Origin of the sequence: Paracoccus sp. SMMA_5_TC, assembly GCF_009696685.2 — a bacterium.
Classification (GTDB): domain Bacteria; phylum Pseudomonadota; class Alphaproteobacteria; order Rhodobacterales; family Rhodobacteraceae; genus Paracoccus.
Window position 1 is genome coordinate 332,997 of record NZ_CP102355.1, and the last position, 55,375, is coordinate 388,371.

Here is a 55,375-nt window from a genome sequence, read left to right on the forward strand (position 1 = left end):
TTCCTTGCCTTGCCCCTGCTGCCGCTGCTGCTGCTGATGGTGACGCTGTTCCGCGAACCGCTGGCCAAGGCGCTGGGGCCCGCCGGCGGCACCTTCCTGCTGATCGTGCTGGCGATCGGCGTCACCTCGTGGATGCAGACCGCGCGCATCGTGCGCGGCGACGTGCTGGGCCTGAAGGAACGCGAGTTCATCCTGGCCGCGACCTCGATCGGCACGCCGGCATGGCGGATGATCCTGCGCCATGTGCTGCCCAATGTCATCTCGCCGATCATGGTGGCGGCGACGCTGGGGATTGCGACGGCGATCATCACCGAAAGCGCGCTCAGCTTTCTGGGCCTGGGCTTTCCCCCGGATTTCCCGACCTGGGGGCGGCTGCTTTATGACGCGGTGGACCAGATGCAGATGTATCCCTGGCGGGTGATCCTGCCGGGGCTGTTCATCTCGCTGACGGTGCTGTCGGTGAACTATATCGGCGACGGGCTGCGCGATGCCATGGACCCGCGCATCCGCGGCCGCTAGCCGGCCGCCAGCAGGGCCCGGGCAAGGCCGGCGATTTCCTCGCGCGGCAGCATCAACAGCACCGGCCCGGTCTCGACGGTCAGCGCCACGGGCCCGGTGGCCCGGTTCGATGTGCCTACCCGCCCCTGCGGATCCAGGGCAAGCCCGTCCAGCGGCCAGAACAGCCCGGCCGAACGCATCCGGGCCGGTCCCATCGGGAAAAGCGACACCCTTGTGCCTGCAATCAGTGCCAATTCCAGCCGGGGCGGCATCAATGTGATGGCGTCTTCGCCCGCGATCAGGATGCAGGGCGGCCCGATGCGGCGCGCCAGAACATTCAGCGCCGCCAGGAAATGGTCTTGTCGTGCGCCCGCGAACCCCACCGCAATCACAAGCGGCGCGGCAATCCGTGACAGGCTTTTTTCGAAATCGGTGCTGTCCTGCTCGGCCACGGGATGCAGTCGCCCCGGCGGGATTATCGCCTGCACCCGGGCCGAAATACTGTCGAAATCACCCCAGACCGCTTCGGGGATCAGGTCGTGATCCAGCGCCCTGTCTGCCCCGGCGTCGGCGGCAGCGACCTTCGGCGCCAGCGCCAGCGCCAAGGCCAGATCGTCGGCGCGGACCGGACCGCCGCCGATCAGCGTCACCGGCTGTTCGCTGGTCAGGATCATTCGCCCTTGCCGATGCCGGAAAACAGCCTGCGGAAGGGCAATGCCCACAGCACGCCCAGGGCGACATAGACTGCCAGCTCGACCAGGATCGGCTGGCGACCCCAGCTGCGATCCATCCAGTTCACCAGGCTGACCGCCAGAACCACATAGATCGGCAGCCCGATCAGCAGCAGGGCCAGCGACCAGCGTTTGCGCCTTTTCAGATCCATGCGCCCGCGTCCGCCTCAATCGACAAAGGGGTCGGTAACCAGGATGGTGTCGTCACGCTCGGGCGAGGTCGACAGCAGCGCGACCGGACACTGGATCAGTTCCTCGATCCGGCGGACATACTTGATCGCAGCCGCAGGCAGATCTGCCCAGGAACGGGCGCCTTGCGTCGATTCCTGCCAGCCCTCCATTTCTTCATAGACGGGGGTGACGCGGGCCTGCAACGCGGCGGCGGTGGGCAGGTGATCGTAGTGCTGGCCATCGATTTCATAGCCGGTGCAGATCTTCAGCGTCTTGAAACCGTCCAGCACGTCAAGCTTGGTCAGCGCGATGCCGTTCACCCCCGAAATCGCGCAGGTCTGGCGGACCAGCACCGCATCGAACCAGCCGCAGCGACGCTTGCGCCCGGTGACCGTGCCGAATTCATGGCCGCGTTCGCCCAGGCGCTGGCCATCGGCATCATCCAGTTCGGTTGGAAACGGACCTTCGCCGACGCGCGTGGTATAGGCCTTGACGATGCCCAGCACGAAGCCGATGGCGCTGGGGCCCATGCCGGTGCCGGTTGCGGCCATGCCCGACATCGTCGTCGATGAGGTCACATAGGGATAGGTGCCGAAATCGATATCCAGCAGGCTGCCCTGGGCGCCCTCGAACAGGATGCGCTTGCCGGCCTTGCGGTAATCGCTCATCACCTTCCACACCGGCTGGGCAAAGGCCAGCAGCTTGGGCGCGATCGCCAGAAGCTGCGCGCGCAGATCGTCGCGGTCGATGGCCGTGGCGCCCAGACCCTGGCGCAGCGCATCATGATGGGCCAGCAGGCGGTCCAGCCGTGCGTCCAGCGTTTCCAGATCGGCCAGATCGGCAACCCGAATGGCGCGCCGGCCGACCTTGTCCTCATAGGCCGGACCGATGCCGCGGCCGGTGGTGCCGATCTTCGAGGCGCCCGCGGCCTCTTCGCGCAGCTTGTCCAGATCCTGATGCAGCGGCAGGATCAGGGGGGTGTTCTCGGCGATCATCAGATTGTCGGGGCCGATGGCGACCCCCTGCCCCGCAAGCTTGTCGATTTCGGCAAACAGCGCCCAGGGGTCCAGGACAACGCCATTGCCGATGACCGCCATCTTGCCCTTGCGCACGATGCCCGAAGGCAGCAGCGAAAGCTTGAACACCTGTTCGCCGATGACCAGAGTATGGCCGGCGTTGTGACCGCCCTGAAAACGCGCGATCACATCGGCGCGCTCGGACAGCCAGTCGACGATCTTGCCCTTGCCTTCGTCGCCCCATTGCGCGCCGACGACCACCACATTGGCCATTGTGCTTTCCTTCTGCGGTCATGAATGCCGCAGATGGTATAATGTCCCCGGCCGCGCGGGGAAAGCGCATTCGCTCGGCATGGGGTGCCGGCAACCTGGGGTTGATCTTCCGTGCAAGGCAGCATTGCAAAACCGGCCATGGTCATAAGCCGAAGCAACGACTATCTGTCGTGACAAGGGAGGAAACCATTCGCCAAGACCGAAAGGGTTTCCAATGGCTATCACGACGACGACCTTCAAACCCACGCTGTCCGCGGTTCTGCGCAATTTCATCGACGGGTTCAACGCGCGCTCGGCCGCCTATATCGAGCGGCATTCGCGCCGCGCCGAAATCGAGGCCCTGCAGGCAAAGTCGGACGCGGAACTGGCCCGCATGGGTCTGACCCGCGACCGTATCCCGCATTACGTCTTTGCCGATCGGTTGTGGTTCTGAACAGGTCACCCGCCGCGTCCCGTCCATGCGGACGGGCCGCCTAGGCTGCAACGCGATCGACGGCTGGCTGGAACGAATGAATTTCCACGCCTTCGCCGTCAAAGATGCAAAAACTTTGGGGCGGAATCTCGAGCCAGCCGGTCTCGTCGCTTTCCAGCGGTTCGGAAACAACCGCCCGACCGTTTCGCGTGTCCGACCAGCGATGAAACAGTGTCGGGGCGTGTTCGTCGCTGGCATAGCGCAGGGCGTAAAGCCGATGACCGTCGCTGAAAGCCGCCGTCAGCCGCACATGGGGTGCAGAACCGCGTTGCCTGGCCAATGCTTCGAAGCGAGCGGTTGCACGCGCCATGGCCGCGGCCGGATCCTTATCAAGTCCTTCGGCAAGGGCGGTCAGGAAAAGCGCCTCGCTGTCGGTGGCGCCCTTGCGATGGGCGTAAAGTTCGTCCGGAATCAGCGCCTCGGCATGACGGCGGAAATTGTCATAACCGCCGAACTGACCATTGTGCATGAACGCCCATCTGCCCACCGCAAAGGGATGGCAGTTGTTCCGGCTGGTGGCCGTTCCTGTCGAGGCGCGCACATGTGCTAGGAAAAGATGCGATTTCAGGGTGGCGGTCAGGCTTTTCAGATTGCTGTCCGACCAGGCCGGCATGATGTCGCGGTAAAGCCCCGGTTCTTCGCGTTCACCATACCAGGCGATACCGAAGCCATCGGCATTCACAGGTGTGTGGCAACGCATGGCGCCGTGGCTTTGCCGAACCAGGGAATGACCCGGACGGCAAATCACGTCCTCGAGAAAAATCGGACTGCCAATATAGGCTGCCCAGCGACACATGCCCGTCCCCCACAGGTGATTTTCCCTTGGCTTAGCACGGATCGGCTGCCGAATCACCTGGACTCTTGGTCAGAAACCTCTTCGACGATCACAAGATCGCGCAAGGATGCGTTGCGCGCATGCGCGAGCGCGGCCTGATAATCTGCCGAATGATAGCAGGCAACCGCATCCTCAAGACTGGGAAAGCGGATCACGACATGGCGCGACCGATCGGCGCCTTCGATGACCTTGTGGCGGGTGCCGCGGGCCAGGAACACACCGCCATGCGCGGCAATCACCGGGCCAGCCTGACGCGCATAGCGGCCATAGGCATCGGCATCGGTAACATCGACATGCGAGATCCACAGCGCTGTCATGAGCGTTCGCCCACCAGCCTTTCCACCGCGGCAATGGCCTGATCGGCGGCTTGCAGGCTGGGCGCCCCGCCCTGCGCGCGATCGGGCCGGCCACCGCCGCCCTTGCCGCCCAAGGCCGCGGTCGCCGCCTGGACCAGATCGACGGCGCTGACCCGCGCGGTCAGATCAGGGGTGACACCGGCCGCGACCGTTGCCTTGCCGTCGGCCTCGGCCAGAACCACCACCGCGCCCGAGCCCAGGCGTGCCTTCATCTCGTCCACCAGCGGGCCCAGTTCCTTGCCGGAAACCCCCTCGACGCGGCGGGCGATCAGCTTGATGCCGTTGATGTCGCGGGGCGCCTCGTCACCGCCATTGCCCATGGCCAGTTGCCGCTTCAACTGCGCAACCTCGTTGGCAAGCGCCTTGCGTTCATCGGCCAGCGCACGGACCTTGTTGACCACATCGCCGGCCTGCGCCTTGAGAATGCCGGCGATTTCCGCCAGTTCGGCATCCATGCGTCGCAGTTCGTCCATGGCGGCCTGCCCCGTCAGCGCCTCGATCCGGCGGATACCTGCTGCCGAAGCGGTTTCGGTGGTGATTGCAAACATGCCGATGTCGCCGGTGCGGGCAACATGCGTGCCACCGCACAATTCCAGCGAATAGGTGTTGCCGCCTGCCCCCTTGCCGGAACCGGCAAGTTCGCCCATCGAGACCACCCGCACCTCATCGCCATATTTTTCACCGAAAAGCGCTTGCGCGCCCAGGGCCCGGGCGTCGTCGGGCGTCATGATCCGGGTTTCCACCGGGCTGTTCTGACGGATGAACTCGTTGACCTCGCGCTCGATGCGGGCAAGCTCATCGCCGGTCAGCGCCTTGCCGTGGCTGAAATCGAACCGCAGCCGGTCGGGTGCGTTCAGGCTGCCACGCTGGGCAACGTGATCGCCAAGGGCGCGGCGCAGTGCCTCGTGCAGCAGATGGGTGGCCGAGTGATTGGCGCGTATGGCGCTGCGGCGGTCATGATCCACCTCCAGCTGCGCACCCTGGCCACGGCTGATGCTGCCCAGCGTCACTTCGGCCACATGCACGAACAGACCGTTCGCCTTTCTTGTATCTGTCACCCGCGCGGCACCGGTCTCGGTCCTGATCAATCCGGTATCCCCGACCTGACCGCCGGATTCGGCATAAAACGGGGTCTGGTTGACCACGATCTGGACCTGTTCGCCCTCAGCGGCCTGTTCGATCACGGCGCCGTCCCGGACAAGCGCAAGAATCTGCCCCTCGGCAGCCTCGGTTTCATAGCCCAGGAATTCGCTTGCGCCATGCTGATCGGCAATGTCAAACCAGATGGCCGCATCACGGGTTTCGCCCGAACCCGCCCATGCGGCGCGCGCCTTTGCCTTCTGTTCGGCCATGGCCCGATCGAAACCGGCCGTATCGACCCCGCGCCCCTGTTCGCGCAATGCGTCCTGGGTCAGGTCCAGCGGAAAACCGTAGGTGTCGTAAAGCCTGAAGGCAGCCTCGCCCGGCAGGTCTGCACCTTCGGGCAACCGCGACAGTTCATCCTCCAAAAGCCGCAATCCGCGGTCCAGCGTCTGGCGGAATCGCGTTTCCTCAAGCTTCAGCGTTTCTTCGATCAGCGCCTGGGCGCGGCCCAGTTCCGGATATGCGCCACCCATCTGCCGCACCAGCGCCGGCACCAGCCGGTGCATCACCGGATCCTTGGCGCCAAGCATATGGGCGTGGCGCATGGCGCGGCGCATGATGCGGCGCAGCACATAGCCGCGGCCCTCGTTGCTAGGCATCACGCCATCGGCAATCAGGAAGCTGGTCGAGCGCAGGTGATCGGCGATGACGCGATGGTGCACCTTGCCGGGCCCGTCGGGATCGGCGCTGGTGGCGTGGGCGCTGGCCTCGATCAGGGCGCGCATCAGGTCGGTGTCGTAGTTGTCATGCTTGCCCTGCAGCAACGCGCCGATCCGTTCCAGCCCCATGCCGGTGTCGATCGACTGCATGTCCAGCGCCCGCATCGAGCCATCCTCGAACTGCTCGTTCTGCATGAACACCAGGTTCCAGATCTCGATGAAGCGGTCGCCATCCTCTTCCGCGCTGCCGGGCGGGCCACCCCAGATATTGTCGCCGTGATCGAAGAAGATTTCGGTGCAGGGACCGCACGGGCCGGTCGGGCCCATCTGCCAGAAATTGTCGCTGGTCGCGATGCGGATGATGCGTTCATCCGGCAGTCCGGCGACCTTTTTCCAGATATTCGCGGCCTCGTCATCGGTGTGATAGACGGTGACCAGCAGCCGGTCTTTCGGAATGTCGAAATCCTTTGTCAGCAACTCCCAGGCAAAGGGAATCGCCTGTTCCTTGAAGTAATCGCCAAAACTGAAATTCCCCAGCATCTCGAAAAAGGTATGATGCCGGGCGGTATAGCCCACGTTGTCCAGATCGTTGTGCTTTCCGCCGGCGCGCACGCATTTCTGCGCCGTGGTGGCACGGTTGTAGTCGCGCGTCTCGACCCCGGTGAACAGGTTCTTGAACTGGACCATGCCCGAATTGGTGAACATCAGCGTCGGGTCGTTACGCGGCACCAGCGGGCTCGACTCGACCACCTTGTGGCCATTGCGTTCAAAGAAGTTCAGGAAGGTAGAGCGGATGTCGTTCAAGCTGGGCATGGCAGGCCTTATCGCAATGCGGTCATTCCGGCAGTCGCCGTTTTGCAGTCCGGTCTAGCCCCAGCCATGGCGGCTGTCCAGCAATCCCGGCGGGGCTGCACGAATTCGCCGTGGGCAGGCCAGCACCCAAGGCCGCGCAACATCGCGCCGGCCTTGCATCCCGCGTGTCAGAGCCTGGGCAAAACCGGGCGCGCCGCACGGTGACCGCGCGCCCCGGCGTCAATCCTCGGTCACCGCATCGTCGCCTTCATCGGTCGCGCCGAAATCCAGGCCATGGCTGGCGCGGATCCTGTCCTCGATGGCATAGGCGATTTCGGGGTTGTCGCGCAGGAACTGCTTGGCGTTCTCGCGTCCCTGGCCGATGCGCTCGTCGCCATAGGAATACCAGCTGCCCGATTTCTCGACCACGCCCGCCTTGATGCCAAGATCGATGAGCTCCCCCACCTTCGAGATGCCTTCGCCATACATGATGTCGAATTCCACCTGCCGGAAAGGTGGCGCTACCTTGTTCTTGACGACCTTGACGCGGGTGGTATTGCCCACCACCTCATCGCGGTCCTTGATCGACCCGGTCCGGCGGATGTCCAGGCGCACCGAGGCATAGAATTTCAGCGCATTGCCACCTGTCGTCGTCTCGGGGTTGCCGAACATCACCCCGATCTTCATCCGGATCTGGTTGATGAAGATCACCATGCAGTTGCTGCGCCCGATGCTGGCGGTCAGCTTGCGCATCGCCTGGCTCATCAGCCGGGCCTGACTGCCCATCTGCATGTCGCCCATGTCACCTTCGATCTCGGATTTGGGCGTCAGCGCCGCCACCGAATCGACCACCACCAGATTGACCGCGCCCGAGCGCACCAGAGTATCGACAATCTCCAGCGCCTGTTCACCTGTATCGGGCTGGCTGATCAGCAGCTCGTCCAGATTGACGCCCAGTTTCTTGGCATATTGCGGGTCCAGCGCGTGTTCGGCGTCGACAAAGGCGCAGACACCCCCCTTTTTCTGTTCTTCGGCGACCACATGCAGGGTCAGCGTGGTCTTGCCCGAACTTTCCGGACCGAAAATCTCGATGATGCGCCCCTTGGGCAGGCCGCCGATGCCCAGCGCGATGTCGAGGCCCAGCGAACCGGTCGAAGTTGCCTCGATCTCGGCCACCGGGTTGTCAGCGCCCAGTTTCATGATCGAGCCCTTGCCGAACTGACGTTCGATCTGCGCCAGGGCGCTGTCCAGCGCCTTCTGCTTGTCTGCTGTCCGCTTGTCGTTCATGTCGAAAAGTGTCGCCCCTGCCATGCCGTGCCTCATGCTTATTTCATACCCCGACCGCCGGGGCAATCAGCGCCGCCCTACCAGATGTTCACTGGTTGTTCCAATTAAGGCGCGCCCTGCCTGGAATGCAAGCCTTGGTTAACGAATCGCGGCACAAACAAGTCACGCCTGCCTGCAAAGCTTACGGGAAATCGTTAAGAAACGGTTTACAGGGTCGTGGCGACTGGATATCCGGCCAAGGTTGCGAACTGACGGGATTCCTGCCTGAATGCTGATCTTCTGGGACAGACGTCTGGTTTTCCTGGCCACGCCCAAGGCAGGATCCACCGCCATCGAAACCGCGCTCGAACCGCTGGCGAATCTGGCGGTGCAGCGTCCCGAGGCGCTCAAGCACACGGACCTGTTGCGCTATCGGCAGCATATCGAGCCCTGGCTGCATTCGGTCACCGGCGATCGTTTCACGACGGTTGCCTTGATGCGCGAACCCATCGACTGGCTGCGCAGCTGGTATCGTTTCCGCCTTCGCGACGATGTCGAGGATCCCGATCATGCCATGGTGGGGGTCAGCTTTGCCGATTTCGTGCGTCATTATGCCGATCCGCGGGGCATGCCCGCCGCGCGTGTGGGAACCCAGGGCGCATTCCTGACGCACGGCTCGGATCGCGTTGACCGGATCTTTCGCTACGAGGACATCGATCGCTTCACGCATTTCCTTGAAGACACGCTGGACTGCGCAATCAGCCTGCCCCGTGTCAACGTGCCGCCCGCGGTCGATGTCAGCCTGCCCAAAGATCAGGAGGAATTGCTGCGGAGAATGCTGGCCCCGGACATCGAGCTTTATCAGACGCTCTGATCGCAGCGACCGCTTCTTGCAGCGGCCGGGGCTTGCTCAAGCTGCCGGCACACCAGTGCCGTCAGGTCCGACAGCGAGAACGGCTTGGCCAGAAATGCCGCGCCCGGAATCGGCTCGCGTCCTTCGCAGAAAATGTCCTCGGCATAACCTGACATGAAGATGACCCGCGTATCGGGACGCTGTGCCAAGGCGCTGCGAACCCAGCTGGGTCCGTCCATGCCTGGCATGACGACATCGGTGACAAACACATCCACCGCCAGGGACTGATCGGAAAGCAGCGTCAAGGCCTCTTCGGCGCAAGAGGCCTCAAGAACATTCAGACCCTGCAACTTCAAGGCGCGGCTTGCAAAGGCACGCACCGGCGCTTCGTCCTCGACCAGCAGGACGGTCGCATCGGCTTCAAGGCGACTGCGCATTTGCACGGGAGCCGGGCATTCCTGCGTCACGGAATCGGCCAGACGATCATGCGCAGGAAAGAACAGGGTGAAACACGATCCTTCGCCCAGCGTGCTGTCGCAAAAGATGTAGCCTCCGGTCTGCTTGACGATGCCATAGGCTGTCGAAAGCCCCAATCCCGTGCCCTCTCCCATGCGTTTCGTGGTGAAGAAGGGATCGAATATCTTGGCAAGATCATCGGGCGCGATGCCGCAACCCTGATCCTGGACCTGGATACGAACGTAATCGCCCGCCGGCAACGAGGCGCGACCGATCTCGGCCCCGGCCTCAAGGTGCAGATTATCCGTGACGATGCGAATGTCGCCGCCTTGAGGCATGGCATCGCGCGCATTCACGACCAGATCCATGATGACCTGTTCGAACTGGCGCCGATCTGCGCGGATCATGCGCAAATGCGGGTCATGGTCGAATGTCAGCACGATCCTTTCGCCCACAAGGCGGTTCAGCAGATGCGTCAGATCCGACAGCGTATCGCGCAGATCCATCAGCTGCGGTTTCAGGGTCTGCTTGCGTGAAAAGGCAAGCAGTTGCCGGACAAGGGCTGCGGCGCGATTGGCGTTCTGACTGATCTGATCCAGATCCGCATAATCGGGATCGGCCTTGTCATGCCGCAGCATCAGCAGATCGCAATGACCGGTAATGGCCGTCAGCAGGTTGTTGAAGTCATGCGCAATTCCGCCAGCAAGCTGACCTATGGCCTGCATCTTCTGACTTTGGACGAACTGGGCCTCGAGCGTCTTGAGCGCGCTTGCGTCCGAAAGCACCGCGGTGACCGCGTCCCCTTGGCCGCGCGCCAGGGTGACCTGCACGAAGCGTTCCGGACCCTCGCCCCGGGTATGAAGCACCTCGGCCCCGCCCTGCATGCGGCCGCTGCCCACATCAGCGATCCAGCCGGCCAGCCCTCGCCCCAGCCCATCCAGCAGCATCGCCAGCGGCTGCCCTACCAGATCCTCACCCAGCATGTCCCGAGCCGCGCGATTGGCTCGGTGAATGATGCCCGACACATCCAGTTGCAGAAGCGCCACGGGCAACATGTCGAAATCCTCTGCCTGTGGCCGCGTCAGCGCGACCGGGGCCGGAGGCGCAGATTCGGTGACGGCCAGCCACAATTGCAGACCCGAGGCCGAAACCCTGCGGATGGAATGGTCCCCGGCATCATCCAGGGGTTGGAGCAAATTGCGGCGTCCGTCCTCAAGCCCGATGCCGATGTGGCGCCAGGCGGCATCGGGATCGGCATGGCGGCGTGCCAGCAGCGCCTGAATTGACCGGCCGGTCAAGTCGCCGAACCGCCGGCGCGAGGCCTCGTTCTGCGCCAGCACAAGCCCGTCAGGATCGACGGCCATTGCCGCGCCCTCGTGGCCCATCATTTCTGCATGCACGCGCCGCAAGTCGCGTCGCAACGCGATCGCCCGCATCAGATGGCGCAGCGATATCGCGCCCCCAAGAAGATACCACGTCGCCAGAACGGCACCGATCACCAGCAGCGCACGACCGCCGTATGCGTCCTGTGGCCACATCGCCAGCCACAAGGCGCCGATCAGCGCCGGCAGTGTCAGCAGCGGCACCAGAACCTGCGCCGAGCGCAAGCTTTCTGCCCGTTCCGAAACCATGCGCCCTCCGTTCCTCACCCTCGCCCAGCCCGCATACCGCATGATCGTTAACACCCGATTAATCGCGTTGCAGGAGCGCAAGGTAAAACCCGTCCGAGGCATCCAGCGGTGTGAACAGCCTTTCGTCGCACAGTCGGAAATGGGGCGTGCGCATAAGAAAATCGGCAATCTGGCGCTGGTTTTCGCAGCCAAGGACCGAACAGGTCATGTATGCCAGGTGACCCTTGCTCGTGACATGCTGCGCAACGCGGTCAAGTATCGTGGACTGGGCTTGACCAAGCTGCGCCAGCTGCCCGGGCGTCAGACGCCATTTGCTGTCCGGGGTCCGCCGCCAGGTGCCGCTGCCGGAACAGGGCACATCTGCCACGACAAGGTCGAAATGGCCCCTTACCTGACCCGGTTGGGCAATGCGAATCTGGGCCCCGGCACGGGCAGCGCGCGCGGGCAGATCCTGCATCCTGCGGGCATCGATGTCATGGGCGGTGATTTGCCCGACCCCGCGCGCCGCGAGCGCCAAGGCCTTGCCACCGCCGCCAGCACAATAATCCAGCACGGAGCTTGCCACAGGCAAGGCCGCGCAGGCCAGTTGCGGGGACAGATCCTGCAATTCCACAAGCCCCTGCGCATAGGCTTTCGTGTTGTTGAGCCGCCGCGCCCCTTCGGTCACCTGCAAGGCGCCGTCAAGGCCAGGCCAAGGCTTCACCGCAATGCCCTCGGCGGCCAGAGCGGCGATGGCCTGCTGTGGCGTTGCGCGAAGGTCGTTCACCCTTAGCCAGACTGCCGCGCGATCCCGCAGCGCCAGGGCTACCGGCCTTGCATTCTGCCCCAGCGCCTGTTGCCATTCCGGGATCAACCATTCCGGCAGATCAAGCTGGTCTATGTCCGAAGGCTCTGCCCCGCGACGCAGTTCCGCCGGGGCCAGCAGCTCTGGTGCGTGACGTTCGCCGGTGAAGAGCGTATCTGGCGCGATACCCAGTTCGCGACACATGCCCAGCATCAACCCTCGGCCGCTTTGGGCACCCCCGCGAACCGCGCGCGACCGCGCCCGCCGCAGATTGTCGAAAACCAGATCCCGCACCGCTGCCCGGTCACCCGATCCTGCAAAGCGGCTGCCTCGTGCCCAGCGCAACAGGGCGGCCTCCGCCGGTTCGCCCGCCAGAATCCGGTCCAGGATGGCTATTGCCGCTTGCGCGCGGGCGGCAGGTGTCATCGGCCAAACTCCTTCGGCACGAATGGATTGCGAATGGACGCAGGAAATCTGCTTGCACTGCGTTGTCAATCCCAGCTTTCGGCAACTTCGGCTGCCTCATCGGGTCCTGTCTGTCCACCCATATGCTGACCCGGCGCCATCAGATCGCCGCGCGCGGCAACAAGCAGCGGACCGCGCCCGCCGCTCACCAATGCGCCTCTGCCCTGACCGATCGCGGCCAGAGAGGCGGGCGATCCAGTCACCCCTGTCCCCAGAGGCGCGCCCAGCAGCATCAGCCTTTCCCGCACCAGGCGACGCTCTCCCGAGCTTATGGCCGCGAAACTGTTGTAGGTTTCAGGCGAGGCAGTCATGCCCTGAAATCCGCGCTGCACCAGCATCTGATGCAAGGTATCGAAGCGGGCCAGGTAACGGTTGGCGTGAACCGGGGTTCGGGAATGAAACGCGCCGGCAGCCGCGCGCCAGCTTCCTGTCTCGGCGTAAAGGTTGCGCAGGAAACGCGCCGCATAGCGGGCATTGCCCAGCGGATCGAACATCGCCTCGAGCGAGGAAAAATTTTCCCCGTGCCAACGATAGTTCAACTGGAAGCAGCCGATATCCAGATTGGTGCGCCCCTGCGCCAGCCGGTCGCGAGCAAAGGCGATGGCGCTTGACGGATCGTCAAACCAGGTGCCTTCGCCTTCGGAATTGGCGCTCCAGGCCCAGGGGCGAACCACCCCGTCCAGGCGCCGGCCGGTCTCGGTCAGGGTCAGCGCCCCCAGAATGTCGGCGGGCACACCTTCCTCTTCCGCCGCGCGCAATGCCGCCCATTCGCATACCTCGGCCCCGGGCATGCCCCATACCGGCGCCGATAGCACAACCAGCGTCATCAGGAACCGGCAAGAGACAGAAAGGATACGGAGCATCTGAAAGGCCAGGGATCATGCATATCCAAGCCTTTAGCCGCAAAAGGTTAAGATCGGGTGTTCAGTCATACCGGCGCTCAATCGATGCCAGGATGCCGCACCCGCCGAAGGATCCACGCCAATACCTGGTTCTGTTGCCCAGATGTTCCGAAAATCACAGCCTCCTTCGCGCGCGGGCATCCATTGGCGGTCGTGCCGCGTGCTGCCCAGGTCCGGTGAATGCCCGCTCCCTTACTGGCAGGTAAGCCGAACGCCATTCTTGATCTGGCGCCGAGGTTTTGTGTCAGCGACCTCATGGCCGCGGAACTGACGTCAATCAGCCTCCGGAAAACACGGCGCGGTTCACATCGACGTACCGCCAGTTCCTGAGGTATCATCTGTATCTAACCGATCAGAGGGCTCGCCTCGCCCTCCCGCGGCCAGCGGGAAGCGCTCTGAAAGACCTTTGCAGTGTCGCTTGTTCTTGTTGGAGGTTGCTATGGCGGCGTGCCCCCATATTCAAAGCTTGCTGCGAATGCTCAGTAGGCTCTCGCATCTCTTGGTGCTGGTCATGACGCCTGCCTCGGGCGCCTTGGCGTAGGACGTTTGGCGCGGCACCGCGCCATTTTGCCACGGCGCATGCCTCGAGGGCGAAGTCGAGATAGACCGTAACGATCATGGGGACGGATCGCCTTGTTGGTCAGGCACGAAGGCGCTCTGCCGCCCCGTCCATGTCTGCCAGCCGCAGCAAACAATCACCAGCTGCTATGGGGTCGTCCAAATGTGTGATGATGGATTCTATATTCATCCTCAGAACTGGAAGAGTGCCGGATCTATTTCTGCGGACTTTGCGTAGGCTTCGATTGGTGAGGGTCTCGGAATGCTGACTGGCTTGGGCATTCTGTCGCGTCTGGTGCTGACTGGTGCCGTGCCGCTGCTGGTAGCCGCCAAAGGCGCCCAGGCCTGCGAAGCAGCCGATCAGCCCTACGGCTTGATTCGAGACGTTTATCAAACGCTCGGGGGCGAAGGCGGCAACCTGCTCTGCCCGTTGGCTCCGGAGCGGGACGGACCGTCTGGAGGCCGCGTCCAGGACTTTCGCAACGGAGGTGTGGCCTGGTCCCCCAACGTGGCTCCGCATGCCTTCCACGCCGTCTACCGCGCCGGCATGAACCTGCGTGTAGTTTGGGGGGTAGAGCCGTGGTCTTATGACATCTTCATCCTGCGGTGGGACGTGAATGGCCAGAACATGGGCCAGATCGACGTTGATGGCGACCAGCGCCGGGCGGATATCCCGATCTTGGCAGAAGGGCTTCATTCCATCTCCTTCCAGGGCTGCGACCGGCGTCCGAGCGGAACGTCAAGGTGTAATCACGGATGGTCCAACCCCATCTCGTTTTACGTCAACAAGTCAGGCTACTGCCGGGCCTATAGCTTGGAGGCTGAGAGTAAAGGCCAACTGAACCGAAACGCTTGTCGCCACAAAGGATCGCGATGGGAGGCCTCCATAAGCGAACACTACACGTGGTGCATGTCTATCTCATTCAAGGACAGCCGGTCGGAAACCGAAATAAGGGCACGCGACCTGTCAAGTTGCCTTGCCATCGCAAACCCAAACCTCTGCACGAGGTTTCCTTGTCCTCCTGAGTCTTCACCCAACCGTCCTCCATATGGACGCTCAGTTTGGCCTTGATGGACGCAGGCGAAAGCACCGCTAAGCTACAGCCTGGTTACGGAACGGGCCATCATGCAAGAATACGACCGTAGCGAGCTGATCATCCTAGCTAACCCATTGCATTTTCAGGCTGCTGAAGAAATCTGGCGGCCAAGAGCCCGAACCCGACCACCGCGCAGTCCGCGACGCGCTGGAGAAGCACCGCGCCAAGGTCGAGACCCGCCGCTCACCGGCCGAAAAGGGCGCGGTGATCGAGGTGTTGCGGCTCTTTGCCTTGGTCGATGGCGAGCTTGCCCCGCCGACACCAACAGCCTGATGGCGCGGTCGGATTGGTCGCACAGCGAGGCCTGGGCCTGTCTGTCAAAGGCCGATCTGGCCTTCCACCAGAGCGAGGCGGTGGTCGAGATCGACCTGGACGGCGACAAGCTGGTCTGTTCGCGCACGACCGTGACCCAGCCGCAGCTGACCGGCATGGGTGGCGTCGATGACGACAGCCTGGCGACAACGCTGATCCAATGGCTGGAACGCGAGTTGCTGGCCAAGCAGATCGCCAGGTATGGTGCCGCAGCCATCGAGAGGACCCCGAAGGCCCCCGCCGCCTGACGGCCGGGCCTGCCATGCCCGCTTCATCTGACCCTGACCCGCACATACGCCCTGCCTTCTGGCAGGGCGTTATAATTTGTGCGATCACTCTGCCATACGGCGATGGTCGAAAGCCCGCCGGCTCCATGATTTCGATGGCGACGACGGCGGCGCGTCGCTGCATCAGCAAATTGGCCACCCTATCGTTTCAGCATCAGTCTGCATCAGTTCAGCGCGCTGATACTGGCGTAAGTGGTTGAAATATGGTGCCCGACCCTGCACGGAACGGGCAGCCTTAAATCGACGCAAATCCTTTATTATCCAAGACGATAGTTCGGCGACTCTCGCGTGATCTGGACGTCGTGCACGTGGCTTTCCTTAAGGCCCGCGCCAGTGATACGCACGAACTCGCAGCCCCCGCGCATCTGCTCGATGGTGGCGTTGCCGGTATAGCCCATGGCCGCCCGCAGACCGCCCACCAGCTGGTGGATGACCGCGGCGGCAGAACCCTTGTAGGGCACCTGGCCTTCGATCCCTTCGGGCACCAGCTTGTCCGAGGCCGCGTCCTTCTGGAAATAGCGGTCGGCCGAGCCGCGCGCCATCGCGCCAAGGCTGCCCATGCCGCGATAGGACTTGAAGCTGCGGCCCTGATACAGGATCACCTCGCCGGGGCTTTCGTCGGTGCCGGCAATGGCCGAACCGACCATGGCACAGCTGGCGCCCGCAGCGATCGCCTTGGCGAAATCGCCCGAATACTTGATGCCACCATCGGCGATCACCGGCACATCGCCCGCGCCTGCGACCGCGTCCATGATCGCGGTCAGCTGCGGCACGCCTACGCCTGCAACGATGCGGGTGGTGCAGATCGACCCCGGCCCGATGCCCACCTTGATCGCATCGGCGCCAGCATCGACCAGCGCGCGCGCCGCGGCGGCGGTGGCGACATTGCCGGCAACGACCTGCACATCGCCGGCATGGGCCTTGATACGGCTGACCGCGCGGGCCACGCCTTCGGAATGACCATGCGCGGTGTCGATCACCACCAGATCGACGCCAGCCTCGATCAGCGCCAGGCTGCGTTCATAGCCTTCGTCGCCCACGGTCGAGGCGGCGGCGACGCGCAGCCGCCCGAGGGCGTCCTTGCAGGCCAGCGGATTCAGCACCGATTGCTCGGTATCCTTCAGCGTCAACAGCCCGGTCAGCTTGCCGGCAGCATCGGTGACCAGCAGCTTTTCGATGCGTCGCGCCTTCATCAGGCCGATGGCCTCGGCACGGTCGGCCGGCTCGCGCAGGATGGCCAGGTTTTCGCTGGTCATCACCGCCTTGACCGGCATGGCATCGCTGCTGGCAAAGCGCATGTCGCGATTGGTGATGATGCCGACGACGCGGCCCGCCGCATCCACCACCGGGAAGCCGGTGACATTGTAGCGCGCCTGCAGCGCCTTGGCATCGGCTATGGTCTGATCGGGCGTCAGCGTCACCGGGTCATAGACGATGCCCGATTCGAACCGCTTGACGCGGCGCACCTCGTCGGCCTGCTGTTCGGCGGTCAGGTTGCGGTGGATGACGCCAATTCCGCCGGCCTGGGCCATGGCGATGGCCATGCGGCTTTCGGTTACCGTGTCCATGGCGCTCGACAGCAGCGGAATGTTCATCCGGATGCTGCGGGTGACATAGGTCGTCACATCGGCGGTCGACGGCATCACCGAGGATGCCGCAGGAACCAGAAGAACATCGTCGAAGGTCAAGGCCTCACGAATCTGCATGGGAACATCCTTGTCAGCGGTTCGTTTGGCAGTTTCCCATTTCATGCGCCATGCCGAATGTCCAGCCCAAGACGCAGTCATCGCACGGCTTTCGCCGCACGGCAGCCGTGGCTCTGCGGCCACGCCGCAACGGCAAGGGCCGGTTCAACGCGGCGTCACGCGGGGCGGGTGATTGACGCAACCGTGGCGCGTGCCGCAGGCTTTGCGTAGCGGCCCGCGAACGGCCGATTCAAGGGGAGGAACATATGAACAAGATCATCACCGGCATCGGGGCCCTGCTGGCCAGCGCCGCGCCGGTGCTTGCCGGCGGGATCGAACGCGCGCCGCAATCGCTGGCGCCACTGTTCGAACAGGGAAATTACGCCGAACTCAGCTTTGGCGGCGTCGATCCCAGCGTGCGCGGCACCGATGTGGCCGGCTTTGCCACCGGCGATGTGGCGCAGGGCTATGGCTTTTTCGGGCTGTCCTACAAGCATCAGTTCAACGAAAACCTGTCGGGCGTGCTGATCGTCGAACAGCCCTTTGGCGCCGACATCCGCTATCCGACCGCGCCGGGCGGATCGCCGGTGCTGGGTGGCACCCGGGTCGAGGTGAACTCGACCACCTATACCGCCCTGCTGCGCTACAAGTTCGACAACAACTTCTCGGTCCATGGCGGTATCCGGGGTTCGCATGCCGACGGCCTGGTCAGCCTGCGCGGCGCGGGCTACGCCGCCACGTCTGGCTATGATCTGGACATCGACGGTGCCTGGGGCGTGGGCTGGGTCGCCGGCGTCGCCTATGAGGTGCCCGAGATCGCGGCGCGGGTGTCGCTGACCTACAATTCGCCCATCGAACACGATTTCGACATGACCGAAAGCGGTGGCCCGCTGCCGGCGACCTTCAGCGGCAACTACACGGTCAAGACCCCGCGCAGCTGGACGCTTGAAGGCCAGACCGGCATTGCCGCCGACACGCTGCTGTTCGGTTCGATCCGCTGGGTGAAATGGTCCGAATTCCAGGTGGACAACTTCCTGTTCCCCATTGCCTCGCCCGCCGGCTCCATCCCGCTGGTCGAGGTCGAGGACACCACCACCTACACCATCGGCGTGGGCCGCAAGTTCACCGAGAACTGGTCGGGATCGATGTCGTTCCTTTATGAACCCAGCGAGGGCGAGACCGTTTCGCCGCTGGCGCCGGTCAATGGCCGCAAGGGGGTGACCCTGGCCGCGGTCTATACCCGCGACAACATGAAGATCACCACCGGCATCAACTACACCAAGCTGGGCGATGCCACCCTGGGCGTGGGCCCCAGCGGCGCCAAGCGCGAGGTCGCCCGCATGAACGACAGCGAAGCCTGGGGCGTGGGCGTGCGCATCGGCTACAGCTTCTGAAGCTGGTGAAATCGCCACAAACCGACAGGGCCCCGCAACCGGGGCCCTGTTCATATCGACTGCCGCTATGCGCCCTGGTCGCGCAGCGCCTGGACAAGGGCGGTGAAATGCTCGCCGCGCTTTTCGAAATTCGGATACTGGTCGAAGCTGGCGGCGGCCGGCGCCAGCAACACGGTGTCGCCGGGCTGCGCCTCGGCCGCGGCACGGGCCACGGCCTGGTCCATGGTCTCGAGCACCTCATGCGGGGTCTGCCCCAGTTGCAGCGCGAAATCGCGGGCGGAGTGGCCGATCAGATAGGCCTTGACCACCGCGCCCAGCAGCGGCTGCAACGCCTCGATGCCGCCATCCTTGCCCATGCCGCCGGCGATCCAGCGGATGTTCTGGAACGCGGTCAGCGCCTTGGCGGCGGCATCGACATTCGTGGCCTTGCTGTCGTTGACCCAGCGCACGCCGCCAAATTCCGCCACCGTCTGGCTGCGATGCGGCAGACCGGCAAAACTGTGGAAGGCGCGCTCGATCTCGCGCGGGGCGACGCCGACGGCGCGGGCGGCGGCATAGGCGGCGCAGGCATTCTGGTGGTTGTGTTCGCCCGGCAGGCCCTTGACCTCGCGCAGATCGATCGAGGCCACCTGCCGCCCCTTGCGGTATTCGGCCAGGAACCCCTTGCGTGCGAACACCGTCCAGCCGAAGCCGTCCAGCTTCTGCCCCGAGGAGACCCGGATCACCCGGTCGTCCATCGGGCCCATGGCCAGCTGATCGGCCAGATAGCGGCCCTCGATTTCGTCCACGCCGATCACCGCGCGATCGGGGCCGCCCTCGGCGAACAGCCGGCGCTTGGCGGCGAAATAGCCGCCCGGGCCGCCGTGCCGGTCCAGATGGTCGGGCGACAGGTTGGTGAACACCGCGACATCCGGGGTCAGCGCCCGCGCCAGGTCGGTCTGATAGCTGGACAGTTCCAGCACAATCACCTCGCCTTCCTCGGCCGGGCGCAGCGACAGAACGCCGGTGCCGATATTGCCGCCGATCTGGGTGGGGCGGCCGGCCTCGCGCAGGATGTGATGGATCAGCGCCGTGGTGGTGGATTTTCCATTCGAGCCGGTGACCGCGATCACGCGTGGCGGCGTGTCGAACTGATCCCAGTCGCGCGTGGCCAGGCTGCGAAAGAACAGGCCGATGTCATTGTCGACCGGCACCCCCCGCGCATAGGCCATGGCGATGACCGGATGCGGGCGGGGGTAAAGATGCGGGATGCCGGGGCTGGTGATCAGCGCCGCGATGCCATCCCAGTTCTGGTCGCGGGTCAGGTCCAGCACCGTCAGCCCGTCGGCTTCGGCCTGGGCGCGGGTATCGGCGCCGTCGTCCCAGACCACCACCCGCGCGCCCCCGGCCGCCAGGGCCGCCACGGTGGCGCGGCCGGACCGGCCCAGCCCCAGAACCGCTATGGTCTGACCTTCGACGCCTTGAACCGGAATCATGATGCTGCCTTTGCTAGCGGGATGCGGGATCAGCGCAGTTTCAGCGTCGCCAGACCGATCAGCGCCAGGATCAGCGCGATGATCCAGAAGCGAATGACGATCTGCGCCTCGCCCCAGCCCTTCTTTTCGAAATGGTGATGAATCGGCGCCATCAGGAACACGCGCTTGCCGGTGCGCTTGAAATACAGCACCTGGATAATGACCGACAGCGCCTCGACCACGAACAGGCCGCCGACGATGGCCAGCACGATTTCATGCTTGGTCACCACCGCAATCGCGCCCAGCGCCCCGCCCAGCGCCAGGCTGCCGGTGTCGCCCATGAACACCGCCGCCGGCGGCGCGTTATACCACAGGAACCCCAGGCCGCCGCCGATCAGCGCCGCCACGAACACCGCCAGCTCGCCGGTGCCGGGCACGAAATGCACGCCCAGATAATTGGCGAAATTGGCGTTGCCGACCATATAGGCGATCACGGCAAAGCTGGCGGCGGCGATCATCACCGGCATGATCGCCAGACCGTCCAGCCCGTCGGTCAGGTTGACGGCATTGGCCGCGCCGACGATCACCAGCACCGCAAAGGGCACGAACAGCACGCCCAGGTTGATCAGCGTATCCTTCAGGAACGGCAGCGCCAGCTGGCCGCTCAGCCCCGCAGGGTGCAGCCAGGCCGCCGCCGTCCCGGCACAGCCCGCGATCAGCAGCCCCAGCAGCAACCGGATGCGCCCCGACAGGCCGGCGTGATGCTGCTTGGTCACCTTGGCATAGTCGTCGGCAAAGCCGATGGCGGCATAGGCCAGCGTCACCAGCAGCACGATCCAGACATAGCCATTGTCCAGCCGTGCCCACAGCAGCGTGCCGACCACCAGCGCCGCCAGGATCAGCAGCCCGCCCATGGTCGGCGTTCCCGCCTTTGAGAAATGGTTCTGCGGTCCGTCGTCGCGGATCGGCTGCCCCTTTTTCTGCTTGCGCCGCAGCAGGTCGATCAGCGGCCGGCCGAACAGAAAGCCGAACAGCAGCGCGGTGAAGAAGGCGCCGCCGGCCCGAAAGGTGATATAGCGGAACAGGTTGAAGAAATCCCCGCCATCCGACAGGTTGGTCAGCCAATACAGCATTACGCGGTCCTTTCGCCAGGCGGCGTGCTTTGGCGTGACTGTCGCAGCGCGTCAACCACCATCGAGATTTTCGAGCCCTTCGACCCTTTCACAAGCACGATATCGCCGGTCTGCACCAGCGTGTCGGCCTGCGCGGCCAGTTCGGCGGCGGTCTCGGCATGGCGCCCGCGCCGCGCCTCGGGCAGCGCCTGGTGCAGCGCCAGCATCCGCGGCCCCGCGGTATGGACCAGGTCCACCGCCTGCATCGCCGCGTCGCGGGCCATGTCGGCGTGCATGCCGATTTCCTCGGGGCCGAGTTCCAGCATATCGCCCAGAATCGCGACCCGCCGCCCGCCGTCAAGCCGCGCCAGCGTCGCCAGCCCCGCCGCCAGCGAGGTCGGGTTTGAATTATAGGCGTCGTCGATCAGGCGGATACCGCCCAGATCCTCGACCGCGCCGCGTCCCACCACAGGGCGCCAGTCGCCCAGATCCCGCGCGGCCTGCGCCAGATCGGCACCCGCTGCAGCCAGCGCCGCCAGCACGCCGACCGCGTTCATAACGAAATGGGTGCCGGCGCTGGCCAGGGTGAAATCGACAGTCTCGCCCAGGATGCGGGCGCGCACGCGGGTGGCGCCATCGCCGGTCCGGACCGTCAGCGGCCGTGCCATGCCTTGGTCGCCAAATCCGATGACCAGCGCCCCTGCCCGGTCGGCACAGTCGCGCAGGATCGGCGTCACCGCCAGATCCTCGGGCAGAACCGCGGTGCCGGGTTGCGTCAGCCCGGCAAAGATCGCGCCCTTTTCGCGCGCGATCCCCTCGATGGCGCCGAAAGCCTCGAGATGGGCGGCGGCCACGGTGGTGATCATCGCCACCTGCGGGCGGGCCAGTCGGGCCAGCGGCTCGATCTCGCCGGGATGGTTCATGCCGATCTCGATGATGGCATAATCGGTGTCCGCCGGCATCCGCGCCAGGGTCAGGGGCACGCCCCAATGATTGTTGTAGCTGGCTTCGGCGGCATGAACGCGCCCCTGCCCCGCCAGCGCCACCCGCGCCATTTCCTTGGTCGAGGTCTTGCCGACCGAACCGGTGATCGCGATCACCCGACCCTGCATCCGCGCGCGGCCGGCCCGGCCCAGCGCCTGCAGCGCCTGCAACACATCGGGCACCAGCAGCAGCGGCGCGTCGGGGGCGACACCTTCGGGGATGCGGCTGACCAGGGCCGCGCCGGCGCCGCGCGCCAGCGCCTGGGCGACGAAATCATGGCCATCACGCGCCGCCTGCAACGCCACGAACAGATCGCCCGGCGTCAAGCTGCGGCTGTCAATCGAAACGCCGGTAACGGCAAAATCACGGGTTGCGCGTCCGCCGGTGGCGGCGGCCGCATCCTGCGCAGTCCAAAGCGTCATATCTTGCCATCCAGCGCGGCGACGGCGACCGATGCCTGCTCGGCGTCGTCAAAGGGAAACACGTCATTGCCGATGATCTGCCCGGTCTCGTGCCCCTTGCCGGCGATCAGCAACGCGTCGCCGGGTTGCAGGGCATCGACGCCGCGCAGGATCGCCTCGGCCCGGTCGGCGACCTCGATCGCCTCGGGTCCGGCGCCAGCCAGAACTTCGGCGCGGATGGCGGCAGGATCCTCGCTGCGGGGGTTGTCGTCGGTGACATAGACGACATCGGCGAAATCGCGCGCCGCCTCGCCCATCAGCGGCCGTTTCAGCCGGTCGCGGTCGCCGCCGGCGCCAAAGACCACGATGATGCGTCCCATCACATGCGGCCGCAGCGATTGCAGCGCCGAGGCCAGGGCGCCGGGCTTGTGGCTGTAATCGACAAAGACCGCGGCACCGTTGTCGCGCACCGCCGCCAGTTCCATACGCCCGCGCACCGTGGTCAGGCCGGGCAGCGTGTCGATGACGCGGGCCGGATCGTCCCCCGCCGCCATCGCCAGCCCCGCCGCCGCCAGCACGTTTTCGGCCTGAAACCCGCCAATCAGCGCCAGCCGCACCAGATGCGCCTGGCCGAGATGGCTGAAGCGCAAGTCCTGCCCGGTGGCATCGTAACGCTGGCCCAGGATGCGCAGATCGGCGCCCTCGTCTCGGCCGATGGTGGTCAGGACCAGGCCGCGGTCGCGCGCGATCCGGGCCATCTGCCGGCCGCGCGGGTCGTCGATGTTGATGACCGCGCCCGCGCCCTCGTCCAGGACGCGATCGAACAGCAGCGCCTTCGCGGCGAAATATTCATCGAAATCGCGGTGATAATCCAGATGATCCTGACTGAAATTGGTGAAGGCCGCCGCCTTAAGCCGCACCCCGTCCAGCCGGCGCTGGTCCAGCCCGTGCGAACTGGCCTCCATCGCGGCATGGGTGACGCCGGCGGCCGCGGCCTCGGCCAGCACGCGGTGCAAGGTCAACGGGTCGGGCGTGGTATGGGCCAGCTTGGCCTGATAGTCGCCCTGCACCCCCATGGTGCCCAGGCTGATGGCGCTGTGTCCCAGCGCCTGCCAGATCTGGCGGGTAAAGGTCGCGACCGAGGTCTTGCCCGAGGTGCCGGTGACCGCGACCATGGTGTCGGGCTGGGCGGCGAACCACAGCGCAGCCGCACCCGCCAGCGCGGCGCGCGGATCCTCGGCCACCACCAGCGCCGCCGGTGAATCCGCCAGCAGCTCGGCGGCGATTTCGGCGCCGCGGCGGTCGGTCAGCACCGCACAGGCGCCCTGGCGCAGCGCATACTGGATGAATTCGCCGCCGTGCACGGTCGATCCGGGCAGCGCCGCGAACAGATGACCTGGCCTGACCTGGCGCGAATCGACGGAAATGCCCGTCACCTCGGGGTCGCGCCCCTTGTCCCCCCTGAGCCCCAAAAGGGACAGCCGCATCGCCCGCTGTGCCACGGATCCTCCGTTCATCAGTTCGAGACGAGCTTTAGCCCATCCGGCAACGGCCGTTCAACCATGGGCAGCGGCGTTTCCACCATCGGCCGCAGGCCCAGCAGCGGGGCGACGCGGCGGATCAGCTCGCCGGCGACGGGGGCGGCGGTCGAGCCGGCGGTGCGGCTTTCCCCGCCACCCGCCAGCCCGACCGAAGGTTCGTCCAGCGTCAGCACCAGCACATATTCCGGTGCGCTGGCCGGAAAGGCCGAGGCGAATGTCGCCACCACCTTGTTGCGGTAATAGCCGCCCTGCGGACGCGGCTTGTCGGCGGTGCCGGTCTTGCCCGCGACCTCGTAGCCCTCGACATTGGCGCTGCGGGCAGTGCCGCGGGTGACGACCTGGCGCAACAGCTGCATGGCGGTATTGGCTGCCGCCGGGGACAAGACCTGCTCGCCCTCGCGTGGACTGCGCTCATGGACCAGTGTCGGCCGCACCCGCTTGCCGCCATTGGCGATGGTGGCATAAGCCGCCGCCAGATGCAGCGGGCTGGCCGCCAGTCCATGACCAAAGGACACCGTTGCCGCCGTGACCGCCGGCCAGCGCGACGGCACCAGCGGCTTGCCGGTCGGGCCCTCGCTCATCTCGATCGTGGTCGGCTCGAAAAAGCCCAGCTTCTCAAGAAAGTCGCGCTGGCGCTCGACCCCGACCAGCTGGGCCACCCGCACCGTGCCCACGTTCGAGGACTTGGCGATGATGTCGGCCACCGACAGCTGACCGCCGTAATTGTGGAAATCGTTGATGAGATATTTGCCGATGCGCATCGGCGATTTGGAATTGATCATCGTCGCCGGGCTGACCAGCTTCAGGTCCAGCGCCTGCGCCACCGGGAATATCTTGAAGGTCGAACCGAGTTCGTATTGACCCTGCACCGCGCGGTTGAACAGCGGGCTGTCCGAAGGATCGCCCTTCAGCAGCGGGCGCGGGCGGTCGTTGGGGTCGAAATCCGGCAGGCTGGCCATGGCCAGAATCTCGCCTGTCTTGACATGCATCAGGATGCCGGTGGCGCCCTTGGCGTTCATCACCTTCATGCCGTTGCCCAGCACCTCCTCCATCGCGGCCTGCACGGTCAGGTCCAGCGACAGGGTCAGCGGCGCGCCGTCATTGGCCGGATCGCGCAGCCAGCGGTCGAAGGCCTTTTCCACCCCGGCGACGCCGACCACCTCGGCGCTGGCCACATCCTCCTTGCCGAAGGTGGCGCCACCCAGGATGTGGCTGGCGATGTGACCATTGGGGTAAAGCCGCATCTCGCGCGGGCCGAACAGCAGCCCCGGTTCGCCGATGTCATGGACGGCCTGCATCTGTTCGGGGCTGATCTTGCGCTTGATCCAGACGAAGGTGCGCTTGCCGGTAAAATCCTTCAGCAAACGCTCGCGGTCCAGATCGGGAAAGATGCGTGCCAGCTCGCGCGCGGCGCCCTGCGGATCGACCATCTGGTGGGGGTGCGCATAAAGCGAATGCGTCAGCAGGTTGGTGGCCAGCACCCGGCCGTGGCGGTCGGTGATATCGGCACGCTGCGAGATGATCTGCGCCCCCGTCGTCTGCACCCGGGGTTCGCGCGGCTGGGTCGAGGCCAGCACCCCCATCTTGACCCCCACGATCGAAAAGGCCAGCGCAAAGGCACAGGACATGAACACCAGCCGCCCGCGGGCGCTGCGGCGCGCACCTTCCTGGATTTCGGCATGGCGCTGCGCCCGGTTCTGTGCCTCGATCGTATCGGGATTTTCACCGTTGGCGCGGGCGCGAAGGATGCGGGCCAGCGGGCGCAAGGGCGTGCGGATCATGGCGTCGTCTCCTGTGGTCGGCGGGGCGGAAATCCTGGTGGGCGCGGGGTCAGGGCCGCGTCGGGGCCTTCGGCGGCTTCGCCGGGCCGGGTCACGGGAAAGGCGACCTGTCCCACATCGACAAACTGCTCGGCGCCAAAGGGAACCAGCCGCAGCTTGTCGAAATTCAGATTGACCAGATTGCGCAGCCGTTCGGGGCGATTCAGATAGGCCCATTCCGCGCGCAGAACCCCCAGTTCTTCGCGCAGCGCACCGATCTGACGCTGGACATTGGCCATGTCGTTGATCGCGGCCTGGGTGCGATAATTCTCGCGATAGGCCCAGAAGGCCAGTCCCATCACGATCAGCGTGGTCATCACATACAGCAGCGAACGCATCAGCCCCTCCGCTCGTTCAGCATCGGCAGGCCCAGCAGTCCGGGGGCAACACGGCCGGCCGGGGCCTGGGTGCGGATACCCACGCGCAACAGGGCCGAGCGCGCGCGCGGGTTGGCGGCCAGTTCCGCCTCGTCCGGGCCGATGGCGCGACGAAAGGGCAGGTGAAATGCGGCCTCGTCGCGTTGGCTTTCCGGGGCATGACGGCTGCCGCCGCCAGCACTGTTCGATCGCGCCTGCATGAAGCGCTTGACGATGCGGTCCTCGAGCGAATGAAAGCTGACCACCGCCAGCTTGCCGCCCGGGCGCAGAGCCCGTTCGGCCGCGGCCAGCCCCTCGACCAGCTGGCCGAATTCGTCGTTCACCCAGATGCGGATGGCCTGAAAGGCACGGGTCGCGGGGTGGCTTTGTCCCGGCTTGGGACGCGGCAGGCAGCCGGCGACGATATCGGACAGCTGCCCGGTGCGCGTCAGCGGCCGCGCGGCGACGATGGCACGGGCAATGCGGCGCGCGGCGCGTTCCTCGCCATACAGATACAGCACATCCGCGATTACCTGTTCGGGGGCGCTGTTCAGCAGATCGGCCGCGGTCGGGCCATCGCTACCCATGCGCATGTCCAGCGGGCCATCGCGCAGAAAGGAAAAGCCGCGCTCGGCCTGGTCCAGCTGCATCGAACTGACCCCCAGGTCCAGCACCACGCCATCGACCTGTTCGCCCGCCAGCCGGTCCAGATCGGAAAACGTGCCTTCGACCAGACGCAGCCGGTCACCATACTGGCCGGCCCAGGCCGCCGCCAGGGCAAAGACCGAAGGATCGCGGTCGATGCCGATGACCCGTTCGGCACCTTGCGCCAGAAGGCCGCGCGCATAACCGCCGGCGCCGAATGTGCCGTCGATCCAGGTGCCGGTCACAGGCGCAACGGCCCGCAACAGCGGGCCAAGCAGGACGGGCAGATGGGGAGCATCGGCCATGCCCTACCCCCCCTCCTGTGGCGCCAGCGACAACAGCGACAGCGGGTCGGCACCGGGTTCCAGTTCGGGGACGCGGGCCTCGAGCGCGCGTTCTTCCTCGGCATAGGCTTCAGGCGACCAGACCTTGAGACTGTCGCCGGCCGAGATGAAGAAGGCACTGTCGCTGAGCCCGATCTTTTCGCGCAGTTTCTGCGGCAGGACCAGACGACCGTCACCGTCGATCTCGGCCTCGTCAGCGTGGCCCTGATAGATGTTTTCCAGCAAGTTGCGGGCAGCGCTGCCGCGCGGCATCCGGGCGATGCCGGCCTCGATTTCCTCCATCGCGGCGATGGTGAACAACTGCAGGTATTTCCAGTCGCGCGTCCCATGGACGATGACCAGCTGCGCGCGCTTGCCGGTGTCCCAGTCGGGGTCGCAGGCTTCAAAGACGCGGCGGAACTTGGCGGGGATGGAAACGCGACCCTTCGCGTCCACCTTGACCTCTTCCGACCCTCTGAACCGGCGTGCCAACGGCGCGCACTCCTTCCACTGTCCCGGCCTTTCCGGTCGCCCGAAAAGGAAAGGGCGGATCGGGCTGCTGCCACTGCCCGATCCGCCGCCCTCGTTCCCATCTCTGGGCCCCGTAGTTTCGGGGATCGCACCCTGCCTTTCGCGCCACCTGGGGGAGGTGCTGCTCGCACGCGGCAAGGTCATGTTCGGAAGCGGGTTGCCTGTATGAAAGCCTGCTTGTCGCCTGCGGGGTCTTGCCGCCCCTATGCCCGTTCCGTGAGGTCAGGGATGCCATGGGAATTTACGGGACGCAATGGATTTGTTTGGGGCCCAAGCAGGGGCCGGCAGGGGTTCGCCGGTGAACGACTCGGGAACCTGTATTTACCATCGCTGCCACTGTCCCATAAGTAGACAGACTACTTACGCATCACACCATATGTAGTGGGCGATTGATCTGTGGCAATTTGGTCCCAGATTTTCCCGAAAATGGTCCACACGCCGGCGGCAGGCGGGAAACCTCGTTCCAATGCCCGGAATGCGCGCCTTGTGGCGCAGATTCGGCCGTGCAGATCACGGTCATTCACGCCGCGGTGATTCGGGGAAGGTCGGGCTTTCCCGTAAAATCCCAAGCCAGCTTCGGGCGCAGGGCGATCACCAACCACCTGCATCCGCATGCCGCGATGCGTCATGGACAGGACGAACCGCAGCGGGCCGAATCAGGATCAGGCCATCCCGCCGGCCACCAGCCGCGCCGCCAGGTGGGCAAAGGCCTCGGCCACAGGACCGCTGCCAGCCGCGACCGGGATGCCGGCATCCCCCGCCAGCCGCAGGTCCAGATCCAGCGGGATCTCGCCCAGGAAGGGCAGATCCAGCGCCCGGGCCTCGGCCGCGACACCGCCATGGCCGAACAGATGCGCCTCGTGCCCGCAGTTGGGGCAGACATAACTGGACATGTTCTCGACCAGGCCCAGCACCGGGGTCTTGAGCTTGCCGAACATGTCGATGGCACGGCGCGCGTCGATCAGCGCCACGTCCTGCGGCGTCGAGACAATGATCGCCCCCGTCACCCGCGCCTTCTGGCACAGCGACAGCTGCACATCCCCCGTGCCCGGCGGCAGGTCCACCAGCAGCACATCCAGCCGGCCCCATTTGACCTGGGTCAGCATCTGTTGCAGCGCCCCCATCAGCATGGGCCCGCGCCAGACGACCGCCTCGCCTGCCTTCATCATCAGTCCCAGCGACATCACCGTGACGCCATGGGCGTGCAGGGGTTCGATCGTCTCGCCGTCGCTTTTCGGCCGCTGTCCGGTCAGCCCCAGCATCTGCGGCTGCGACGGCCCATAGATATCGGCATCCAGCAGCCCGACCCGACGGCCCTGTCGCGCCAGCGCCACGGCCAGATTGGCCGTCAAGGTCGATTTTCCGACCCCGCCCTTGCCCGAGCCGATGGCCAGGATGCGATCAACACCGCTGACCGGTGCCGGCCCCGCCTGCGGCGTGGGGTGGCGGCCGATCTTCAGCGACGGCGCATCGGCCCGGGGTGCGGCCGGGGGCGTGGTGCCGGCAGGGGCCGAAGGCGCGGTGGTGACGATCTGCACCTTTTCGACCCCCGGCAGCTCGGCAAGCCGCCGCTGGGCCTCGGCCTCGACCCGGCCCAGATTGCGTGCATAGGCGGCGTCCGGCGCCTCGATGACAAAGCGGACCACCCCCGATTCGACGCCCAGCGCGCGGACGAAATCCCGCGAAACCAGGTTTCCGCCCCCCGGCACATCGATCGCGGCAAGCACTTCAAGCACACGTTCTCGTGAGATGGTCATGGCGGTCCCCGTCTTTCGGCGCCACCAACATCGCAATTCGCCACCCGCTGGGCAAGGCGGTGAAATCGCGCATTTCCGCCAAACCCCTGTGACCCCGCGTAAAATCGTTGTTAGCGCCATCAGAATCGCGAAAGTCTTGTTACGGTTTTGTAAAAATGGCGCCTTATTAACGATTTGTGACCGCATTTTGAGCAAGCCATTCCGATACTGCATAGCAGCATCTCGCCCCGCAGCCATTGTGCAAATGCAGAAACAGCGCCATCTTGGCTTCAACAGCGCGGCACCCGAAACCCCGCCGCGCCAGACGAAAGACCGAAGGTAAGAAGATGGCTGTTCTTGATCTGATCCATGGCGCGCAGCGCAGCGAAACCGGCCTGATCGGCACGATTTCCGGCTTCATCGCAAATGCCCGCGACTACATGGCCCGCCGCGCCCTCTACAACCAGACCGTCCGCGAACTGCGCGGGCTGAGCACGCGCGAACTGGCCGATCTGGGCCTGACCCCGTCCAGCCTGACCAGCGTCGCCTATGAAGCGGCCTGGGGGCGCAAGTAAGTTTCCCTTTCCGGACCCCTCCTCCTCCCTGGGTCCGGGTTTCGGCGGCATCCTCCCTCCCTCCTCCCTGAGGGTGCCGCCAGGAAAGCCGGCAGCAGCTTCCACCAGATGGCGAAGCTGCTGCCACAGATACCGCGAAACCCTTCCCTCCTCCCCGGGTTTCGCAGTTCAGGCGGCAGACTCTCCCTCCTCCCCGAGGATGCCGCCATCCTTACGGCGAAGCCCCTCCTCCTCCCTGGGCTTCCCGGTTCCGGCGGCGCCCCGTCTCCTCCTCCCTGGGGGCGCCGCCTTGAAATACGCGCCGCAAGGCGCAGGAATGCGACGGCCTCTCCTCCTCCCTGGGCTGTCGATACGCGGCGATGGCGCCCTCCTCCCTGCCATTGCCGCATCCATACGCGGCCCCTCCTCCTCCCTGGGCCAGCGTTGTGCGGCGGCGCCCCCTCCTCCTCCCTGGGCGTCGCCGCTTTTCATTTCGACATGCGCGGGCTAAGCGGGGCGGATGTTGTCCTATCAGCACGCCTTTCACGCCGGTAACCTGGCCGATCTGCACAAGCACGCGCTGCTGGCGTGGATGCTGGATTACCTGACCCGCAAGCCGAAACCGATCAGCTATCTGGAAACCCATGCCGGGCGCGGCCTTTACGACCTGGCCGGGGCCGAGGCAGACAAGACCGGCGAGGCCGCGCAGGGCATCCGGCGCGCGCTGGATCAGGGTTGGCTGGCCGCCGATCATCCGTTGATGCGGGCGCTGTCGGCGATCCGGGCTGCGCACGGACCCCACGCCTATCCGGGATCGCCGCTGATCGCGCACCATTTCCTGCGCCCCGGCGATGTCGCGCATCTGGCCGAGCTGCATCCGGGCGAACACCAGGCCCTGGCGGCAGTGGCGGGCTTTGCGCATCTGCACCGTCAGGACGGCTTCCGGATGGCGCAGGCACTGTGCCCGCCGACCCCGCGCCGGGGGCTGCTGCTGATCGACCCCAGCTATGAGCTCAAGACAGACTATTCCGCGATCCCCGGCCAGATCGCCAAACTGGCGCGAAAGTGGAACGTCGGCGTGATTGCATTGTGGTATCCGCTGCTGCGCGACGACCGCCACCGGCCGATGCTGGCGGCGCTGGCGAACAACCATCCGCAGGCGCTGCGCTCGGAAGTGGGCTTTCCGCCGGCGCGCCCCGGTCACGGCATGATCGGATCGGGCATGTTCGTCGTGAACCCGCCCTTTGGTCTTGATGACGAAGCACGGCGCCTGCGCGCCATCTATGACAGGCTGTAGGCAAGGCCGGCCGCCAGCCGGCGGTCGGTTTCATCCTCGGGGCCGCGCGCCCAGGGCCGGAACCGCAGCCGGAATGCCGCCAGCCGGCCCGGACCCGGCGGATAGCCGATGCGTGTCAGGCTGTCCTCCAGCGGCAGATCGGCGCCGGGCTGCGGCCAGACCGCCAGCCCTTGCAGCGCCAGCCGCCGCCAGTCGAAGCGCGGGCCGGGGTCGATCTTGCGGTCGGGCGCCATGTCGGAATGCGCGATCACCCCGGCGGCCGGGATCTGCCAGCGCGCCATCACCGCGCGCAGCAGCACCTCCAGCGCGGCCATCTGCGGTTCGGGAAAGGGTCGGTCGCCGGGATTGGCCAATTCGATGCCGATGCTGCGGGAATTGACATCCGCCTGCCCCTGCCAGGAGCCGGCGCCGGCGTGCCATGCGCGGCGATCCTCGGCCACAAGCGCCTCGGTCAGTCCGGATTCATGGATCAGCCAATGGGCGCTGACTTCGGCCAGCGGATCGCACAGCCGCGCGCGCGCCTGGGCGGCATCAGCCATGCCGGTGTAGTGCAGGACCACCAGCGTTGGCCGCTGCCCGCGCCGATCCCCGTGATTGGGCGACAGGCTCAAAGCCTGGGCTGGCGATAGGGCGCGGGATCCCAGCCGCAGACATAGCCGTCGCCGTCGGGATCCATGCCGCGCGGATCGATCAGCGGGCCGCCGGCGGCCAGAAATGCGGCCTGCGCCGCGGCAGCATCGGCAAAACCGCGGCAAAGGCGCATCGCCGCCGCATCCGAGCCGCCGCTGCGCGGATACACCCGGGTTCCGGGTGCATGCGTCTGCTGATGGGCATAACGCACCAGCATCGGCGTGGGACCGTTCGCCGGCGCCGCAGCAACCGTCGCCGGCGCGGGCTGCGCCGCCGGGCGTTGGCTGACCCTTACGGTTCCCGGCGCGACCTGACGGCGCGCGGTCGTGCCGGCGATATCGGCAGCAGTCGGCGCCTGCACCGGCAGCGCCAGCGGGATCACCGGCGGCACCGCCGCCCGACCCTGCAAGGCGGCCTCGCGCTGTTGGACATAGGCCGCATAGCGCGAGCCGTTGTGCATGGCGCTGTAATTCGGGTTCCAGCCGGTGTTTTCGGCACAGGCTGCCAGGCACAGCAGCCCTGCGCCCAGCATGCCCAGTCGCGCGATCTTGGCCATCACTTCCTCCGCTTGGCGCCGGTCACCACCAGCGCGGGGGTTTCGCGTCGAAGCCTGCCGCAGTTTCCAGCACCTGCGCAAGGTTCAAAAGCCCGCCTTCGTCCCAGGGTCGGCCGATCAGCTGCATCCCCAGCGGCAAGCCCTGAGCGTTCAGCGCCACCGGCACCGAAATGCCCGGCAGCCCGGCAAGGTTCAGCGTCACGGTGAACACGTCGTTCAGATACATCTCGACGGGGTTGGCGTCATTGGCCGAACCCAGGGCAAAGGCGGCGCTGGGGGTGGTCGGCGCCAGGATGGCATCGACGCCGGCGGCATAGGCCTGGTCGAAATCGCGCTTGATCAGCGCGCGGACCTTGCGCGCACGGTTGTAATAGGCGTCGTAGAAGCCGGCCGACAGCACATAGGTGCCGATCATGATGCGGCGCTGCACCTCGGGGCCGAAGCCCTCGGCGCGGGTCTTTTCATACATCTCGACCACGCCATCGCCGGCATCCAGCCGGGCGCGGCGGCCATAGCGCACGCCGTCATAGCGGGCCAGGTTCGAGGAAGCCTCGGCCGGGGCGATCACGTAATAGGCCGGCAGCGCGTATTTCGTATGCGGCAGGCTGATATCGACGATCTGGGCACCGGCGTCCTTCAGCATCTCGGCGGTGCGCGACCACAGCGCGTCGATTTCATCCGACAGGCCGTCGATGCGATATTCGCGGGGAATCCCGATGCGCTTGCCGCGGATGTCGCCGGACAGCGCGGCTTCGTAATCGGGCACCGGGCGGTCGGCGCTGGTCGAATCCCTTGGATCGACCGAAGCCATCGCCCCCAGCATGATCGCGGCGTCGCGCACGGTCTTGGTGATCGGCCCGGCCTGATCCAGCGAGCTGGCATAGGCGATCACCCCCCAGCGGCTGACGCGGCCATAGGTCGGGCGCAGCCCCACCGTGCCGGTGAAGGCCGCCGGCTGGCGGATCGAGCCGCCGGTGTCGGTCGCGGTCGCCCCCAGGCACAGATCGGCCGCCACCGCCGCCGCCGAGCCCCCCGACGAGCCGCCGGCCGTGCGCGCCACGCCATCGCCCAGCTTCCAAGGGTTGACGGTCGCGCCATAGACGCTGTGTTCGGTGGACGAGCCCATGCCGAATTCGTCCTGGTTCAGCTTGCCCAGCATGACCGCGCCCTGATCCCACAGGTTCTGGGTGACAGTCGATTCATAGGGCGGGCAAAAACCCTCGAGGATCCGGCTGGCCGACTGGCTGGGCACATCGCGCACGCAGAACAGATCCTTGACCCCCACGGGGATCCCGGTCATCGGCGCGGCCTCGCCGGCGCGCAGGCGCTGATCGGCCGCCCGCGCCATCTCGCGCGCCTTTTCGGGGGTGTTGTGGACAAAGGCGTTCAGCGCGCCCGAATCTTCGATGGCGTTCAGGCAGGCTTCGGTCAGTTCGACGGCGGTGATGTCGCCCCGGGCCAGCGCGTCGCGGGCCTGGGCAATGGTCATGCGGTTCGGTTCGGTCATTCCACCACCTTCGGCACGGCAAAGAAACCCTCGCGCGCATCGGGCGCGTTCTTCAGGATCAGATCCTGCATGTTGCCGTCGGTCACGACATCCTCGCGGCGCTTGAGCCGCATCGGCTCGACCCCGGTCATCGGCTCGACGCCATCGACATCGACCTCGTTCAACTGTTCCATGAAATGCAGGATACCGTTCAGCTGCTGCGCCAAAGCGGGCAGGTCGGCGTCCTTGACCGCGATGCGCGCCAGATGCGCGACCTTGCGGGCTTCATCCTGAGTGATCGCCATGGGGGCTCCTTTCGCTTGCGCCGGGTTTAGCGCCGGGGCGCAGGGGGGGCAAGCGGCTGCGCAAGCGGAACTTTACGCCGCCCCCCGCCCTTGGCAGGATGAACGCACCGAACAGCAAGGAGCACGCGATGAAACTGACCTGGCTAGGCCATTCCGGTTTTCGGCTTGAAATCGAACGGGCGGTGATCCTGATCGACCCCTGGCTGTCGGGCAATCCGATGTTTCCGGCCGAACGCCGCGCCGAGGCCATCGGGGGCGCCACCCACATCCTGATCACCCATGGCCACGGCGACCATACCGGCGACACCATCGCCATCGCCCGCGAACTGGGCATCCCGGTGGTGGGCATCTATGACATTATCTCGACCTGGACCCGTCACGAGGGCATCGAGGGCATCGGCTACAACAAGGGCGGCACGGTGGATCTGGGCGGGGCCAGGGTGACCATGGTCAATGCCGCGCACTCCTCCTCCCTGGAGGGTGCCGAGGGGCCGGTCTATGCCGGCCACGAATCGGGCTACATGATCGCCGGCGAGGGCCATGTGATCTATGTGTCGGGCGACACCGACATCATGGCAGACATGGGCTGGATGGGGGAATATCACCGCCCCGACATCGGCATCCTGGCCTGCGGCGGCCATTTCACCATGGACATGGATCGCGCCGCCTGGGCCGCCCGCAAGTATTTCGATTTCAAGACCGTGATCCCCTGTCACTACCGCACCTTCCCGATGCTGGCGCAGGATGCCCGCGCGCTGCAGGCCGGGCTGCCGGGGGTCGCGGTGATCGAGCCCGAGGTGCTGCAACCGATCGTGATCTGAGACGCACCGGCGACAGTTGCGCGCAGCCCCTTGCCGCCGCGCTGCCGGACGGGCTACAGGACGCGCTCGACCAAAACTGAAAGGAAAGCCGCATGAAACTCAGCGCGCGCAACAGCTTCAAGGGCAAGATCGTCGCCCTGACCAAGGGCGCCACCACCGCCCATGTCCAGATCGACATCGGCAACGGCGCCGTCGTCACCTCGTCGATCACCAACGAGGCCGTGGATTCCCTGGGCCTGACCGTCGGCGGCGACGCCTATGCCGTCATCAAGGCATCGGATGTGATGGTCGCCATCGACTGATGACCGCCGCGCGTGCCGCAGCCATTGCGGCACGCATTCCCCGACCGTGCGGGGTGCCTGCGATCCGGCCTGGTCAGGCAGGATCTTGCGCCGGACGGCGCGTCAGGCGCGCAAAACTGAAATAGCCATACATCTGATCAAGAACCGCAAGCGCCGGCAGGGTTTGCGCCGATGCCGCGGGTTGGGGGGTGATCTTCGGGGTCGTGTTCATTGCTGCACTCCGGGGTCAGAAGCGATTTCCTCCCCGGAATGATATAATGCCGCGCGGCAACGTCTTACATCGCTGCGACGCGGCGTCAGCCTGCCGCCAGCGGCAGGGCCGCCATGTGCGCGCGGCATGACCGGGTCACACCACCCGATCGACCATCATGTGCTTGATCGAGGCGATGGCCTTGGCCGGGTTCAGCCCCTTGGGACAGGTGTTGGTGCAGTTCATGATCGTGTGGCAACGATACAGCTTGAACGGATCCTCAAGCGCATCCAGCCGCTCGCCCGTGGCCTCGTCGCGCGAATCGATGATCCAGCGATAGGCAGCCAGCAACGCCGCGGGGCCCAGATAGCGGTCGCCGTTCCACCAGTAGCTTGGGCAAGAGGTCGAACAGGACGCGCAAAGGATACACTCATAAAGCCCGTCCAGCTTCTTGCGATCCTCGATCGATTGCCGCCACTCCTTGTCGGGGGTCGGGGTTTCGGTGATCAGATAGGGATTGACCGAGGCATGCTGGGCATAGAAATGCGTCAGGTCCGGCACCAGATCCTTGACCACCGGCATATGCGGCAGCGGATAGATGTTCACGTCGCCCTTGATCTCGTCCATGCCGTAGATGCAGGCCAGATGGTTGCCGCCATCGATGTTCATGGCACAGGATCCACAGATCCCCTCGCGGCAGGACCGGCGAAAGGTCAGCGTCGGATCGATCTCGTTCTTGATCTTGATCAGCGCGTCCAGAACCATCGGCCCGCAATTGTCCATGTCGACAAAATAGGTGTCGATGCGCGGATTTTCCCCGCTGTCGGGATCCCAGCGATAGATGTTGAAACGGCGCAGGTTCGTGGCCCCCGCGGGCTTGGGCCAGGTCTTGCCGACCCGCATGCGGCTGTTCTTGGGAAGGGTAAGTTGGACCATTGGGCTCTACTCCTGGTGGTCAGACCGCCATCTTGCGATAAGCCGTCCTGCGCTGTGCTGGGGTGAAAGGCGTCAGCCCGCCTTCCATCCCGGTTGTTCCGTCAGCGGCCGCGATGGCATCTGCCCCGATCGGCGCTGCACGCAATTGCTGAAGACCTGCGCGGGATCGCGCGGGACGATACGATCGGCAGGGACTTCGACCGACACGAAGCCGCCGCGATAGCCGCCCGAGCCCACGCCAAGCCCGACGCGGGTGCGGGGGCTTTCCGGCACCGCTGCGCTGCGGGCCTCGGCCGCGCAGATGGTTTCCGCCTGGGCGAGCGGGATCGGCGCCTGCACGCAGGCCGCCAGCATCAGGGCCAGCCCCGCCAGCGTCAGGGCGACGCCACTGCGGCGATGCCGGGCGCGCATCAGGCCGTCCGCCTGGCTGCGGCCGCAGCCCCGGCAATGCACTGGGAGGTGGCCGGCCGGGCAACGATGGCCGCCACTGCGCTGCTGGCGCCGGTATTGGCGCTGTCGGCAATGCTGGCCAGTTCCGCCGTGGTGGCGTTCTGCATCACGCAATCGGTATAGGGGGCGACATTCGCGCCCGGCAGACGCTTGGCCATCTCGCGATTGACGACCACGCGGGCGGACGAACGGATGGCGGCATCTGGCGCCGGCGCGGGCGCCGTGACCGGCGGCACGGCCGGAGGCATCGGCGCAACGCCGGGCGACTGCACGACGCAACCGGACACGGCCAGCGCCGCAGCCGTCAGGATCAGGGGAAAACGCATCAATAAACCCTCGCTTTCGGTGCGATCTTCTTGAGATCGATCCCGCCGTCCTCTTGCCGCGTCAGCGGTTCGAGGTGAACGGGCCGATAGGCCAGTTTAACATCGTTCCCTTCGACCCAGGCAAGCGAGTGCTTGCGCCAATTGGCATCATCCCGCTCGGGCCAGTCCTCATGAGCATGGGCGCCGCGGCTTTCCTTGCGCGCCTCGGCCGCGACAATCGTCGCCAGGGCGTTCGGCATCAGGTTGGTCAGCTCCAGCGTCTCCATCAGGTCGCTGTTCCAGATCAGGCTGCGATCCGTCACCTTCAGATCGTCCAGCTTGGCCGCGATGCGGCGCATCTTGTCGACCCCTTCGGCAAGCGTCTTGTCGGTGCGGAACACCGCCGCATCCGCCTGCATGGTGCGCTGCATCTCAAGGCGCAATTCGGCAGTGGGCACCGCGCCATTGGCATGGCGCAACCGGTCGAAGCGATCCATCACCTGATCGACCGCCTGACGGTTGGTCGAGGGAATGGCCGATTTGCGGTCGATCACCTGTCCGGCGCGGATCGCGGCGGCGCGGCCGAACACCACCAGGTCGATCAGGCTGTTCGAGCCCAGCCGGTTCGCGCCATGGACCGAGGCGCATCCCGCCTCGCCGACCGCCATCAGCCCGGGGAACACCGCATCCGGGTCGGCCTCGGTCGGGTTCAGAACCTCGCCCCAGTAGTTGGTGGGGATGCCGCCCATGTTGTAATGCACCGTCGGCAGCACCGGGATCGGTTCGCGGGTGACATCGACACCGGCAAAGATCCTGGCCGATTCCGAAATGCCCGGCAGACGCTCGTGCAGGGTTTCCGGCGGCAGATGCATCAGGTTCAGGAAGATGTGGTCCTTGTGCGCGCCAACGCCGCGGCCTTCGCGGATCTCGATGGTCATGCAGCGGCTGACCACGTCGCGGCTGGCCAGATCCTTGTAGGTGGGTGCATAGCGTTCCATGAAACGCTCGCCCTCGGAATTGGTCAGATAGCCGCCCTCGCCGCGGGCGCCTTCGGTGATCAGGCAGCCCGAGCCATAGATGCCGGTCGGATGGAACTGCACGAATTCCATGTCCTGCAGGGGCAGGCCGGCGCGCGCCACCATCCCGCCGCCGTCGCCGGTGCAGGTATGGGCCGAGGTGGCGCTGAAATAGGCGCGCCCATAGCCGCCCGTGGCCAGCACCACCATCTTGGCGTTGAACACGTGGATGGTGCCGTCATCCAGTTTCCAGCACACCACGCCGGTGCAGCGGCCATCGGTGACGATCAGGTCCAGCGCGAAATATTCGATGAAGAATTCGGCCTTTTCCTTCAGCGACTGGCCGTAAAGCGTGTGCAGGATCGCATGGCCGGTGCGGTCGGCGGCGGCGCAGGTGCGCTGCACCGGCGGGCCTTCGCCGAATTCGGTGGTGTGGCCGCCAAAGGGGCGCTGGTAGATCTTGCCCTCTTCGGTGCGGGAAAACGGCACGCCGTAATGTTCCAGCTCATAGACGGCCTTGGGGGCCTCGCGCGCCAGGTATTCCATGGCGTCGGTATCGCCCAGCCAGTCCGAGCCCTTGACGGTGTCATACATGTGCCATTGCCAGTTGTCCGGGCCCATGTTCGACAGCGACGCGGCGATGCCGCCCTGTGCCGCCACCGTATGCGAGCGGGTCGGGAACACCTTGGTCACGCAGGCGGTGCGCAGGCCCTGTTCGGCCATGCCCAGCGTCGCGCGCAGCCCGGCGCCGCCGGCGCCGACGACCACCACGTCGTAATCATGCGTCTGGTATTGATAAGCAGCCATGGCGATCCCTCAAAGCACGACGATCGCGCCCAGACCCATGCGGGCCAGCGCGTAGATGGCCGCGGCGATCACCGTCCAGCCAAGGATGACAGAAAAGATGATCGCGGCCTTGCGGGCGGTGCCCTGCAGATAGTCGTCGATCATGATCCGGGTGCCCTTGATGAAATGCACCATGCCCACGGCAACGAACAGCCCGGTGATCAGCGCCGGGATCGGTCGCCCGAAATAGACCAGAAGTTGCTGATGCGGCAGGCCGATGGCGCGGGCCACCACGATCATGAACAGCGGCGTCAGGATCAGCAGCGCGACCGCAGTCACCGTCATTGCCCAATGATGCAGCGTGCCCTGATGGGCCGAACCCAGGCCCTGCGCAGCCTTGCGGGGGGTGATATAGCGCATCTGCCGCCCTCCTTAGAACACGAAGAAGATGATCAGGGTCAGCACGGCCAGAATTACCGAACCGGCGATCAGCGCCTGGCTGGATTTCTGCGCCTGGTCGATTTCCAGCCCATAGCCGGCGTCATAGAACAGGTGCCGCAGCCCGGCCAGCAGGTGATACCACAGCGCCCACATCGACCCGGTCAGGATCAGAAAGCCCAGCCAGGACCGCACCACCCAATCGGCGGCAGCGAAGGCACGCGGCGAGGCCACGGCGGCGACCAGCCACCAGACGATCAGCACGATGCCCGCCACCAGCGCATGGCCGGTGATGCGGGTCAGGATCGAGGTGATGGCGGCAAGGGGCAGGCGATAGACCTGCAGATGCGGTGACAGCGGCCGGTTTCCCCGGTTGACGTCAGCCATGATGCGCTCTCCTGCGTTCAGGGCCCTGGCCGCGCGTCGCGGCTGGCGGCAAGGGCTGGCCGAATTTGCAATCGCTTCTAGTCCAATATTTCCCGCTGTCACGGGCCGACGGCGGCATTGCGGCGTTTGCCGGCAGATTTTCCGATTTTGTGATCACGCAAACGCCAGCCGTGATCACATCGGCGCGGATTGCCCCAACCGGGACGATCCTTTTCCGAAAACCCCGCGATTCCCCAGCGAAAGCCGGAAAAAACGCGGGTGGCGGGGCCGGACCCGGCCCCGACCGGGCGGATCACATGGGCATCAAGGCCCAGTAATCCAGGTCCAGCAAGACCTGCGGATGATATTTTCCGTCAGGCCCGCGCAAAACGTGATCACCTGCCGCGCCCTTGTGCGCGACCAGCCGCAGGCGGATGGCGCCGACGCCCGGCGCCTCGGTCGGGGCCTTGTCCAGCACCTCGGACCAAGCCCGCACGGTATCGCCGGCGAAACAGGGGTTGGCATGGGCACCGGCATTCAGCGCCACGATCATCTGCGCATTGGCCAGCCCGTTGAAGGACAGCGCCCGCGCCAGGCTGATGACATGGCCGCCATAGATCAGGCGCCGGCCGTCCTGGCGATGGGTGGCGTCGAAATGCACCTTGGCGGTGTTCTGCCACAGCCGGGTGGCCAGCATGTGCTCGGCCTCTTCGATGGTGACGCCATCGACGTGGTCGATGATCTCGCCCGGGCTGTAGTCGCCCCAGCGGTGCGGCTCGCCGGCCAGCTCGAAATCATACCGGCTGAAGTCCAGCCCCGCCGGCACCACCAGATCCTGTGGCGCCACCACCGCGGCCAGATCCGGCAGGACCGGCTGCGGCGCCGGTGCAGCGGGATCGCGCTTGCGCACCATCACCCAGCGCACATAGTCCAGCACCGCAATGCCCATCTGGTTCAGCCCGCGCGTGCGCACATAGACCACGCCGGATGTGCCGTTCGAGTTTTCCCTGAGCCCGATCACCTCTGATTCCGCGCGCAGCGTGTCGCCGGGCCAGACCGGATGCAGCCAGCGACCCTGGGCATAGCCCAGGTTCGCCACCGCGTTCAGGCTGATGTCGGGCACCGACTTGCCGAACACGACGTGAAAGGCGATCAGATCGTCCAGCGGACTGCTTTCCAGCCCGCAATCGGCCGCAAACTCGTCCGAGGAATACAGCGCATGCCGGGCCGGATACAGCGCGTGATAGAGCGCCCTTTCCCCTTCGGCGACAGTGCGGGGCACGGCATGGCGGATCACCTGGCCGATGCGGTAATCCTCGAAGAAGCGGCCGGGATTGGTCTTGGTCATTGCTGCCCCAGTTTCATGTCGGGATGATAGGGTTCGCCGATTTCCTTGGTGACGGCCTGGGCACAGCGCATCACCCCGCGCGCGGCGTCAAAGGCATAGGCGGGGCTGCCGTGCAATTGCCAGCCGGCGGCCAGCGCCGCGCTGACCTTGTGACAGAATGCCGAGGTGTCGTCCTCGGTCAGCAGGCGGTAGATCAGGGGCATCTCAGGCTCCGAACGGGTTGTAGCCAAGCCAGCGGTGGATCAGCCCGACCACCAGCATCACCAGCAGCGCCCCCAGTCCGGCCATGAGTTCCTTGCGGGCCGGAAACGGGCCGGCGGGCGGGGTCCACTGTGGCTGGGCACGGTTGATGACCACAATCTCGACCAACGCCCACAAGAACAGCCCGCCGAAAAGGATCGCACTGGGCAGATCGCCGTTGACCAAGAGATGCGCCAGGGCCCACAGCGCGAACCCGGTCAGTTGCGGGTGGCGGATGCGGGCGGTGATGCGGGTTTTCATGCCGGCGGCGGCGAACAGGTAAAAGGCGGCCAGGACCAGCAGGTTGTTGATGCCGACCGTGGCGGCGCTGGCGCCCCACCAGACCGGGCCCGCCGCGCCGCGATAGCCCAGCACCATCAGCACCACCGACAGCACCAGCAGCCCGGCGATGCCGCCGCGCCCCAGCCGGTCGCGCAGGCCCGGCGCCAACCGCTTGAGCAGATGCGCCCCCCACCACAGCGCCACGCCCAGTATCAGCATCACCATCCCTTGGCCCTCCGTGCAGTTGCCTTTGCGGCCCAGACTGCCATCAGCCGGCCAGCGCGGCAATTGCCCCGGCCTTCGCCAGGGTCTTGCGCGCGGTTTCCACGTGCAGGTTCTCGACGATGCGGCCATCGACCACCGCCACCCCCTTGCCCTGGGCCTGCGCCTCGTCAAAGGCCTGGATCTGCCGCCGCGCCAGGTCGATTTCCTCCTCGGATGGGGCAAAGACCTGGTTCGCGATCGCAAGCTGGGCGGGGTGGATCAGCGTCTTGCCGTCGAATCCCATGTCGCGACCCTGTTCGCATTCCGCGCGCAGGCCCTCGTCGTCCTTGAAGGCATTGAACACGCCGTCGACGATCACCCGCCCATGCGCGCGCGCCGCCAGCAGGCACAACCCCAGCCCGGTCAGCATCGCCAGCCGGTCGGGGCGAAAGCGGCTGACCAGTTCCTTGGCCAGATCGTTGGTGCCCATCACCATGCCATGCAGGCGCGGATGGGCGGCGATGGCCTGGGCGTTCAACATGCCCTCGGCGGTTTCCATCATCGCCCACAGCGGCGTCTGCGGCACCAGCTCGGCCACGCGGTCCAGATCCGCCGGGCGGCTGACCTTGGGGATCAGCACCGCATCGGCGCCGCTGGCAAAGGCGATGGCGTCGTCACGGCCCCATTCGGTGTCCAGCCCGTTGATGCGCACGATGCGCGCCCGGCCGCCGTAATCCGCCTGCAGCGCCTGGGCCAACAATCCGCGCGCCGCCGGCTTTTCCGCCGGGGCCACCGCATCCTCGAGATCGAAGATGATGGCATCGGCGGCCAGGGTCCGCGCCTTGTCCATGGCCCGGGCATTGGCGGCGGGAATATACAGCACGGAACGATAGGGTCGGGTCATCGCAGCCTCGCGTAAGAATCTTGCGCAAAGCTGCCCGCAAACGCATCAGATGGCAAGGGCGATTTTGCCGCACTGCGGCATCACAACCCGTCCCAGATCAGCTTGATCGAAACCAGGGCCAGCGCCCAGGTGATGAAGCGGTAAAAGACCTGGGCCGGCATCCGCCGCACCAGCCACAGCCCCGCCAGCACGCCCAGCACCGCCGGCAACGCCAGCGCCAGCGCCACGCCCAGATTCCGCGGCGACAGCTGGCCCAGCATCGCATAGGGGACCAGCTTGGCGGCGTTGCAGATGGCGAAATAGATGGTGGTGGTTCCGGCATAGGTCAGCGGCGACATCCGCAGCGGCTGCGCATAGACCTGATAGGGCGGCGCCCCGGTATGCGAGATGAAGCTGGTAAAGCCGGAAACCCCGCCCCAGAAACTGCCCTTGATCCAGCTGGGCGCGCGGGCCCTTCCATCAGAAGCCGGATGCAGCATGGCATTCAGGGCAAATGCCAGCCCGATGATACCGACCATCAGCGCCACGACACGGTCATCCACGTGATGCGCCAGGGCCCAGCCCAGGCCGATACCGCCCAGCGCTCCGGGCAGGACACGGCTCAGCGCCCGGCGGTCGAACTGGCGCCGAAAGGCGATCAGTCCGCCGATGTCCGACACGATATAGACCGGCAGCAGAATCCCTGCCGCCTGCACCGGCGACATGCCCAGCGCCATCAGCGGCACCGAAATCGTGCCCACCATCGACAATCCGCCCTTTGATAGACCGATGGCGAAGGCCGCAATCACCCCAAGAACCCAGCCGGTAATGTCCATGACCCCTCCTGTGGATCCTTTTGTGGCATGCAAGCCGTCCTGCCGGCCAGCCCCGCCGGCGGCAGTCCGGCCTGCCATCCGGGAACCGCGCCGACCGGGCGGCGCAGATGATGCCACGGCGCGGCAATTTTCTTGCGTCCCGGCCGCCAAGCCTTGCGATTCGTCCTGCAAGGGAATAGGCCACGGCCGAACCGTCATGGAAATCGGAGGTTACTCATGGCCCGACCCAAGATCGCACTCATCGGTGCGGGACAGATCGGTGGCACCCTGGCGCATCTGGCCGCAATGAAGGAACTGGGCGATGTCGTCCTGTTCGACATTGCCGAGGGCACGCCGCAGGGCAAGGCGCTGGACATTGCCGAATCGGGCCCGTCCGAGGGCTTTGACGCCGCGCTGAAGGGCACCAACGATTACGCCGATATCGCCGGCGCCGATGTCTGCATCGTCACCGCCGGCGTGCCGCGCAAGCCGGGCATGTCGCGCGACGATCTGCTGGGCATCAACCTCAAGGTGATGAAATCCGTGGGCGAAGGCATCGCCAAACATGCGCCGAACGCCTTTGTCATCTGCATCACCAACCCGCTCGACGCCATGGTCTGGGCGCTGCGCGAATTTTCGGGCCTGCCGCATGAAAAGGTCGTCGGCATGGCCGGCGTGCTGGATTCGGCGCGCTTCCGCCATTTCCTGTCGCTGGAATTCGGCGTATCGATGCGCGACGTGACCGCATTCGTCCTGGGCGGACACGGCGATACCATGGTGCCGCTGGTGCGTTACTCGACCGTGGCGGGCATTCCGCTGCCCGACCTGGTCAAGATGGGCTGGACCAGTCAGGAAAAACTGGACGCGATCGTGCAGCGCACCCGTGACGGCGGCGCCGAGATCGTCGGCCTGCTGAAAACCGGCAGTGCCTTCTACGCGCCGGCGACCAGCGCGATCGAGATGGCCGAGGCCTATCTCAAGGATCAGAAGCGCGTGCTGCCCTGCGCCGCCTATGTCAAGGGCGCCTATGGTCTTGACGGCATGTATGTCGGCGTGCCGACCGTCATCGGCGCCAATGGCATCGAACGCGTGATCGACATTGCCTTGAACGCCGATGAACAGGCGATGTTCCAGAAATCGGTCGATGCGGTCAAAGGTCTTGTCGCCGCCTGCAAGGGCATCGACAGCAGCCTGGCGTGATCGCCCGCGCGACCGGATCCCGATTGCCCCTGCAGGTTCGCCCTGCAGGGGTTTTTCCTGTCTGCCCCGCGCTTTTGCCGGTGCCGACGAATCCGCCGGCGCAAGGTTGACGGCGTTTTGTGATCACACGCCGAATTAGCGTGATCACAAACCAGGCTTTCCTGCCCCTTTTGCGCAATTGGCCACGTATAATGCTTTGGCCGCCCGAGGGGATATGCCACAAGCCCCGCAACCGACAACTGCGGGGAAGCACCATGAACATCCATGAATACCAGGCCAAGGCGCTGCTGCGCCAATATGGCGCGCCGGTCTCGGACGGGCGGGTGGTGATGAAGGCCGACGAGGCCAAGGCCGCCGCCGGCGAACTGGACGGCCCGCTCTGGGTCGTCAAGGCCCAGATCCATGCCGGAGGCCGTGGCAAGGGTCACTTCAAGGAAAAGGAAGCCGGTGAAAAGGGCGGCGTGCGGCTGGCCAAATCGGTCGCCGAGGCCGAGGAGCTGACCCGGCAGATGCTGGGCCGCACCCTGGTCACCCACCAGACCGGCGAAACCGGCAAGCAGGTGAACCGCATCTATATCGAGGATGGCAGCGACATCGCGCGCGAACTGTATCTGGCGCTGCTGGTCGATCGCGGCACCTCGCGCATCAGCTTCGTCGCCTCGACCGAAGGCGGCATGGACATCGAGGAAGTTGCCGCCAAGACCCCCGAAAAGATCGTCAGCTTCAGCGTCGATCCCGCCTCGGGCCTGTCGGATTTCCATGGTCGCCGCGTGGCCTTTGCCTTGGGCCTTGAAGGCGCCCAGGTCAAGCAATGCGTGCAGCTGGTCAAGAATCTCTATCGCATGTTCATCGAGCGCGACATGGAGATGCTGGAGATCAACCCGCTGATCGTGACGCCCGAAGGCAACATCAAGTGCCTGGACGCCAAGATGGGCTTCGACAACAACGCGCTTTATCGCCAGCCCGACATCCTGGCGCTGCGCGACGAGACCGAGGAAGATCCCAAGGAGCTGGCCGCCTCCAAGTTCGACCTGAACTATATCGCGCTGGACGGCGAGATCGGTTGCATGGTCAACGGCGCGGGCCTGGCCATGGCCACCATGGACATCATCAAGCTTTACGGCGCCGAACCGGCGAACTTCCTGGATGTCGGCGGCGGTGCCAGCAAGGAAAAGGTGACCGAGGCGTTCAAGATCATCACCTCGGACCCGAATGTCAAAGGCATCCTGGTCAACATCTTCGGCGGGATCATGCGCTGCGACATCATTGCCGAGGGCATCATCGCCGCGGTCAAGGAGGTCGGCCTGCAAGTGCCGCTGGTCGTGCGGCTCGAAGGCACCAACGTCGATCTGGGCAAGAAGATCATCGGTGAATCGGGGCTGAACGTGATCGCGGCCGACGACCTGTCGGATGCCGCCCAGAAGATCGTGAAAGCGGTGAAAGGATAAGAAGATGGCCGTTCTCGTCAACAAAGACACCAAAGTCATCTGCCAGGGCATCACCGGCTCGCAAGGCACCTTCCACACCGAACAGGCGATCGCCTATGGCACGCAGATGGTCGGCGGCGTGACCCCCGGAAAGGGCGGCACCGAGCATCTGGGCCTGCCGGTGTTCAACTCGGCCCATGAGGCGGTGGCGAAAACCGGCGCGAACGCGACGGTGATCTATGTGCCGCCGCCCTTCGCCGCCGATTCCATCCTCGAGGCGATCGACGCCGAAATCCCGCTGATCGTGGCGATCACCGAGGGCATTCCGGTGCTGGACATGATGAAGGTCAAGCGCGCCCTGCAGGGGTCGAAATCGCGGCTGATCGGCCCGAACTGCCCCGGGATCATGACCCCCGACGAATGCAAGATCGGCATCATGCCCGGCAGCATCTTCAAGCGCGGCTCGGTGGGCGTTGTGTCGCGCTCCGGCACCCTGACCTACGAGGCGGTCAAGCAGACCTCGGACGTGGGCCTGGGCCAGTCCAGCGCCGTTGGCATCGGCGGCGACCCGATCAAGGGCATGGAGCACATCGACGTGCTGCAGATGTTCCTGGACGATCCCGAAACCGAATCGATCATCATGATCGGCGAGATCGGCGGATCGGCCGAGGAAGAGGCCGCCGAGTTCCTGGCCGAACAGAAGCGCAAGGGCAAATGGAAGCCGACCGCCGGTTTCATCGCCGGCCGCACCGCGCCCAAGGGCCGGCGCATGGGCCATGCCGGGGCCATCGTCTCGGGTGGCAAGGGCGATGCGGAATCCAAGATCGAGGCGATGAAATCCGCCGGTATCGTGGTCGCCGACAGCCCTGCGGGCCTTGGCGAGGCGGTGCTGAAGGCGCTGGGCCGGTAACAGTTCCGCCAGAACTTTGACTTGGGCATGGCCCCTGCCTACCTTCGGGGGGCACCCCGTCAGCGGGGACCATGCCAGAACCCTTCAGCTCGGGTGCCATAGTGGACCGCCGCCCTCGCCTGCCCCTGTTTCGCCCCGCTGTGGCCCCGCCGTGCCCCAGCCTGTCGGGCGCTGCCGTTCCGCGGGGCCGGGCATGAACGCGCCCGCGAACCCCGACCGTCGCGGTCAGGCCCGCGACTGGGCGCTGTGCGTCGCCACCTACAACCGCGGCGCCATGTTGCTGAACTGCGTGCGCCACGCCCTGGCCTCGACCCTGCCGCCTTCGGAAATCGTGATCATCGATGCCAGCGACGACTGGCAGGCCAACCGCGACGCCGTCGCCGCGCTGGTGGCCCAGGCCGGGAGCTGCCCGCTGCACTATCAGCCGGCGCGGCGCCGGTCGCTGACGGCGCAGCGCAACCAGGCCGTGGCGCTGGCCAGCGCCGACATCCTGTTCATGATCGACGACGATGCCATGCTGGCGCCTGCGACCGCGCAGCGCATCATGGACCATTACCGCGCCGACACCGCAGGCCGCATCGTCGCGCTGTCCTGCTGCCCCGTTGCGGAAGATACCGCCGCCCCGGATGCCGAAATCGGTGCCCAGGCGCGCAAGCAGGTAAATCGCGCCGGCCGGCTGGTGCAGCAGCAGCCGGCGGCCATGCGCAGGCTGACGGATTTCGCGCTGCGCCATCTGCTGATGATCCCGGCCGACCAGCGCTTTGTGGGCTATGACAGCCCGGCGCGCCGCTGGCAGGGCGACGACCGCCTGCCGGCGCCGCTGGCGCGGGTGGATTTCATCGTGGGCTTTGCCCTGACGCTGCGGCGCTGGGTGGCGCAGGCCGAACCCTTTGACGAGGGTCTGGTCGGCAGCTGCATGGCCGAGGATCTGGACGCCAGCTATCGCTTTGGCCGCCACGGGCTGCTGGGCTTTGCCCCCGACGCGCCGATCCGGCACCTCGAGGCTGCGGCCGGGCGCGACCGCCGGCGCATCAACAGCACCCTGGCCCTGCTGAACGTCGCCTATTTCGTTCGGCGCAACAGCGACCGCCCGCGCCGCGATCTGGCCCGCTACGCGCTGTGGTATCTGCGCATGACGCTGGCCGAATTGCCCAAGGATCTTGCCGGCGGCCGCTGGCGCCTGCCGCAACTGCGCGGCGCGCTGGACGCCGGACGCCATCTGCCGGCGCTGCTGCGCCAGACACGCGCCGACCTGCCCGGCTGGTATCAGACAATTCAGACCAGGCTTGTTTCCGGCCCTGGCCGGAACAGCCCTCAGCCCGAAACCAATGCCCCCCGCATCGGGGCCAATGGACAGAACTTTCCGGAGGCAAAGCCATGAACGATCAGTCCCCCAACGCAGCCTTCCACGATTCCAGCTTTCTGCAAGGTCACAACGCCACCTATGTCGAACAGCTTTACGGGCAGTGGGCGCAGGATCCCGGCGCGGTCGACGCGGCCTGGGACGCGTTCTTCCGCAGCCTGGGCGATGACGAAGGCACCGTCACCCGCGAGGCGCGCGGCGCCAGCTGGCAGCGCAAGGACTGGCCGCCGATGCCTGGCGACGACACCACCGCAGCCCTGACCGGCGAATGGCCGATGATGCCCAAGGGCGAGGCCAAGGCAGCGCTGGACAAGATCGCCGCCAAGGCCGGGGAACGCGGCGTCAGCCTCAGCGATGACCAGCTCAAGCGCGCAGTGCTGGACAGCGTGCGCGCCATCATGCTGATCCGCGCCTTCCGCATTCGTGGCCACCTGCACGCCGATCTTGATCCTCTGGGCATGCGCGAGATCCCCGATCACGGCGAACTGAAGCCCGAAACCTACGGCTTTACCGCCGCCGACATGGACCGCCCCATCTTCATCGACAACGTCCTGGGTCTGCAGATCGCCACCCTGCGCCAGATCGTCGAACTGATGCGGCGCACATATTGCGGCACCTTTGCCATCCAGTTCATGCATATCTCGGACCCCGAGGAGGCCGCCTGGCTCAAGGAGCGGATCGAGGGCTACGGCAAGGAGATCGCCTTTACCCGCGAGGGCCGCCGCGCCATCCTCAACAAGCTGGTCGAGGCCGAGGGCTTCGAGAAGTTCCTGCATGTCAAATACATGGGCACCAAGCGTTTCGGCCTGGACGGGGGCGAGGCGCTGATCCCGGCGATGGAACAGATCATCAAGCGCGGCGGCGCGCTGGGGGTCAAGGAAATCGTCATCGGCATGCCCCACCGCGGCCGCCTGTCGGTGCTGGCCAATGTGATGGGCAAGCCCTATCGCGCCATCTTCCACGAATTCCAGGGCGGCAGCTACAAGCCCGACGAGGTGGACGGCTCGGGCGATGTGAAATATCACCTTGGTGCCTCCTCGGACCGCACCTTCGACGACAATACCGTCCACCTGTCGCTGACCGCCAACCCCAGCCATCTCGAGGCCGTGAATCCGGTGGTGCTGGGCAAGGTGCGGGCCAAACAGGATCAACTGTCTGACCAGGCCCATCGCACCGCGGTGCTGCCAATCCTGCTGCACGGGGACGCCGCATTTGCCGGTCAGGGCATCGTGGCGGAATGTTTCCAGCTGTCGGGGATTCGCGGTCATCGCACCGGCGGCACCATCCATATCGTGGTCAACAACCAGATCGGCTTTACCACGGCGCCGCATTTCAGCCGCACCTCGCCCTATCCCACCGACATCGCGCTGATGGTCGAGGCGCCGATCTTTCACGTGAACGGCGACGACCCCGAGGCGGTCGTCCATGCCGCCCGCGTGGCAACCGAATTCCGGCAGAAATTCCACAAGGACGTGGTGCTGGACATCTTCTGCTATCGCCGCTTCGGTCACAACGAAGGCGATGAGCCGATGTTCACCAACCCGGCCATGTACAAGAAGATCAAGGGCCACAAGACCACGTTGCAGCTTTACACCGAGCGGCTGGTGGCCGACGGCCTGGTGCCCGCCGGCGAGATCGAGGAGATGAAGGCCGCCTTCCAGGCGCATCTGAACGAGGAGTTCGAGGTCGGCAAGAACTTCAAGCCGAACAAGGCCGACTGGCTGGACGGCAAGTGGTCGGGCCTGGAATCGCAGCACGCCGAGGACAACCTGGGCCAGACCGGCATCAGTGCCGAAACCATGGCCGAGGTGGGCGGCGCGCTGACCCGCGTGCCCGAGGGCTTCGACCTGCACAAGACCGTGGGCCGGCTGCTCGAGGCCAAGAAACAGATGTTCGACACCGGAACCGGCTTCGACTGGGCCACGGGTGAGGCGCTGGCCTTTGGCTCGCTGCTGATCGAGGGCCATCCGGTGCGGCTGGCGGGCCAGGATTCGACCCGCGGCACCTTCAGCCAGCGGCATTCGGCCTTCATCGACCAGAGCACCGAGGAACGCTATTACCCGCTGAACCATATCCGCGGCGGCCAGGCGCGGTATGAGGTGATCGATTCCATGCTGTCGGAATATGCGGTCCTGGGGTTCGAATACGGCTATTCGCTGGCCGAACCGAACAGCCTGGTGATGTGGGAAGCCCAGTTCGGCGATTTCGCCAATGGCGCGCAGATCATGTTCGACCAGTTCATCACCTCGGGCGAAAAGAAGTGGCTGCGCATGTCGGGTCTGGTGATGCTGATGCCGCATGGCTACGAGGGCCAGGGCCCGGAACACAGTTCGGCCCGGCTGGAACGCTGGCTGCAGATGTGCGCCGAGGACAACTGGATCGTCGCCAACTGCACCACGCCGGCGAACTATTTCCACATCCTGCGCCGGCAGTTGAAACGGCCCTTCCGCAAGCCGCTGGTGCTGATGACGCCGAAATCGCTGCTGCGCCACCCGCTGGCGGTGTCGACCGCCGACGAGTTCCTGACCGGATCGGTGTTCAACCGCGTGCTGGCCGACGACGCCGATCGCGGCAAGTCCGAATTCAAGCTGGCCGCCGACGACAAAATCCGGCGCGTGGTGATCTGTTCGGGCAAGGTCTATTACGACCTGGTGCAGGCGCGCGACGCCGCCGGCGCCGATGACGTCTATATCCTGCGGCTGGAACAGTTTTATCCCTTCCCGGCGCAATCGATGTCCAAGGAACTGGAACGGTTCAAGCAGGCGGAAATCGTCTGGTGTCAGGAAGAGCCGAAGAACCAGGGCGCCTGGAGCTTTGTCGAGCCGAACATCGAATGGGTGCTGTCGCGCATTGGCGCCAAGCATGGCCGCGCCCGTTACGTCGGCCGCCATGCCGCCGCCTCGCCGGCGACGGGTCTGGCCTCGCGTCACAAGGCCGAACAGGAGGCGCTGGTGAACGAAGCCATCACCATGGGGTCTTGAGATGACCGTCGAGGTGCGTGTCCCCGCATTGGGGGAATCGGTATCCGAGGCGACGGTGGCCACCTGGTTCAAGAAACCGGGCGATGCCGTCGCCGTGGATGAAATGTTGTGCGAACTGGAAACCGACAAGGTGACGGTCGAGGTGCCCTCGCCCGTGGCGGGCAAGCTGGCCGAGATCGTCGCCGCCGAAGGGACGGTGGTGGCCCCCGACGCGCTGCTGGCCCAGATCGCCGAACAGGGGGCTGCGATCCCCGAAGAAACCTTGCCCAAGGCAGACGCGGGCGTGACAGCTCAGGAAGGACAAAGTGAGATGAGCGGAAAATCCGTCGATGTGATGGTGCCCACCCTGGGCGAAAGCGTGACCGAAGCCACGGTGGCCACCTGGTTCAAGAAGGTGGGCGATGCCGTCGCGCAGGATGAGATGCTGTGCGAGCTGGAAACCGACAAGGTGTCGGTCGAGGTGCCCAGCCCCGCCGCCGGCGTGTTGGCCGAAATCCTGGCGCCCGAAGGCACCACCGTCGATGCCAGCGCCCGGCTGGCCATCGTCACCGAAGGCGCCGCCGGCGCCGCCAGCCCTGCCCCGGCCGCGGGCGCGGCCGATGACCGCGCCACGGCCGCGCAGGCGGTGGAATCGCCCGGCGCCGGCCCGGAAACGCCCAAGCCCCGCGCCGATGTCGAGGATGCGCCCGCCGCGAAAAAGGCCATGGCCGAGGCCGGCCTGTCGCGCGATGCCGTCACCGGCACCGGCCGCGACGGTCGGGTGATGAAAGAGGACGTGGCCCGCGCCGCCGCTGCGCCGGCGGTGAAATCGGCCGCCGCGCCCGCCCCGGCCCCGGCCCAGGCGCCGCGAAGCCCCAGCTCGGCCGAGGATGCTGCCCGCGAAGAGCGGGTCAAGATGACGCGCCTGCGCGCCACCATCGCCCGCCGGCTCAAGGATGCCCAGAACACCGCCGCCATCCTGACCACCTATAACGAGGTGGACATGAAGGCGATCATGGACCTGCGCAACGCCTACAAGGACCAGTTCGAAAAGAAGCACAAGGTCAAGCTGGGCTTCATGTCGTTCTTCGTGAAGGCCTGCTGCCACGCGCTGAAAGAGGTGCCCGAGGTCAATGCCGAGATCGACGGCGGCGACATCGTCTACAAGAACTTCGTGCATATGGGCGTCGCCGTGGGCACCCCCAACGGGCTGGTGGTGCCGGTGGTCCGCGATGCCGACCAGAAATCCTTTGCGCAGATCGAAAAGGAAATTGCCGAACTGGGGCTGCGGGCGCGTGACGGCAAGCTGACCATGGCCGAAATGCAGGGCGGCACCTTCACCATCTCGAACGGAGGGGGCTATGGGTCGCTGATGTCCTCGCCGATCCTGAACCCGCCGCAATCGGGCATCCTGGGCATGCACAAGATCCAGGATCGTCCGGTGGTGGTCGATGGCCAGATCGTCATCCGGCCGATGATGTATCTGGCGCTGAGCTACGATCACCGCATCGTCGACGGCAAGGGCGCCGTCACCTTCCTTGTCCGCGTCAAGGAGGCGCTCGAGGATCCGCGCCGCCTGCTGATGGATCTGTGACCGCGATCGGGACCGGGGCAGACGATCGCCCGGTCCCGGCCACCTCGCGCGGCCGCCCGCAGGCAACCGAAATGCCGGTGACGGGTTGGGCAACAGGCCGGATGTGCCCGCCCCGGCACCGAGGAGGACGCACACGGCGATCACGGCAGCGGCGAGGAAAGCCCCCGCCCTGCCCCGAGCCATGAGGATGACCATGACCCAGATGCTTGCCCATTACGCCTTCGGGGATTTCGCCACCTTCCGCGCCGCCTTCGACGCCGATGCCGAGGATCGCGGCCACAACGGGCTGTCGCTGCTACAGCTTTGGCGCGAAAACGACCGCAGTGCCTGGGCGCTGTTTTCGGTGGGCGATGCCGCCGCAGCCCAGGCCTATCTGCAAGGCGCGGCCGGGGTGTTCAACAGCCAGGCCGGGGTCACCGCGACCGAATTCCACCTGGTCGAGACCGCGTGATGGCGGCCGAAACCACCGCGCTGGCGCTGGCCGCGCTGTTGCAGGCCGGGCAGATCGCGCTGGCGGGCGCGGTCATGAACCGCGATGTGGGCGCGCGCTGGAATGCGGGCCCGCGCGACGATCAACCCTCGTTTTCGGCTTTGACCGGGCGGCTGCGGCGTGCCGCAAACAACCATTTCGAGGGGTTGATCCTGTTCACCATCGCCGTGGTGGTGGTGGTGCTGGGCGATGCCGGCTCGCCGCTGACGGCGGCCTGCGCCTGGCTGTATCTGCTGGCGCGGATCGTCTATGTGCCGGCCTATGCCCTTGGCTGGACGCCCTGGCGGTCGGTCATCTGGGGCGTGGGCTTTCTGGCCACGATGACGATGATCCTGTCGGCGCTGATGAAATAATCGAATGGCCGGCGCCGGGGACGCGCCGCCAACTGCAAGGAGTGCCTGATGTCCACCTATGATCTGATCGTGATCGGCGCCGGTCCCGGCGGTTATGTCTGCGCGATCCGCGCCGCCCAGCTGGGGCTGAAGGTCGCCTGCGTCGAGGGGCGCGAGACCCTTGGCGGCACCTGCCTGAACGTCGGTTGCATCCCGTCCAAGGCGCTGCTGCACGCCAGCCACATGCTGCACGAGACCCATGAAAACTTTGCCCGCATGGGGCTGATGAATGCCCATGTCGATGTCGATTGGGTGCGGATGCAGTCCTACAAGGCCGAAACCGTCGCCGGCAACACCAAGGGCATCGAATTCCTGTTCAAGAAGAACAAGGTGACCTGGATCAAGGGCTGGGCGGAAATCGTGGCGCCGGGCCAGGTCAAGGTCGGCGACGAAACCCATCAGGCCAAACATGTCGTCATCGCCTCCGGGTCCGAACCGGCCAGCCTGAAAGGGATCGAGGTGGACAATGCCGGCGGCGTGGTGGTCGATTCGACCGGCGCCCTGTCGCTGCCGCGGATACCGAAGTCGATGGTGGTGATCGGCGCCGGCGTGATCGGGCTGGAGCTGGGTTCGGCCTATGCCCGACTGGGAACCGAGGTGACGGTGGTCGAATATCTGGACGCCATCACCCCGGGCATGGATGCCGAGGTGCAAAAGCAGTTCCAGAAGATCCTTGCCCGTCAGGGTCTGAAATTCGTGCTGGGTGCCGCAGTTTCCGGCGTTACACAGGACAATGGCACGGCCACCGTCGCCTATGAACTGCGCAAGGACGGCAGCAGCCAGCAGTTGCAGGCCGAATGCGTTCTGGTCGCCACCGGCCGCCGGCCTTATGTCGCCGGGCTGGGCCTGGACAAGCTGGGCGTGCAGATGACCGACCGCGGCTTTGTCCAGGTGGACAAGCACTGGCAGACCAGTGTCGCGGGCATCTATGCCATCGGCGATGCCGTGCCGGGGCCGATGCTGGCCCACAAGGCCGAGGACGAAGGCATGGCCGTGGCCGAGGTGATCGCCGGCAGGCATGGCCATGTGAATTACGACATCATTCCCGGCGTCATTTACACCACGCCCGAGGTCGCCTCGGTCGGCATGACCGAAGAAGCAGCCAAGGCCAGCGGCCGCAAGATCAAGGTCGGCAAGTTCCCCTTCATGGGCAATGCCCGCGCCAAGGCCATGTTCCAGGCCGACGGCTTCGTCAAGCTGATCGCCGATGCCGACACCGATCGGGTTCTGGGCTGCCACATCATCGGTCCCACTGCCGGCGAGATGATCCATGAAGTCTGCGTCGCCATG

At 65.7% G+C, this 55,375-nt stretch carries 55 protein-coding genes (2 of these 55 only partly in view); 19 read left to right on the top strand and 36 right to left on the bottom strand.

What is annotated here, in order from left to right:
* Positions 1-519 carry the 3' portion of an ABC transporter permease gene (locus GB880_RS01670; protein ID WP_229774283.1) on the top strand. Its footprint begins 426 nt before the window's first position, so only the last 519 of its 945 coding nucleotides appear in the window; its start codon lies off the left edge, out of view; the stop codon is at positions 517-519.
* On the opposite strand, the gene GB880_RS01675 is transcribed toward GB880_RS01670, so the two are convergent.
* Genes GB880_RS01675 through GB880_RS01685 form a run of 3 tightly spaced genes read right to left on the bottom strand, consistent with a single transcriptional unit; the run spans position 516 to position 2,689 of the window.
* A complete protein-coding gene (locus GB880_RS01675) occupies positions 516-1,172 on the bottom strand; it encodes a thiamine diphosphokinase (protein ID WP_154490844.1) in 657 nt (218 codons plus the stop codon). The two genes, GB880_RS01670 and GB880_RS01675, sit on opposite strands and share 4 nt — an antisense overlap.
* Entirely contained in the window at positions 1,169-1,381 is a 213-nt protein-coding gene (locus GB880_RS01680) for a DUF2842 domain-containing protein (RefSeq protein ID WP_154490841.1), read from the bottom strand. The genes GB880_RS01675 and GB880_RS01680 overlap by 4 nt, the downstream gene beginning before the upstream one ends.
* Positions 1,382-1,396: 15 nt before the next feature.
* On the bottom strand, positions 1,397-2,689 hold the full coding sequence (locus tag GB880_RS01685) for an adenylosuccinate synthase (protein ID WP_154490838.1): 1,293 nt from the start codon (positions 2,687-2,689) through the stop codon (positions 1,397-1,399).
* 214 nt (positions 2,690-2,903) lie between these two features.
* Between GB880_RS01685 and GB880_RS01690 the strand changes: the two genes are divergently transcribed.
* A complete protein-coding gene (locus tag GB880_RS01690; RefSeq protein ID WP_154490835.1) occupies positions 2,904-3,122 on the top strand; it encodes a hypothetical protein in 219 nt (72 codons plus the stop codon).
* A gap of 40 nt (positions 3,123-3,162) precedes the next feature.
* Here the strand turns inward: GB880_RS01690 and GB880_RS01695 are convergent, their stop codons facing one another.
* The 4 genes from GB880_RS01695 to recA form a co-directional block, all read right to left on the bottom strand.
* Positions 3,163-3,957 (bottom strand): class II glutamine amidotransferase, encoded by a 795-nt coding sequence (locus GB880_RS01695; protein WP_154490832.1) that lies wholly within the window; start codon positions 3,955-3,957, stop codon positions 3,163-3,165.
* 53 nt (positions 3,958-4,010) lie between these two features.
* Positions 4,011-4,313, bottom strand: a complete 303-nt coding sequence (locus GB880_RS01700; RefSeq protein WP_154490829.1) for a DUF1330 domain-containing protein — start codon at positions 4,311-4,313, stop codon at positions 4,011-4,013.
* Positions 4,310-6,967, bottom strand: coding sequence for an alanine--tRNA ligase (gene alaS, locus GB880_RS01705; RefSeq protein ID WP_154490826.1), 2,658 nt, complete (start codon positions 6,965-6,967; stop codon positions 4,310-4,312). Before alaS ends, GB880_RS01700 begins: the two co-directional genes overlap by 4 nt.
* A 219-nt stretch (positions 6,968-7,186) precedes the next feature.
* A complete protein-coding gene (gene recA, locus GB880_RS01710) occupies positions 7,187-8,257 on the bottom strand; it encodes a recombinase RecA (protein ID WP_154490823.1) in 1,071 nt (356 codons plus the stop codon).
* Between the two features lie 244 nt (positions 8,258-8,501).
* On the opposite strand from recA, the gene GB880_RS01715 reads away from it, so the two are divergent.
* Positions 8,502-9,086 (top strand): hypothetical protein, encoded by a 585-nt coding sequence (locus tag GB880_RS01715; protein ID WP_154490820.1) that lies wholly within the window; start codon positions 8,502-8,504, stop codon positions 9,084-9,086.
* Here the strand turns inward: GB880_RS01715 and GB880_RS01720 are convergent.
* The 3 genes from GB880_RS01720 to GB880_RS01730 form a co-directional block, all read right to left on the bottom strand.
* A complete protein-coding gene (locus tag GB880_RS01720) occupies positions 9,074-11,152 on the bottom strand; it encodes a hybrid sensor histidine kinase/response regulator (protein WP_154550481.1) in 2,079 nt (692 codons plus the stop codon). The genes GB880_RS01715 and GB880_RS01720 overlap by 13 nt on opposite strands.
* Before the next feature lie 58 nt (positions 11,153-11,210).
* Positions 11,211-12,362 (bottom strand): RsmB/NOP family class I SAM-dependent RNA methyltransferase, encoded by a 1,152-nt coding sequence (locus tag GB880_RS01725; RefSeq protein WP_154490814.1) that lies wholly within the window; start codon positions 12,360-12,362, stop codon positions 11,211-11,213.
* A gap of 65 nt (positions 12,363-12,427) precedes the next feature.
* Positions 12,428-13,228, bottom strand: coding sequence for a hypothetical protein (locus GB880_RS01730; protein WP_229774282.1), 801 nt, complete (start codon positions 13,226-13,228; stop codon positions 12,428-12,430).
* An 895-nt stretch (positions 13,229-14,123) separates the two neighbouring features.
* Between GB880_RS01730 and GB880_RS15845 the strand changes: the two genes are divergently transcribed.
* Entirely contained in the window at positions 14,124-14,933 is an 810-nt protein-coding gene (locus GB880_RS15845; RefSeq protein WP_154490811.1) for a hypothetical protein, read from the top strand.
* A 297-nt stretch (positions 14,934-15,230) separates the two neighbouring features.
* Positions 15,231-15,518: a hypothetical protein gene (locus GB880_RS01740; protein ID WP_154490808.1), complete on the top strand. Its 288-nt coding sequence runs from the start codon at positions 15,231-15,233 to the stop codon at positions 15,516-15,518.
* Between the two features lie 296 nt (positions 15,519-15,814).
* On the opposite strand, the gene guaB is transcribed toward GB880_RS01740, so the two are convergent.
* Complete coding sequence (gene guaB / locus GB880_RS01745) at positions 15,815-17,263, bottom strand: IMP dehydrogenase (RefSeq protein ID WP_154490805.1); 1,449 nt, start codon at positions 17,261-17,263, stop codon at positions 15,815-15,817.
* 245 nt (positions 17,264-17,508) lie between these two features.
* Here guaB and GB880_RS01750 point away from each other — a divergent pair, with 245 nt between their 5' ends.
* The gene (locus tag GB880_RS01750; RefSeq protein WP_154490802.1) at positions 17,509-18,636 is read left to right on the top strand and encodes an OmpP1/FadL family transporter; all 1,128 of its coding nucleotides are present in this window, start codon (positions 17,509-17,511) and stop codon (positions 18,634-18,636) included.
* A 65-nt stretch (positions 18,637-18,701) separates the two neighbouring features.
* Here GB880_RS01750 and murD read toward each other — a convergent pair whose 3' ends face one another.
* The 9 genes from murD to GB880_RS01795 form a co-directional block, all read right to left on the bottom strand.
* Positions 18,702-20,111 carry a UDP-N-acetylmuramoyl-L-alanine--D-glutamate ligase gene (gene murD, locus GB880_RS01755; RefSeq protein ID WP_154490799.1) on the bottom strand — a complete coding sequence of 470 codons (1,410 nt, stop codon included), beginning with the start codon at positions 20,109-20,111 and terminating at the stop codon, positions 18,702-18,704.
* A gap of 29 nt (positions 20,112-20,140) precedes the next feature.
* Positions 20,141-21,223 (bottom strand): phospho-N-acetylmuramoyl-pentapeptide-transferase, encoded by a 1,083-nt coding sequence (gene mraY, locus GB880_RS01760; RefSeq protein ID WP_154490796.1) that lies wholly within the window; start codon positions 21,221-21,223, stop codon positions 20,141-20,143.
* Complete coding sequence (locus GB880_RS01765; RefSeq protein WP_154550479.1) at positions 21,223-22,608, bottom strand: UDP-N-acetylmuramoyl-tripeptide--D-alanyl-D-alanine ligase; 1,386 nt, start codon at positions 22,606-22,608, stop codon at positions 21,223-21,225. The genes mraY and GB880_RS01765 overlap by 1 nt, the downstream gene beginning before the upstream one ends.
* Positions 22,605-24,074 carry a UDP-N-acetylmuramoyl-L-alanyl-D-glutamate--2,6-diaminopimelate ligase gene (locus GB880_RS01770; protein ID WP_154493933.1) on the bottom strand — a complete coding sequence of 490 codons (1,470 nt, stop codon included), beginning with the start codon at positions 24,072-24,074 and terminating at the stop codon, positions 22,605-22,607. The genes GB880_RS01765 and GB880_RS01770 overlap by 4 nt, the downstream gene beginning before the upstream one ends.
* 29 nt (positions 24,075-24,103) lie before the next feature.
* A complete protein-coding gene (locus GB880_RS01775; RefSeq protein WP_154493919.1) occupies positions 24,104-25,909 on the bottom strand; it encodes a peptidoglycan D,D-transpeptidase FtsI family protein in 1,806 nt (601 codons plus the stop codon).
* The gene (gene ftsL, locus GB880_RS01780) at positions 25,906-26,286 is read right to left on the bottom strand and encodes a cell division protein FtsL (RefSeq protein WP_154493920.1); all 381 of its coding nucleotides are present in this window, start codon (positions 26,284-26,286) and stop codon (positions 25,906-25,908) included. The genes GB880_RS01775 and ftsL overlap by 4 nt, the downstream gene beginning before the upstream one ends.
* Entirely contained in the window at positions 26,286-27,254 is a 969-nt protein-coding gene (gene rsmH, locus GB880_RS01785; RefSeq protein ID WP_154493921.1) for a 16S rRNA (cytosine(1402)-N(4))-methyltransferase RsmH, read from the bottom strand. Before rsmH ends, ftsL begins: the two co-directional genes overlap by 1 nt.
* Positions 27,255-27,257: 3 nt before the next feature.
* Complete coding sequence (gene mraZ, locus GB880_RS01790) at positions 27,258-27,728, bottom strand: division/cell wall cluster transcriptional repressor MraZ (protein WP_263467242.1); 471 nt, start codon at positions 27,726-27,728, stop codon at positions 27,258-27,260.
* Between the two features lie 737 nt (positions 27,729-28,465).
* Complete coding sequence (locus tag GB880_RS01795) at positions 28,466-29,560, bottom strand: Mrp/NBP35 family ATP-binding protein (RefSeq protein WP_154493923.1); 1,095 nt, start codon at positions 29,558-29,560, stop codon at positions 28,466-28,468.
* 326 nt (positions 29,561-29,886) lie between these two features.
* On the opposite strand from GB880_RS01795, the gene GB880_RS01800 reads away from it, so the two are divergent.
* The gene (locus GB880_RS01800) at positions 29,887-30,114 is read left to right on the top strand and encodes a DUF1127 domain-containing protein (protein WP_154493924.1); all 228 of its coding nucleotides are present in this window, start codon (positions 29,887-29,889) and stop codon (positions 30,112-30,114) included.
* A 499-nt stretch (positions 30,115-30,613) separates the two neighbouring features.
* A complete protein-coding gene (locus tag GB880_RS01805; RefSeq protein WP_154493925.1) occupies positions 30,614-31,390 on the top strand; it encodes a 23S rRNA (adenine(2030)-N(6))-methyltransferase RlmJ in 777 nt (258 codons plus the stop codon).
* Here the strand turns inward: GB880_RS01805 and GB880_RS01810 are convergent.
* Genes GB880_RS01810 through gatC form a run of 4 tightly spaced genes read right to left on the bottom strand, consistent with a single transcriptional unit; the run spans position 31,375 to position 34,367 of the window.
* Positions 31,375-32,001 (bottom strand): N-acetylmuramoyl-L-alanine amidase, encoded by a 627-nt coding sequence (locus GB880_RS01810; protein ID WP_154493926.1) that lies wholly within the window; start codon positions 31,999-32,001, stop codon positions 31,375-31,377. The two genes, GB880_RS01805 and GB880_RS01810, sit on opposite strands and share 16 nt — an antisense overlap.
* On the bottom strand, positions 31,998-32,576 hold the full coding sequence (locus GB880_RS01815; protein WP_154550477.1) for a hypothetical protein: 579 nt from the start codon (positions 32,574-32,576) through the stop codon (positions 31,998-32,000). The genes GB880_RS01810 and GB880_RS01815 overlap by 4 nt, the downstream gene beginning before the upstream one ends.
* A gap of 22 nt (positions 32,577-32,598) precedes the next feature.
* A complete protein-coding gene (gene gatA, locus GB880_RS01820) occupies positions 32,599-34,083 on the bottom strand; it encodes an Asp-tRNA(Asn)/Glu-tRNA(Gln) amidotransferase subunit GatA (protein WP_154493927.1) in 1,485 nt (494 codons plus the stop codon).
* Positions 34,080-34,367 carry an Asp-tRNA(Asn)/Glu-tRNA(Gln) amidotransferase subunit GatC gene (gene gatC / locus GB880_RS01825; protein ID WP_154493928.1) on the bottom strand — a complete coding sequence of 96 codons (288 nt, stop codon included), beginning with the start codon at positions 34,365-34,367 and terminating at the stop codon, positions 34,080-34,082. Before gatC ends, gatA begins: the two co-directional genes overlap by 4 nt.
* 128 nt (positions 34,368-34,495) lie before the next feature.
* On the opposite strand from gatC, the gene GB880_RS01830 reads away from it, so the two are divergent.
* Together GB880_RS01830 and GB880_RS01835 are read left to right on the top strand one after the other, a co-directional pair.
* The gene (locus tag GB880_RS01830; RefSeq protein ID WP_154493929.1) at positions 34,496-35,188 is read left to right on the top strand and encodes a metal-dependent hydrolase; all 693 of its coding nucleotides are present in this window, start codon (positions 34,496-34,498) and stop codon (positions 35,186-35,188) included.
* Between the two features lie 92 nt (positions 35,189-35,280).
* A complete protein-coding gene (locus GB880_RS01835) occupies positions 35,281-35,490 on the top strand; it encodes a TOBE domain-containing protein (RefSeq protein WP_154493930.1) in 210 nt (69 codons plus the stop codon).
* A 73-nt stretch (positions 35,491-35,563) separates the two neighbouring features.
* Here GB880_RS01835 and GB880_RS01840 read toward each other — a convergent pair whose 3' ends face one another.
* The 12 genes from GB880_RS01840 to GB880_RS01895 form a co-directional block, all read right to left on the bottom strand.
* On the bottom strand, positions 35,564-35,701 hold the full coding sequence (locus GB880_RS01840; RefSeq protein ID WP_154493931.1) for a hypothetical protein: 138 nt from the start codon (positions 35,699-35,701) through the stop codon (positions 35,564-35,566).
* Between the two features lie 135 nt (positions 35,702-35,836).
* Positions 35,837-36,616 (bottom strand): succinate dehydrogenase iron-sulfur subunit, encoded by a 780-nt coding sequence (locus GB880_RS01845; protein ID WP_154493932.1) that lies wholly within the window; start codon positions 36,614-36,616, stop codon positions 35,837-35,839.
* 72 nt (positions 36,617-36,688) lie between these two features.
* Positions 36,689-37,027: a hypothetical protein gene (locus GB880_RS01850; RefSeq protein WP_263467243.1), complete on the bottom strand. Its 339-nt coding sequence runs from the start codon at positions 37,025-37,027 to the stop codon at positions 36,689-36,691.
* Complete coding sequence (locus GB880_RS01855) at positions 37,027-37,392, bottom strand: hypothetical protein (RefSeq protein ID WP_154493934.1); 366 nt, start codon at positions 37,390-37,392, stop codon at positions 37,027-37,029. The genes GB880_RS01850 and GB880_RS01855 overlap by 1 nt, the downstream gene beginning before the upstream one ends.
* Entirely contained in the window at positions 37,392-39,194 is a 1,803-nt protein-coding gene (gene sdhA / locus GB880_RS01860) for a succinate dehydrogenase flavoprotein subunit (RefSeq protein WP_154493935.1), read from the bottom strand. The genes GB880_RS01855 and sdhA overlap by 1 nt, the downstream gene beginning before the upstream one ends.
* A 9-nt stretch (positions 39,195-39,203) precedes the next feature.
* Positions 39,204-39,593 carry a succinate dehydrogenase, hydrophobic membrane anchor protein gene (locus GB880_RS01865; protein WP_154493936.1) on the bottom strand — a complete coding sequence of 130 codons (390 nt, stop codon included), beginning with the start codon at positions 39,591-39,593 and terminating at the stop codon, positions 39,204-39,206.
* A 12-nt stretch (positions 39,594-39,605) separates the two neighbouring features.
* On the bottom strand, positions 39,606-39,998 hold the full coding sequence (gene sdhC, locus GB880_RS01870; RefSeq protein WP_154493937.1) for a succinate dehydrogenase, cytochrome b556 subunit: 393 nt from the start codon (positions 39,996-39,998) through the stop codon (positions 39,606-39,608).
* Between the two features lie 292 nt (positions 39,999-40,290).
* Positions 40,291-41,325 carry a MaoC family dehydratase gene (locus GB880_RS01875; RefSeq protein ID WP_154493938.1) on the bottom strand — a complete coding sequence of 345 codons (1,035 nt, stop codon included), beginning with the start codon at positions 41,323-41,325 and terminating at the stop codon, positions 40,291-40,293.
* Complete coding sequence (locus GB880_RS01880; RefSeq protein WP_154493939.1) at positions 41,322-41,528, bottom strand: DUF1737 domain-containing protein; 207 nt, start codon at positions 41,526-41,528, stop codon at positions 41,322-41,324. Before GB880_RS01880 ends, GB880_RS01875 begins: the two co-directional genes overlap by 4 nt.
* A 1-nt stretch (position 41,529) precedes the next feature.
* Positions 41,530-42,072, bottom strand: coding sequence for an NnrU family protein (locus GB880_RS01885; protein ID WP_154493940.1), 543 nt, complete (start codon positions 42,070-42,072; stop codon positions 41,530-41,532).
* Between the two features lie 43 nt (positions 42,073-42,115).
* The gene (locus GB880_RS01890) at positions 42,116-42,955 is read right to left on the bottom strand and encodes an HpcH/HpaI aldolase/citrate lyase family protein (protein ID WP_154493941.1); all 840 of its coding nucleotides are present in this window, start codon (positions 42,953-42,955) and stop codon (positions 42,116-42,118) included.
* Positions 42,956-43,035: 80 nt separating this feature from the next.
* Positions 43,036-43,770, bottom strand: coding sequence for a sulfite exporter TauE/SafE family protein (locus GB880_RS01895; RefSeq protein ID WP_154493942.1), 735 nt, complete (start codon positions 43,768-43,770; stop codon positions 43,036-43,038).
* Positions 43,771-43,986: 216 nt separating this feature from the next.
* On the opposite strand from GB880_RS01895, the gene mdh reads away from it, so the two are divergent.
* The 9 genes from mdh to lpdA all read left to right on the top strand — a co-directional run.
* Positions 43,987-44,949, top strand: a complete 963-nt coding sequence (gene mdh / locus GB880_RS01900) for a malate dehydrogenase (RefSeq protein ID WP_154493943.1) — start codon at positions 43,987-43,989, stop codon at positions 44,947-44,949.
* Positions 44,950-45,203: 254 nt separating this feature from the next.
* Complete coding sequence (sucC, locus tag GB880_RS01905) at positions 45,204-46,397, top strand: ADP-forming succinate--CoA ligase subunit beta (protein WP_154493944.1); 1,194 nt, start codon at positions 45,204-45,206, stop codon at positions 46,395-46,397.
* Between the two features lie 4 nt (positions 46,398-46,401).
* Complete coding sequence (gene sucD / locus GB880_RS01910; RefSeq protein ID WP_154493945.1) at positions 46,402-47,286, top strand: succinate--CoA ligase subunit alpha; 885 nt, start codon at positions 46,402-46,404, stop codon at positions 47,284-47,286.
* A 193-nt stretch (positions 47,287-47,479) separates the two neighbouring features.
* Positions 47,480-48,667, top strand: a complete 1,188-nt coding sequence (locus GB880_RS01915) for a glycosyltransferase family 2 protein (protein ID WP_154493946.1) — start codon at positions 47,480-47,482, stop codon at positions 48,665-48,667.
* A complete protein-coding gene (locus GB880_RS01920; RefSeq protein ID WP_154493947.1) occupies positions 48,664-51,630 on the top strand; it encodes a 2-oxoglutarate dehydrogenase E1 component in 2,967 nt (988 codons plus the stop codon). Before GB880_RS01915 ends, GB880_RS01920 begins: the two co-directional genes overlap by 4 nt.
* Before the next feature lies 1 nt (position 51,631).
* Positions 51,632-53,203: a 2-oxoglutarate dehydrogenase complex dihydrolipoyllysine-residue succinyltransferase gene (odhB, locus tag GB880_RS01925; protein ID WP_263467244.1), complete on the top strand. Its 1,572-nt coding sequence runs from the start codon at positions 51,632-51,634 to the stop codon at positions 53,201-53,203.
* A 193-nt stretch (positions 53,204-53,396) separates the two neighbouring features.
* On the top strand, positions 53,397-53,654 hold the full coding sequence (locus GB880_RS01930) for a hypothetical protein (RefSeq protein WP_154494224.1): 258 nt from the start codon (positions 53,397-53,399) through the stop codon (positions 53,652-53,654).
* A complete protein-coding gene (locus tag GB880_RS01935) occupies positions 53,654-54,046 on the top strand; it encodes an MAPEG family protein (protein WP_154494223.1) in 393 nt (130 codons plus the stop codon). The genes GB880_RS01930 and GB880_RS01935 overlap by 1 nt, the downstream gene beginning before the upstream one ends.
* Before the next feature lie 48 nt (positions 54,047-54,094).
* On the top strand, positions 54,095-55,375 hold the 5' portion of the coding sequence (lpdA, locus tag GB880_RS01940; RefSeq protein WP_154494222.1) for a dihydrolipoyl dehydrogenase. 114 nt of this gene lie beyond the right edge of the window; only the first 1,281 of its 1,395 coding nucleotides appear in the window; it begins with the start codon at positions 54,095-54,097; its stop codon lies beyond the right edge, outside the window.

Coding starts and splice junctions, on each gene's coding strand:
- GB880_RS01675 (WP_154490844.1), bottom strand. CDS start 1,172: ATGATCCTGACCAGCGAACAGCCGGTGACGCTGATCGGCGGCGGTCCG.
- GB880_RS01680 (WP_154490841.1), bottom strand. CDS start 1,381: ATGGATCTGAAAAGGCGCAAACGCTGGTCGCTGGCCCTGCTGCTGATC.
- GB880_RS01685 (WP_154490838.1), bottom strand. CDS start 2,689: ATGGCCAATGTGGTGGTCGTCGGCGCGCAATGGGGCGACGAAGGCAAG.
- GB880_RS01690 (WP_154490835.1), top strand. CDS start 2,904: ATGGCTATCACGACGACGACCTTCAAACCCACGCTGTCCGCGGTTCTG.
- GB880_RS01695 (WP_154490832.1), bottom strand. CDS start 3,957: ATGTGTCGCTGGGCAGCCTATATTGGCAGTCCGATTTTTCTCGAGGAC.
- GB880_RS01700 (WP_154490829.1), bottom strand. CDS start 4,313: ATGACAGCGCTGTGGATCTCGCATGTCGATGTTACCGATGCCGATGCC.
- alaS (WP_154490826.1), bottom strand. CDS start 6,967: ATGCCCAGCTTGAACGACATCCGCTCTACCTTCCTGAACTTCTTTGAA.
- recA (WP_154490823.1), bottom strand. CDS start 8,257: ATGGCAGGGGCGACACTTTTCGACATGAACGACAAGCGGACAGCAGAC.
- GB880_RS01715 (WP_154490820.1), top strand. CDS start 8,502: ATGCTGATCTTCTGGGACAGACGTCTGGTTTTCCTGGCCACGCCCAAG.
- GB880_RS01720 (WP_154550481.1), bottom strand. CDS start 11,152: ATGGTTTCGGAACGGGCAGAAAGCTTGCGCTCGGCGCAGGTTCTGGTG.
- GB880_RS01725 (WP_154490814.1), bottom strand. CDS start 12,362: ATGACACCTGCCGCCCGCGCGCAAGCGGCAATAGCCATCCTGGACCGG.
- GB880_RS01730 (WP_229774282.1), bottom strand. CDS start 13,228: ATGACGCTGGTTGTGCTATCGGCGCCGGTATGGGGCATGCCCGGGGCC.
- GB880_RS15845 (WP_154490811.1), top strand. CDS start 14,124: ATGCTGACTGGCTTGGGCATTCTGTCGCGTCTGGTGCTGACTGGTGCC.
- GB880_RS01740 (WP_154490808.1), top strand. CDS start 15,231: ATGGCGCGGTCGGATTGGTCGCACAGCGAGGCCTGGGCCTGTCTGTCA.
- guaB (WP_154490805.1), bottom strand. CDS start 17,263: ATGCAGATTCGTGAGGCCTTGACCTTCGACGATGTTCTTCTGGTTCCT.
- GB880_RS01750 (WP_154490802.1), top strand. CDS start 17,509: ATGAACAAGATCATCACCGGCATCGGGGCCCTGCTGGCCAGCGCCGCG.
- murD (WP_154490799.1), bottom strand. CDS start 20,111: ATGATTCCGGTTCAAGGCGTCGAAGGTCAGACCATAGCGGTTCTGGGG.
- mraY (WP_154490796.1), bottom strand. CDS start 21,223: ATGCTGTATTGGCTGACCAACCTGTCGGATGGCGGGGATTTCTTCAAC.
- GB880_RS01765 (WP_154550479.1), bottom strand. CDS start 22,608: ATGACGCTTTGGACTGCGCAGGATGCGGCCGCCGCCACCGGCGGACGC.
- GB880_RS01770 (WP_154493933.1), bottom strand. CDS start 24,074: ATGCGGCTGTCCCTTTTGGGGCTCAGGGGGGACAAGGGGCGCGACCCC.
- GB880_RS01775 (WP_154493919.1), bottom strand. CDS start 25,909: ATGATCCGCACGCCCTTGCGCCCGCTGGCCCGCATCCTTCGCGCCCGC.
- ftsL (WP_154493920.1), bottom strand. CDS start 26,286: ATGCGTTCGCTGCTGTATGTGATGACCACGCTGATCGTGATGGGACTG.
- rsmH (WP_154493921.1), bottom strand. CDS start 27,254: ATGGCCGATGCTCCCCATCTGCCCGTCCTGCTTGGCCCGCTGTTGCGG.
- GB880_RS01795 (WP_154493923.1), bottom strand. CDS start 29,560: ATGACCATCTCACGAGAACGTGTGCTTGAAGTGCTTGCCGCGATCGAT.
- GB880_RS01800 (WP_154493924.1), top strand. CDS start 29,887: ATGGCTGTTCTTGATCTGATCCATGGCGCGCAGCGCAGCGAAACCGGC.
- GB880_RS01805 (WP_154493925.1), top strand. CDS start 30,614: ATGTTGTCCTATCAGCACGCCTTTCACGCCGGTAACCTGGCCGATCTG.
- GB880_RS01815 (WP_154550477.1), bottom strand. CDS start 32,576: ATGGCCAAGATCGCGCGACTGGGCATGCTGGGCGCAGGGCTGCTGTGC.
- gatA (WP_154493927.1), bottom strand. CDS start 34,083: ATGACCGAACCGAACCGCATGACCATTGCCCAGGCCCGCGACGCGCTG.
- gatC (WP_154493928.1), bottom strand. CDS start 34,367: ATGGCGATCACTCAGGATGAAGCCCGCAAGGTCGCGCATCTGGCGCGC.
- GB880_RS01830 (WP_154493929.1), top strand. CDS start 34,496: ATGAAACTGACCTGGCTAGGCCATTCCGGTTTTCGGCTTGAAATCGAA.
- GB880_RS01835 (WP_154493930.1), top strand. CDS start 35,281: ATGAAACTCAGCGCGCGCAACAGCTTCAAGGGCAAGATCGTCGCCCTG.
- GB880_RS01840 (WP_154493931.1), bottom strand. CDS start 35,701: ATGAACACGACCCCGAAGATCACCCCCCAACCCGCGGCATCGGCGCAA.
- GB880_RS01845 (WP_154493932.1), bottom strand. CDS start 36,616: ATGGTCCAACTTACCCTTCCCAAGAACAGCCGCATGCGGGTCGGCAAG.
- GB880_RS01850 (WP_263467243.1), bottom strand. CDS start 37,027: ATGCGCGCCCGGCATCGCCGCAGTGGCGTCGCCCTGACGCTGGCGGGG.
- GB880_RS01855 (WP_154493934.1), bottom strand. CDS start 37,392: ATGCGTTTTCCCCTGATCCTGACGGCTGCGGCGCTGGCCGTGTCCGGT.
- sdhA (WP_154493935.1), bottom strand. CDS start 39,194: ATGGCTGCTTATCAATACCAGACGCATGATTACGACGTGGTGGTCGTC.
- GB880_RS01865 (WP_154493936.1), bottom strand. CDS start 39,593: ATGCGCTATATCACCCCCCGCAAGGCTGCGCAGGGCCTGGGTTCGGCC.
- sdhC (WP_154493937.1), bottom strand. CDS start 39,998: ATGGCTGACGTCAACCGGGGAAACCGGCCGCTGTCACCGCATCTGCAG.
- GB880_RS01875 (WP_154493938.1), bottom strand. CDS start 41,325: ATGACCAAGACCAATCCCGGCCGCTTCTTCGAGGATTACCGCATCGGC.
- GB880_RS01880 (WP_154493939.1), bottom strand. CDS start 41,528: ATGCCCCTGATCTACCGCCTGCTGACCGAGGACGACACCTCGGCATTC.
- GB880_RS01885 (WP_154493940.1), bottom strand. CDS start 42,072: ATGGTGATGCTGATACTGGGCGTGGCGCTGTGGTGGGGGGCGCATCTG.
- GB880_RS01890 (WP_154493941.1), bottom strand. CDS start 42,955: ATGACCCGACCCTATCGTTCCGTGCTGTATATTCCCGCCGCCAATGCC.
- GB880_RS01895 (WP_154493942.1), bottom strand. CDS start 43,770: ATGGACATTACCGGCTGGGTTCTTGGGGTGATTGCGGCCTTCGCCATC.
- mdh (WP_154493943.1), top strand. CDS start 43,987: ATGGCCCGACCCAAGATCGCACTCATCGGTGCGGGACAGATCGGTGGC.
- sucC (WP_154493944.1), top strand. CDS start 45,204: ATGAACATCCATGAATACCAGGCCAAGGCGCTGCTGCGCCAATATGGC.
- sucD (WP_154493945.1), top strand. CDS start 46,402: ATGGCCGTTCTCGTCAACAAAGACACCAAAGTCATCTGCCAGGGCATC.
- GB880_RS01915 (WP_154493946.1), top strand. CDS start 47,480: ATGAACGCGCCCGCGAACCCCGACCGTCGCGGTCAGGCCCGCGACTGG.
- GB880_RS01920 (WP_154493947.1), top strand. CDS start 48,664: ATGAACGATCAGTCCCCCAACGCAGCCTTCCACGATTCCAGCTTTCTG.
- odhB (WP_263467244.1), top strand. CDS start 51,632: ATGACCGTCGAGGTGCGTGTCCCCGCATTGGGGGAATCGGTATCCGAG.
- GB880_RS01930 (WP_154494224.1), top strand. CDS start 53,397: ATGACCCAGATGCTTGCCCATTACGCCTTCGGGGATTTCGCCACCTTC.
- GB880_RS01935 (WP_154494223.1), top strand. CDS start 53,654: ATGGCGGCCGAAACCACCGCGCTGGCGCTGGCCGCGCTGTTGCAGGCC.